Genomic DNA, 54,817 nt, shown 5'->3' on the forward strand with positions numbered 1-54,817 from the left:
TCTTCCCCAACCCCGCGCCGCCCCCCCCGCCCCCCGGGGGGCCCCCCCCCCCCGCGGGGGGGGGGGGGGGGGGCGGGGGGGGGGCCCCGCCCCCCCCCCCCGCCCCCCCCCACGGCTCAGACGCCTCGGGCGTCGGCCGGCAGCGCCGCGGGCGCGTCCGGCTCCGGGGCAGCAGCCCCCTCGATGTCCGTGAGATCCCGGTTCCTGGTCTCCTTGGCACAACCGATCGCCAGCACGGTGATGAGCGCCGCGGCTATGACGTACAGCGCGATGGGCGTCGAGCTGTCGAAGTCCGCGAGCAGAGCGGTGGCGATGAGCGGCGCGGGGGCACCGGCCGCGACCGACGAGAACTGCGCCCCGATCGACGCGCCCGAGTAGCGCATCCGGGTGGCGAACATCTCCGAGAAGAAGGCCGCCTGAGGCGCGTACATGGCGCCGTGGAAGATGAGCCCGACAGTGACGGCGAGCAGCAGACTCCCGAAGCTCCGGGTGTCGATCAGCGCGAAGAACGGGAACATCCACAGCCCCACGCCGATGGCGCCGATCAGATAGACGGGCTTGCGCCCGATCCGGTCCGACAGCGCGCCCCACGCCGGAATGACCGCGAAGTGGATGGCCGAGGCGATGAGCACCGCGTTGAGCGCCGTCTGCTTGCCCAGATCCGCCGCCGTGGTCGCGTAGACGAGGATGAACGCCGTGATGACGTAGTAGCTGATGTTCTCCGCCATCCGGGCCCCCATGGCGATCAGCACATCGCGCCAGTGGTGCCGCAGTACGGCGACGAGCGGCATCTTCTCCGTCGTGTCGGCGGCGGACCTGCGCTCCTCGGCCTGCGCCAGCGCGGCCTTGAACACCGGGGATTCGTCGACGGAGAGACGAATCCACAGGCCGAGGACCACCAGCACCCCGGAGAGCAGGAAGGGGATGCGCCATCCCCATGCCCCGAAGGCCGAGTCCGACAGCAGCGCGGTGAGAGCGGAGAGCACCCCGGTGGCGAGCAACTGCCCGGCCGGAGCCCCGGTCTGCGGCCAGGAGGCCCAGAACCCGCGCCGCTCGGGGTCCCCGTGCTCCGACACCAGCAGCACGGCCCCACCCCATTCCCCACCGAGGGCGAAGCCCTGCACCAGGCGCAGGACGGTGAGGAGCACGGGGGCAGCGGCCCCGACCGTGGCATGCGTCGGCAACAGCCCGATGGCGAACGTCGCTCCGCCCATCATCAACAGACTGAGCACCAGCAGCTTCTTCCGGCCGAGCCGGTCGCCGTAGTGCCCGAACACCAGGGCGCCGAGCGGTCGGGCGGCGAAGCCGACCGCGTAGGTCAGGAACGAGAGGAGCGTGCCGACGAGCGGGTCGGACTCGGGGAAGAACAGCTTGTTGAAGACCAGCGCGGCGGCTGACCCGTACAGGAAGAAGTCGTACCACTCGATGGTGGTCCCGATGAGACTTGCGGCGACGATGCGCTTGAGCGAGCGGGTGGTCGGCGGGGCGGATGCCGAGGCAGCCATGAACACCACTTCCGGACAGTTGACGGGGACGGATTCGTGTCGCCACACCGTAGGAATGGGCAGGTCAGAGGCACATGTGGCGGGACACCATAGTTCGTGGTCCGGGTGTGCGCGGGGCCACCATGACAGGCATGTCGAGACTGCTTCGAGGGCCGTGGTGCAGGCCGGCGGGCGTCTGTCCGAGTTGCGTTGTTCGCCGTGGTTCAGTGCCCCGGTGCCGACTCGTGCGCCGGTCCGGTGCCGACCAGAACCGCATGTCGGACGTCGACGACCGCGGGCACGGATCGAATCCGGTTCCCGCCCCCGGTCGCAGAAGTCGAAACGGTCCCGCAGCCCCGGAGCGGATGCGACGCCGTCCCGCGCAAGGGCGTCCTTGCCCGCGACGGCGTCACACGCCTGCTCCACGGCAACCACCGTGACAGCACCGACCACGGCCGGTGCGCCGGAACGCCCGTCGCCCGAAGGATGCGATCCGGGTCAGGGGGTACGGACCGGAGCGCCCAGACGGTAGCCGTCGTCGGCGGAGAACGCGGCGGCCACAGCGAAGCGATCGGCCCGGACGAGCGTCTGCCGCCACTCGACCGAACGCCGGTCGGCGTCGTGACCGAGCCGGTCGATCGCGAACAGCGCGGTGGACTCGGGACAGTCGAGCAGGATGCGCTCTCCCCGGCCGGGCACGACGGCCCGGATGCGTTCCCAGCCACCGCTGATGCGGGTGCCACAGTGGCGTTCGAGCTCGTCGTAGAGCGAGGTGCGGGTGAAGTCGACGTCCAGGAGCGGGCCGGCGACGTCCGCGGGAAGCCAGACGCGGTCGACGGCGAGAGGCTTCTCGTCGGCGAGCCGGAGACGTTCGAGGTAGATGAGCGGTGTGGATTCCTCAAGCCCCAGACGGGCGGCGATGACACCGTCGGCGCGCTGGTCGAGCACACGTATGACGCTGCGCTGGACGGCGCCGACCTCCTCGACGGACCGGAAGAGGCTGTATGCCTCACCGACCTTCTGCTCCAGGGGACGGTCGGCGGTGAACCGGGAGACCTTGCCGCGCTGGGCGCTGACGAGGCCCTCCGCACGCAGCTGTCGCAGGGCCTCGCGGACCGTGTGTCTGCTGACCCGGTACTCCGCGACGAGGTCGTGCTCGCCGGGAAAGACGTCGCGGAACTCGCCGTCCTCGAGACGCCGCAGCAGGTCGGCGCGCAACTGTGCCCACAGCGGCTTGCCCGCGGATCGGGAGACGGGACGGGGGCCGGGCTGGGAGGTCACCGGCGCCTTCCTGGGAGTCGGGGGTCGGAGGGGTGGTGCGGCCACGGGGTGAATGCTCGTACATGAGGGGGAGACAGTGCAAACCTGGGCCCGCCGACGCCTCGGCCGAGGGTGCGCCGGCCCTGGACCGCAGGATTCGGCGGCCCGACGCGATCGGCGCCCATGCCCTGGCATCCGTCTCCGCCACGCCGGGGCAGCGGTAGGCAATTCGCCGCCTTGCCGGTCACGCCGGCCAGGGCCTCTCGTCCGGATCCTGCCGACCCGTACGCCCGGTGCCGCGCCTCGCCGCGTCGAACTGTCAGAGAAGGACGTCGATCAGCATGAACGCGGCCATCGCGAGCAGCAGGGCGGCGAAGGCCCGCTGCAGGGCGGTGCCGGACAGCTTGGACGCCAGGCGCTTGCCGTCCCAGGCACCGAGGATCGCGGCGCCCACGAACGGGCCGAAGACCGAGGGGTCGAGGGACACGCCCCCGGTCGCGAGGCGGGTGGCGAGGGACACGACCGAGTTGATGAGTATGACCACGAGGCTGGTGCCCACGGCCATGCGCATCGGCAGGCGCAGCACGGACACGAGGGCGGGTACGGCGAGGAAGCCGCCGCCGACTCCCAACAGGCCGGTCGTCGCGCCCAGGCCGGCTCCGGCCGCGGCGGTGCGCAGGTGCCCGTCCCTGCCGACGGGTTCCCCGGGGGCGGCGGCGCCCGCGTCTTTCGCGAGGGGGCGGACCCCGCCGCCCCCGCCGTCCGCGGCCGCCTCAGGAGCGCCGTCGGAGCCGGTTGCGACGGCTCCCGCGGCCACCCCGGGGACGGCGGTCTTCGCGACTGTGGCGGAGACGGTGTCCCGGCGGGGGCGGTGCGCCGTGCGGGTGGCGCGCAGCATGGCCCCCGCGGCGACGGCGGCCAGGACGGCGAACCCGGCGGTCAGCACGGCCTGCGGGATGCGGTGCGCCAGGACGGACGCCCCGATGGCGGGTACCACGCCGGCCGCGGCGAACAGCGTGCCGGTCCGCCAGCGGATGCTGCCGGTGCCGACGTGGCGGGCGAGGGCGGTGGCGGAGGTCGCGGTGATGATGACGAGGCTGGTGGTTCCGGCGTCGGCGGGTGCGACGTCCAGGAGGTACACCAGGGCCGGGACCGCGAGCACGCCCCCGCCACCGCCGAGCGCGCCGAGGGCAAGGCCGACCACGGCTCCGCAGAGCAGGGCGAGGATCAGGACGCTCACGCCGGGACGCCGCCCGGGGTCGTGCCGGCGGAGTGCGCGACCTCACCGTGCCATGCGGAGAAGCCGCCGCGCAGGTCGGCGGTGTCGAAACCGCGGGCGCGCAGCACGGAGGCGGCCACCGACGAGCGGTTGCCGCTCGCGCAGAACACGGTCAGCGGCCGATCGGTCGGCAGTTCGTTCAGGCGGGCGACCAGTTCGGGCAGCGGGATGATGCGGGCGCCGGGGATGGTGCCGTTGTCGCGCACCTCGCCCTGGCCGCGCACGTCCAGCAGGTCGAAGCCCTCCGGGTTCTCGGCGAGCCGGTCGGCGAGGGCGGCGGCCTCCACGCGCGCGGCGGCGGTCAGGTATTCGGCGCCGACGGCGTCGACCGCGGTGGTCAGGGCGCCGAGGACGCGGTCGAAGCCGATGCGGGCGAGACGGTTGCGGGCCTCGCGCGCGGTCGCCGGGTCCCCGCACAGGATGATGCTGTCCCGGGCGTCGAGCACCTCGCCGACGAGCTCGGCGAAGCGGCCGCCGAGCGGGACGTTGACCGCGCCGGGCAGGTGGGCGGAGGCGAACGACTCCGGGTCCCGCGTGTCCAGAACGATGGCGCCACTCGCCCGGGCGTCGAGGAAGGCGTCCGGGGTGAGGGCGGGAGCGGGAGCGTCCTCTTCGAGGACCGGTCGGGCCTGGCGATTGCGCACGGAGGTGAACGCGAAGTAGGCGGGTGCGGCGGGCTGGCCTTCGGCCACGACGGAGACGAACTCGTCCTCGGTCATGTCGGCCAGGGCGTAGTTGCCGCGGCGCTGGTTGCCGATCGTGCAGCTCAGCTCGGTCGAGAGGTTTTTGCCGCAGGCCGAGCCGGCTCCGTGCGCCGGGTAGACGCGCGTGTCGTCGGGAAGGGTGAGCAGGCGCTCGCGGGTGGAGTGGTACAGGGCGCGGGCCATGTCCTCGGCGGACCGGCCGCGGGCGCTGAGCAGGTCGGGGCGGCCGACGTCGCCGATGAAGAGTGTGTCGCCGGTGAGGACACCGTGGGGGACCGCGTCGCCGACGTGTTCGCGTACGACGACGCAGATCGACTCGGGGGTGTGGCCCGGGGTGTGCAGGATCTCCAGGTCGACGTCGCCGAGGCTGAGGTGCTCGCCGTCGTCCAGGGGGTCGGTGTCGAAGTCGAGTGCGCCGACGGAGCCGTAGGAGATGCGGGCACCGGTGCGCTCGGCCAGCTCCAGGTGACCGGAGAGGAAGTCCGCGTGGATGTGGGTCTCGATCACCCGCTCGATGGTCAGGCCGTGACGCGCGGCGGTGGAGAGATAGTCGTTGACGTCGCGCTGGGGGTCCACCACGACGGCCCGGCCGGTGGTGCGGTCGCCGACGAGATACGAGGCGTGGGAGAGGCAGTCGAGGTAGAACTGCACGAAGACCAGCGGTCCGGTGTTGTTCGCCATGTGGGGCTCCTGAGGTGATCGGTGGTTGCGCGCCGGGGCATCGGGACCGGGGGCGCGGTCGGTCTGTCGGTGGGGCCGTGCGTCATGGGTGCGAGCACGGCGACGGCAAGCCGGGCGGGAACGAGGCAGAGGCGTTCGCCGGGGCCGGGACCACGGGCGCGACCCGCCGGGCTCCCGGCCGGCGCGGCGGTGGAACCGTTCGGGCCTTCGGGTCAGGCGAGCCCGCGGAGCATGAGGTTCCAGTAGAGGAAGGGCAGGCCGCGCCGCTTCAGGTACCACATGTCGGTGCGTTCGCGCATGGTGTCGATCAACGGGATCGACGGGGTGGGCCGCCCGCTGTAGTCGAACTCGGCGAGCAACATCTTGTTGCGGGCCGTGGTCAACGGGCATGAGGAGTAGCCGTCGTAGGCGGCCGTGGGTTCCCGGCCGTTCATCGTGGCGAGGAGGTTCTCGACGACCACGGGCGCCTGCTTGCGCACGGCCGCGCCGGTCTTGGAGTTCGGAGACGATCCGGCGTCGCCGAGGGCCCAGACGTTGGGGTACCGGACGTGCCGCATGGTGTGCTTGTCGATCTCGACGTAGCCGGCCGGGTCGTCGGCGCCGGCGAGCGGGCTGCGTTTGATCCAGTCCGGGGCGCTCTGCGGCGGAACGAGGTGGGCCATGTCGTACGGCAGGGCCGTCGTGCCCCCGGTGCCCAGGTCGGTGACGACCACCTCGCGGGTCTCGGGCCGCACCTCGCTGACCTCGCTGCCGTAGTGGACGTTGATGCCGTACCGGCGGACGACGCCGTCGAGCACACGCGCGAACTCCGGAACGCCGAAGATGGCGGCACCGGGTATCACGAGGTGGACGTCGATCTTGTCGAGGACGCCCTGCCGACGCCAGTGGTCGGCGGCGAGATAGGCGATCTTCTGAGGGGCTCCGCCGCACTTGATGGCGCCCGTCGGCATGCTGAACACCGCGCTGCCCGAGCGCATCCTGCGGATGAAGCGCCAGGTCGCCGGGGCTGTATGCGGCAGGTAGTTGCTGGACAGACCGTCCTTGCCGAGCCCGGCCTCCAGGCCCGGCACCCGGTCCCAGTCCAGCTGGATGCCGGGACAGACCACGAGGTGGTCGTAGGAGACGGTACGGCCGTCGTCCAGCGTCACCTCCTGGCGTGCCGGGTCGACGGCGGCCCCGGCGCGGCGGATCCACCGCACGCCCTTGGGCATGACGGACTTCTGCGGGCGAACGCTCTCCTTCAGGGGCGCCCGTCCGCCGCCGACCAGCGTCCACAACGGCTGGTAGTGGTGGTGAAGGCTCGGGTCGAGAACGGCGATGTCCTGTTCACCGGCACGGCGGAGCCGTGCCGCGACCGAGATACCCGCGGTCCCGCCGCCGATGATCACGGTCCGGTGGTGCTGCTTGGTCACCAAGGGAACCCCTCCGTAAATGTACGTACATTCAAGCTAGGTGGCGTGGCTCTGATGCGCAAGGCATTCGGGGGAGCATCACATCAGTTGTACGTACATTTATGGCTGCGTTGCGACTGAGCCTGCATGCGTCTCGCGCGCGGCCGGAAGCGATCGGCGGGTACGGCGGCGCGCCTCTCGGGCCGCCGAGCCCCGGTGCGGGCCGGGAGGCGGAAGGGGGATTCGGCGGTGAGGTCCGGGGCAGTCCCGGTCCTGGCGACGGAGACGCCGGCGCGGCGACCCGGTCACGTACGGGACGCGCCACCGTGTGCGACAACCGCGAAGCGGGGCTCCATGAGCCTTTCGGAGTTCAGCCGAGTTTTCCGGAGATCCTACGGAATGACACCCTGGCCATTTTGAAACGAGGCTGTCCCGGAACGGCCTCTGCGCCGCATGCGAACTTCTTGTGCGCTCGTCGCCAACTCTTCGTGCCGACTGCCCGCCACGATGTCCAAGAACGCCGACAACCCAGCGCAGACCGGCTGCGCCGGCGGTTTCGCAGGCTGACGCCCATCACGGGGGCACGGGAGGTGCTGATGAGCAGGGTGAGGTACTCGTACCTTGCGATCCAGGACGGCAGCACGGGCAACACCGCACCCGCCGTCCGGTACGCGTGCGGTCGGCCCGGTGGCCGAATCCGGCGCTGAGGGCTCTGCCGAACAGAACGAGGCGCAGGACCGCGATACAGAACGTACTGCCGAGCTTGCCCAGCGCAGGTCGAGTTCGTTGAAGGGGACGACCGGCTGCTGAACGAGTTGAACGCGCCGGGAGCGGAGCCGACTTCGCGCGAGTCGGCGACCTACGTCGAACTGGTCTGCCTGCTCACTTACGGCTCCTGGCTGAACTGGATCGAGTCGGAATTCACCGCCCTGCGCTACTTCGCGCTCAACGGCACCGACCACCGCACCCACGACGAGCAGAACACCCCATCGCCGCCTACATTCGTTGGCGCGACACCCGCGCTCAGCCGAAGACGAACTTCGCCCCCACCCATCCGTCAGTGGACGGAATACCCAGTCAACGTCGCATGACGAGCCGCCAACTGCCGCCGTTGGGCCAACGGCCCTGGCGGGTTCGAGTGCCGTCCGGGGTCCAGCATCCGGCCCGTCACAGTTGCGGTGGGTCTGCTCGCAATGGCCACCCCTCACCACCGGCGAACTCAATGCCCTGGAAGGAGGCACCGACCGCCACCTGGTCGAATCCGAGTTCCCGGTGCAGGTCGAGCGAGGCGCGGTTCTTGGCGGAGATGAAGCACCACACTGCCGAATCCCGTTCCCAGATCCAATCCATGCGCCGCCGGGTCAGCAGCCTCGCCATGCCACGACGACGCCAGTCAGGATCCACCGTGACACCGGTCAGGTAGTAGCCAGCCGGGGCACCGTCCTCAGCGTGCTCGGGCAGAAACGACGCATTCGCGTACCCGACAGCTTCACCGGATACCTTCGCGGTGATCACCAGGCTGCGCTCACTACAAAGCGTCCGATGGATGCGGGCTGCCCATTCGCCCGCCGAACCACCGCGCACCCGGGCCTGCAACAAGGCCGGCACCGGCACGTCATCCCCGGTTGCCTCCGCCACCACCGCGGTCACCGGAGCGTGGCGCTCGGCCGGGTGGGGAAGGCAAGCGGCGAACCGCAAATCCATCCTTGCCATGTCGCCCCCTCTCGCCGCCCGGCGCTGTCCCGGCCCGCCACGCCATCGCGGCCGGCGGGGGCCGATGCCTGGCCAACGATGCGAGCCAAGCCACTGGATCGCCGTCTGCTGGTGTCTCCTTCCCGTGGCCTTGTTCACGAGACACGGGTTCTGGCACACATTCCGTGAAAGATCTTGCTGGCTCCCGTCGGCAGGAGGCGCGCGCGTCATGTGAGCTGCGCGGACCGCGTGTCACCGGGGCCCGGTGAGGACCTACTCAAGATCGCTCACGGAATGTGTGCCAGAACCGAGATCCCGACAGCACCTGTGAACGAGTTGGGTACCACTCGAAGCCCTGCAGAAATCGAACAGTTCATGACTTCAGGCAGCACGGGCCCCTGCCGAGAATTCAGCAGGGGCCCACGGTGCGGAGAGCTGTGGAGGGCCGGGACCTGTCCTCGATGAGTGGCATGCCGGCTGACGTCAGCTACCGTCTGCTGCCGGTCCGACGGCGCGGTCTCACTTCAGATGTCGGGTGAAGAACTGGGCCGCGGCCTCCCCCGCGAACTGCGGGACGCCGGTGTGCCCGCCCATGTTGGCGTGCAGGGACTTCTCCTTGGAGCCGAAGGCGTCGAACAGGTTCAGGGACGCCTGCCGGTCGTTCCCTTCGTCGTCCCACTGCAGCAGGACATTGAGCGGAATGGTGACCTGCCGGGCCTCCTCGAACATGGCGCGAGGCACGAGACTCCCGGCGAAGAAGCCGGCGGCCACGATGCGCGGCTCGACCACGGAAAGCCGGATGCCGATGGAGATCACTCCCCCCGAGTACCCGACCGGGCCGCCGATCTCCGGCAGCGAAAGGAGGGCGTCCAGGGCGGCCTGCCATTCCGGGACCGCCTTTTCGACCAGCGGGAGGATGAGGGCGTCGACGATCTCGTCGCTGACCGGCTCGCCGGCCTCCATCGCCCGACGCAGGTCGGCGCGAGCCTGCTCGACGGCGGCCCAACGGGGCCGGTCGCCGCTCCCGGGGAGCTCGATGGTGGCAGCTGCGAAGCCCTCCGCCGCGCAGTGCCGGGCCCTGGCCACCAGCCGGGGGTACATCTTGCGCAGCCCGAGCGGGGGGTGGCCGAGCAGGATCAGCGGGACCGGTGCGGATGCGGATGCCGATGCGGGTGTCCACAGGATGCCGGGGATCTCGCCGAGGGTGAATTCGCGTTCGAGGACGCCGTCGTCGAGGCGTTGTTCAGAAGTGAATTGCATGGTCGTGCCTTTCGGGAGTGCTCTTGAACGGCGCTCCCGGACGACCTATCGCCCGACCGTGACCCCGGAGGGGAGCACCCATGTCGATACTGCGTTCACGGGTACCACCTCCTCGATCTCTCGCACGGCCTTCGGAAATGTAGCAGTGGTCGCCCCTCGTCCGCCAAGCGGTTTGTGCGGAGCCTCCGTGGCCGGGTACCACGGAGACACTACGCAGAGCTACTAGGGGTGTCGTCGTGACTTCCCGAGTGGCGGCTCCGCGACGGCGGGGTGCACTGGCGCTGTCGTTTCTCGTCAACATCGAACACGACGCACCGCCGACGCCTTCCACACTCGTTCATAGGTGCTGTCGGTTCTCGGCTCTGGCTCAGCTTCTGTGGTGTCGGCGCCGGAGCTGAGCATCGCAGCTTCCCCGGGGCGGGTGACCGTCTGCGGCCGCACTGTGTGGACGCGAGTGACCGGAAGCGATGCCGCAGGCAGGCAGCGCCGGGGCCCGAGAGCCCCGGCTGCGTTCACGCCGGCGGGACGGTGTGTCAGACCACGGCGAGCCGGTCCACCAGCAGCTCCACCCTCTGCGCGGCGTCCTCCGGCAGCAGCCGTCTTGCCCGGGTCAAGGTCGCAAGGCCGTGCAGGGACGCCCAGAACACCTCGGTGAACAGCGCCGGGTGGACGCCTTCCCCGGCGACCTCGCCCAGGCTCTCCAGCAGCGCGGCGAAGGCGTCCTTCAGTGGCTCCGGCGTGTCCTCCTGCGCGTACGCCAGGCCGCCGTCGAGCTGGAACAAGGCGTCGTAGACCGCCGGGTTGCGTGCGGCGAAGTCGAGGTAGGCGAGGGCGAGTGCGGCGACCCGCTCGCGCGGGCCGTCCGCGGCGGAGGTCGCGGCACGCACCGCCGCGGCCAGCTCGGCAGCGCCTTCCAGGGCGACGGCGCCGATGATCTCCCGCTTGCCGCGGAAGTGGCTGTAGAGGACGGGCTGGCTGTACTCGATGCGCTCGGCGAGCCGGCGGGTGGTGACCGCGTCCCAGCCCTGCTGCTCGGCGAGTTCGCGGGCTGTCGCCACGATGAGGCGCTCGCGCTCCGCCCGTTCGCGCTGCTTGCGTTCCTGTACCGACATGACTCGAATTCTAGCATCGCTAGACAAGAGAGCGGCGGCAGTACTAGCGTTACCTCGAAAGCTAGCAGCGCTAGACATCTGGAGGGGTCGTCATGCTCAACGCACTTGAGGTCGTCACCACCGTGGTCGTCGGCCTGATGGTGGGGGTGGAGTTCTCCGTCGCCTTCGTCATCAACCGCATCCTCGACGCCCTCCCCGGCGACGCCGGTCAGCTCGGCCGAAGCCACGGTGGCCGGATGCTCGGCGCTGTCATGCCGGTCTGGTACATCGGCTCGCTCGTCCTCGCCGCGGTCTGGGCCATCGCCGGAGGGCGCCACCACAGCACCGGACTCGTCGTCACCGCCGCCGGACTGCTGATCCTCAGCGTGATCATGTCGCTCCTGCTGCTCGTTCCGATCAACAGCCGGGGCAAGACGTGGACCCCCGAGAACCGGCCCGAGAACTGGAAGGAGCAGATGAAGCGCTGGGACCGCTGGCACTACGTCCGCGTCGCCGTCATCATCGGCGCCTTCACCCTGCTGGTCGCTGCCCTTACCTGATACCAAAGTCGCCCAGACATGCACTGGTTCGCCCCTGGATGCCGACAGCTTTCGCCCCGCCGGGGTGAGCCCGGCAGGGCTTCGGATCTCTGACCCCGTGGGCCGACCCCACGCCGGTGGCGCACAACCCCCACCCCCCGGGCGGCAGTCGGCAACCGAAGGGCACCCGGGAACGCAGTTGCCGCTCAGGTCCCACAACTGCGATTCCGGCGAGCTGCACCCCTCGATCAGCCGCGTCCGCGTGGCCTGATCGGGCCCTGCACGACTCAGCAAGCTCCACGAAGCTCACCAAGTCGGCGAAGACTCGCAAGGAGAAGAACAATGTCGCTGAAGAAGATCAATACCGTCCTGGCCGCCGCCTTCATCCTCTTCATCCTCTGGTTCGGGATGGAGTTCATCCTGAGCCCGGAGACGACGGCGCCGGGCTTCGGCCTGCCGAGCTGGCCTTCCGGCGACGGCGACGGCTTCCTGATCATCAAGGGAATCCGCGACGTCGTCCTGGCCCTGGTCCTGGGCATCCTGCTGGTGACGGGCCACCGCCGGGCGCTGGGCTGGGTACTGCTGGTGGAGGCCCTCGCCGCGTACGGCGACATGGCCACCGTGCTGGCCCACCACGGCTCCGTGGCCACTGCGCTCGGCATCCACGGCCTGACCGCGACACTGATGGTGGTCAACGGCCTGCTGATGGTGCGCGAGACCCGCAAGGTCGCGGCCGCTCCGGCAACGCCCGCCCCGCAGCCCGCATTCTGATGAACGGTCCTTTGCCCGAGCGAGATCGAGAAGCGCCGCACGGAGATCGCGAGACGCAGGATCGGTTCGCAGAACTCGCCCTCGCTCAAAGGTGGGTTCGGGGCACTTCTGAGAATCGTTCGTGAAAGCACCCGAAGGCGTGACGAATCCTCAAGAAGCCTCGCCCGGGGGACGCAGACGACGTCGAGCGCCCCCTGCCCTCGCTGCAGGGCCGAAACCGGAGGCCCTCGGCTACCACGACAAGACCGCTACACGGCTGGTCACCGGAGCCGGAGGCACCTGAAGCCGATACGCCCCCGGCAACCACACAGGGTGATGTCCCTCTCCCTCGTGTCCCTCGACCTCAGGAAGGGCAGTCTGTCGAGTATGGACCAGGGGATCACCGCGCTGATCGGGCCGGACGAAGTATGAGCAGCCCGATTCAACTGCTCTGCCGCCACTGACCACTTCAGGAACGCACTGGAGGAGTGGGCGTCGGATACCACTGACGATCCGGAGAGAGCGACCGCGGTGGTGGAGCGTGCAAGGGCCCTCGCTCCGGCTCGTTCGGCGTTGGTGCACGTCCTGCAAGACACCCTGCCCGTACCCTGCCGCTCCCGCAGGAGCAGAGAGCCCGGATCTCATAGGGGGTCGGCCCCAGTTCGCATGTCACTCGGCGTTATGGATGAAGCAGGCCACTCGCGACTACGCGACACCTCAACATGCCGGCCCACCAGTCCCGAGACCGGCTCCGGCCAGAAAGAGCCGTACCGGGCAGCGGATGGCGCACGTCCTTGTCGGCGGGAATGGTGGGCTATTCCTTCGTGGTGGCGAGGCGGTTGATGTCGGGGCTGTGCAGGACGGCGGGAGCATTGTCGTCCTGCCGGACTACGGTGAGCATGGCGCGGCCGACGGCGTCCGTGGTGGTGAAGTGCCGGGGGAAGAGGCGTTTGAGCAGTGGGTGGAGGATCGCGGTGGCGCGGTAGAGCCTGCGGTAGAGCGGGGTGCGGGAGACGGCGCCGTCGACCGGCTGGATGAAGCCGGGGCGGAACATGTGGGCGGTCATGGGCAGTGCCAGGAGGTCGTTCTCCGTGCGCCCTTTCACCCGGGCCCACATCTGGCGGCTTCTGCCGGTGGGGTCGGTGCCCTCGCCGGAGACGTACACGAACGTCAGGGCCGGGGAGGCGGCGATCAGGGCGCGTGCGGCGGCCAGCGCGTAGCCATGGGTGACGCGGGTGTACTCGGCCTCCTTGCGGCCGGCGGCGGAGACGCCGAGGCAGTAGAAGCAGGCGTCCAGGCCGGTGAGCTGGTCCTGGATGGCGGCGTAGTCGGTGAAGTCGGCGTGGACGATCTGCCGCAGTTTGGGGTGGTCCGCTGCCAGGGGGGTGCGGACGACGGCGAGGACTTCGGTGACCGTGTCGTCCCGCAGGGCGGCGTGCAGGGCGCCGTGCCCGACCATTCCGGAGGCTCCGAAGATGATGAGGCGCACGCGTTCTCCTGATGGTGAGGGGTGTTCGGGGTGCGGGTTCCCGCGGGAAAGGGCGGGGCAGGGCGAGGGGCGGCCGACTTTGAGAGCCGGGCCTCCGGCGGGCCGGGGACCGCGGCCCCCGGCGCCGGCCGGTCAGAGGCCGAACTGGGCCTTGATGCCGCCGATGAAGGTGGCGTCGTCGGTGGCGGCGCGCTGGGCGAGCAGTTCGGTGGCGTAGGGGCCAGCAGGGTAGCGCAGCCGGTCGGTTTCGTCGGTGGCCGCTCGGTAGACGGTCTCGGCGACGACCTCGGGCTTGTCGCCGCCGACGGCGAGCTGCGCCTGCGCCGTGAGGAACGTGTTCACGAACTCCTGGTACTCGGTGAGGGAATCGTCGTTGGTGAAGTCGAACGAGCGGCCGGCGAAGTCGGTGTCGACGATGCCCGGCTCGACGAGCTTGACGTTCACGCCGATCGTGGCGAGCTCGTAGTGGAGCGCCTCGCTCAGCCCTTCGACGGCGAACTTGGTGCCGTGGTAGAGGGTGCCGAGCGGGAAGGTGACCTTGCCTCCGATGGAGGAGATGTTGATGACGGTGCCGCCGCCGCTCACGCGCAAGTGCGGCAGGACGGCCTTGGTCGTCTCCAGCAGGCCCATGACGTTCACGTCGAACTGCCGGCGGGCCTTCTCCATCGGCACGGCCTCCAGCGGGCCGAAGGCGCCGTATCCCGCGTTGTTGAGCAGCACGTCGATCCTGCCGAACCGCTCCAGGCCGGCGCCGACGGCCGAGGTGATCGAGGCGGAGTCCTGCACGTCGAGCCGGGTGACGAGCACGTTCTCCAGCGCGGTGAGCTCGGTCTCCTTCTCGGGACTGCGCATCGTGGCGATCACGTTCCATCCCTGCTCGTGGAAGAGCTTCGCGGTCGCCCTGCCGATACCGCTCGAACTGCCGGTGATGAGAATGGTCCTGGTCACGGTCGTCTCCGTTCCTTCGTCGCGCCCACCGCCGTGGTGGTTCGTGACGTCCACGCTAGGCGGGGAACCACGACAAAGGACTAGCGGAAGACGCCTCTCTTCTTGCCATTCGCGCCACCGGGAGGTGGCGTCTTCTGCGTGTCGAATGGCGCACACGGCATCCGCCCCCCTCCGTGAGGGGAACTAGCCTGAAGGCATGGCACCGAAGCAGTTCACCCTGGACCCGGGAACCCGTGCGCTCCTGCACGACCTCGAAGTCTCCACCGCGCGCGTGCTGCGGCGCGCACGCCTCCCGGCCGGTCTCTTCGCCCACGGCGCGGTCACACTGACGACCGAGGAGTACTACCGGTTCTGGGACGCGCTCGACGCCGAGGCGGCGGATCCCGATCTGGCGGTGAGGATCGGGCGCGCGCTGTCCGTCGAGGCGTTCAACCCGCCGATTTTCGCGGCGCTGTGCAGCGCGAATCTGCACACCGCGGCTGAGCGCATCGCCGCCTTCAAGCCGCTCATCTGCCCGATGAACCTCCGTGTCACCTTCGACCGCACCGGGCTGACCATCGTGCTCCACTGGCCCGAGGGGCCGACGCCGCCCCCGCTGCTGGTCGCCGCCGAACTCGCGTTCTGGGCCGCACTGGCACGCATCGGCACGCGGCGCGAGGTGAACCCGACCCACGTCACCATGCGCCGCCCCCCGCAGCCCTCGCCCGCGATAGCCGCCTACTTCGGCACACACATCCGCGAAGGTGAGGCCGACACGGTCACCCTCTCGGCAGAGGACGCCTCGCTGCCGTTCCTCACCGAGGACGAATCCATGTGGAACTTCTTCGCACCGGAACTGCGCCGCCGCCTGTCCGAACTCGAAGCGTCCGCCACCACGGCCGACCGGGTGCGGGCCGCGCTCCACGAGCGCCTGCCCGCCGGCGAGAGCTCCATCAACGCCATCGCCGCCCAGCTCATGCTCAGCCCCCGCACGCTCCAGCGACAGCTCCAGGCGGAAGGCACCAGCTATCAGGCCGTCCTCGGCGACACCCGGGAAAAGCTTGCCCGCCGCTACCTGGCGGACCGGTCCCTGCCCACCTCCCAAGTCGCCTACCTCCTCGCCTACGACGACACCAACTCCTTCTACCGGGCCTTCCGCCGCTGGACCGGACTCACCCCCGAAGCCGCACGCGAAGGCGGCCACCTCGCCCACGCATGACCGGTGCGCTGACGCTCACCCCCGGGCGACGGTGTTCGCAGGCCGGTCGCACGTCGGCCGAGTCGGGCGACGACCCTGCGCTCGGCGGAATGAATGTCCGTCCAGTCGAGGCGTTCAACTGACCCTCACCCCGGCAGATGGGGCAGACCTTCGTTGTGCCGCATTCCCTGCATCGGCTCTTCCGGTGGGGCCGGCCGAGAGCCCACCCGCGGCCACCGCATCCGGGACACCGGCCGAGGCCGTCGCACTCGTAACAGAGGACGTAACCAGGTGTGATGTCCGGCGTTCGCTCCGCCTCCAGCTCCGGCTGCTGGACTGGTTGCGGCGGGCACAGTGCCAGCGCCGGCGTCTGTCCGCGAAACACCACGGCGGGTGTGTTGTCGCTCGTGAGGATGCGGATGCCGTTGCCATCCCGGCGAGCGACGACCACTGTCCAGAGTATCCCGTCGTCATCCTCCTGTGACGCCGTGACGTCCCAACCGGCCGCGCGGAGGAGGAAGGCCGCACGGGAGGCTGTCTCGGCAGCGGTGGCGGTCGTTGGACGATCGCCTTGATGCACCGTCGAATAGTGGTAGCGCAGCGGCTCGCGGTCGGCAGCCTTCGGCTCGTCGAGGGACAGCCGACGGAGATGGGCACGAATGGTCAAATCGGCGATCAGCTCGACCAGTTGCCCGCGCAGGGACCGACCCAGCCGGTCCAGTTCGTCATGCGCTTTCGAAGTCTCGTCCATGTCGGCCCCTTGGTTCTGGAACACAACAGAGGGCCGACTCTCGTGGCCGCCGTCGTTTCCGACGGCCGCCTGTCGGAAAGTCCGTCACGCAGGCTGGTCGGCCCCCTGGCCGACTGGCAGTCAGCTAAGGCTGCCCGCGCTTGAGCGGCGACCAGGACCCGATTCGGGCCCCGCGGGCGACCCGCTCGTCCGATGATGCAATCAACGAGCCACAGGGGGGAAGCCCGACAGCGGCAAGGGCTTACCCATGGAGATGAAGGCACTGGCCGCCATGCGTGACGCCATCCACGGTCGGAAGGCGCCCGCATTGCAGATCACACTCGGTCACCGCCAGGCTGGTCCATGCCGAGAACTGGCGACAGTTGAATACGAGAGCCCACCGGTACCAAGGCCGAATACGCCGCCGTCGGTCCAGTCGCTACGGCGAGGTCCGGCAGCGGACGTGCTCCGGCGGACGGGCCCCTCGGCCAGTCCTTTCGGTACAGGTCGAAGGAACTTTCCATCGTTTTGATCAGCCCTCCGACAGGCCATTTCGTGAAGGCGTGAAATCCGACGCCGCGCGCTGGTCCACCAGGGATTACGGGACAGCTCTTACGCTGTCGCCATTGCCCATCAGGCGTTCCGAGGTCACCGGGTCGCTCCGACCGTATGCAGAAGGGACAATGCGATGGACCCCGATATCCGAACCAGGGCCGCGCTTGAGGAACACTGGCGGGCATCGGAACGTGGGGATACCGAAGCCGAGCACGCCATCTATGCTGCGGACGCTGTCCTCGACTACCCCCAGTCAGGTGAAAGATTCCGGGGCCGCGCAAAGATTTCGGCACAACGTGGCGGGCATCCGGCCAGTCGTCATTTCAGCGTCCACCGTATTGTCGGCAGCGGAGATCTGTGGGTGAGTGAGTGCGTCATCACGTACGACGGCGTGCCCACCTACTCGGTGAGCATCATGGAATTCACCCGCGGGCATGTGGTTCACGAAACGCAGTACTTCGCTGACGCCTTCGGTGCGCCTGAATGGCGGACAGCGCTTGCGGAGCCGATGCCGGGCAGGAGTATCGCCAGGACGTGACCCCAGCGCCGGCGAACCGGCACAGCAGGCCTCATTCGAACGATCGAGGCGAGCCTTGGGGCTGTCCCGTAATCCCGGGTGGACCAGCATGCGGCGTCGGATGCCTTTTCGCTCACCGCCGGACCCCAGCTTCGTGAGAGCGCGAGGCCGGAGAGCGACGAAGTCACCGGCGCCCGGGGCGACGGAGTCCTGCGCGCTTGCGGCCGTGGCCGGCAGTGTCGTCGGGAGTCCGAAGAGACCGATGAAGACGCGGTCGAACTCCGTTTGATGTTCGTGGAGTTGGCGGACCCGGATGTGACTTGTCCGATTCGTCGGCGTGGGCCCGCATCGCTGTGAACGATGGCAGGCTGCTCCGTGACCGGACCACCGATTCATCAGCATCCGGACCGTGCGCGCCGGACACCGCTCGACGGCCTGTTCCCGCGGGCGCGCTCCACTTCCGAGGAGGACTCCGACATGCCATCTCCCACTTCCACGCAACGAACCGTCGCGGCGGTGCACGCGGCCCCGGTGTTCATGGACACCGAGGCGACCGTCGGCAAGGTCATCGGCTTCATCGAGCAGGCCGGCCGGGAAGGTGTCGACCTGCTGGTGTTTCCCGAGACCTTCGTGCCCGGTTACCCGTACTGGATCGAGGCCTACGCCCCGCTGGACCAGCAGGGTGTCAACGCTGCCTACGCCGAGTCGTCCGTCGAGGTGCCCGGTCCGCAGATCGCCCGGGTCCAAGCCGCCTGCGACCGTGCCGGGGTCGGCGCCGTTCTCGGTGTCAGCGAACGGCTCGCGGGAACGCGCACGTGCTTCAACAGCCAGGTCTTCATCGAACCCGACGGCACCCTTCTCGGAGTTCACCGCAAACTCCAGCCCACCTACGCCGAACGGATCGTGTGGGCTCAGGGCGGCGGTGCCACCCTGGGAGTCTTCGACAGCATGCTGGGCCGGATCGGCGGTCTGGCCTGCTGGGAACACACCATGAACCTGGCCCGCCAGGCCCTGATCACCCAGGGGCAGCAGATCCACGCCGCGGCCTGGCCCGGTCTGTCCACCATGACCGGCTTCGAGACGGTCGCGGACATTCAGATCGACGCCATGATGAAGACCCACGCTCTCACGGCCCAGGCGTTCGTCATCTCTGCCGGAAACCCGGTGGACGAGACGTGTCTGCAGTGGATGGAGCACACCATCGGACCGCAGAAGCACATCACTGCGGGCGGTGGCTGGTCGGCCGTGATCCACCCCTTCAACCAGTATCTGGCCGGCCCGCACACCGGCCTTGAGGAGAAGCTCGTCACCGCCGAGATCGACCTTGCCGACATCAACGCCGTCAAGGTCTGGGTCGACTCCCGCGGCCATTACGCGCGACCGGAGATCCTCGGGCTACGGGTCGACCGACGCCCGCTCTGGCACGACGAAGGACACCGCGAATGGCCTGCCGCCCCGGGCGACAGCACCGCGGCCCCGGCGGCCGAAACAGCCTGAGCCCGAGCGCGGACATCGGCCTTCAGGGGTGCTCCGCCCCGGAGGGCCGGAGTGCTTCAGCGACCGGCACACGTCGTGTCCGGCGCCGATTTCGGCCTCTTCCCGGCCTGGCCGGCCGGCACACCGCCACCTGGGACAGGGGTCCGTCCTCCGGGAGGGCGGAGCCCTGCGGACCGTCACGCGTCACCGCCGGCGGCAGGCCCGGCGTGCCCACGGAACCCTCCCGGATTCGTTCCGTCGTCGAGCAACCGACCGGCAACGACTGCACGTTCGCCGGCCTCCGACATCATCCCGGAGCGTCCCGGTCTGCTGGTCACGCATCAGCAGCACCGTCCGGGCCCACGGAGCGTTCGAGGGAGTCGGTCAGCCACAGGTGGGACGTGCCGAGTGCGGCCGGATCGCCGCCGGCCTCGGCCACGAGCCGCCAGTAGCGGCGCATCCGCGGGTCGCGGTCTGCGGCCACGTGGTCCAGCAGTCGGCCTCTGAACTGCGGAGTGTCCCTGCCGCCGCGCACCGAGGCGTGTGCCGCGACGAACCGGTCGAGTTCGGGGCCGGCGCGGGGAGGCTCGCCCGCCTGCACCATGGGCCGGGCCAGCGCGCACGCCTCGCTGATCCCGTTCATCAGCTCGGCCTCGTCGGCGATCAGTTCGGCGTTGGCCCGCGCCATGGCCAGCAGACCGCGTGTCAGTGCCCGATCGCCGACCAGGGCGAACAGTTCGGCGAATGCCACGACTTGCTGCGGGGTCGGGTCCGTGGGCGGCTCGGGCACGGCCGTGCTCACGAACGCCGTGAGCATCGCCTCGGACACCGGGGCGACCATCGTGCGTCTCCAGAAGTCGATCAGTGCGTTGCGGGCGACACCTCCGCTCTCCACTGCGGCCAACAGCTCCAGTCTGGTGGCCCGGTCGGCCGGTCCGGCCTCCTCGACCGCACGCAACGAGGCCCGCCGCCAGGCCAGGTCCGCGAGTTGCACGTCGAGCGCGGCCCGCTCGGCCGCGACGACCTCGGCCACCGAGCGTTCGCCGACGAGCACGTGTCTGATGGAGCTCAGCCTGAGCCCCAGTCCGCGCAGCCGCCTGACCAGGTCGAGCCGTTCCACGGCCGCCCGGTCGAACCTGCGGTGCCCGCCGGTGCTGCGCACCGATTCGACGATGCCTTCGTCGCAGTAGAAGCGAATGGTCCGCACCGGCACGCCGGTCAGCCGCGCCAGGTCGCCGATCCCGAACGTCTCATCGAGCAAAGGCACTTGAATCTCCACTGGACTGGAGTTTCTACCGTACCGGCATCACCCCTTGAGAGGAGCTTTCGTGATGACGCCGACGCTGGACACCGCACGGTGCGTGGAGGGACTGAGGGAGCAGACCGAAGGGTTCGCACGCGCGGTCACCGGAAGAGCCCCGGACACGAGGGTGCCCAGCTGCCCGGAATGGCCACTGCGCACCCTCGTCGGGCACGTCGGACAGGAGCACCGGTGGGCGGCCGAACTCGTATGCGAAAGACGGCAGTTGCCCGTCCCTGACCCGTCGCAGGCCGATCCGGGCGCCCCGGACGGGTGGGCCGGGTGGCTGCGTGAGGGCGCGGAGGAGTTGATACACGCGATCCAGGAGACCGGCGCGGACGTCGAGATGCACACGTACTTCGGGCCGCGGCCGACCGCCTTCTGGCTGCGCAGGGTGCTGAGCGACACCTGCGTCCACCACTACGACGCGGTGCTTGCGACGGGCACCGGGTTCGAGATCGCCGACGACCTCGCCGCCGACGTGATCAGCGAGAACCTGGACCTGTTGTCCACGCCGGGCTTCGAGACGGCCAGGCCGACGGTCGCCGGGCTGCGCGGCCGGGGCGAGCGGATCGGGTTCCGCCCGACGTCCATGGAGGGCTGGGTGATCACCAGGACGCCTGAGGCACTGCGATGGGAGCGCAGGCCGGTCGAAGCCGACGTGGTGGTGTCGGGGGCGGTCGTGGACCTCATGCTGGTGTTCTCCCATCGCGTCCCGCCGGAGGACGAACGGGTGACGGTGACGGGCGACCGCGCCTTGCTGGACCACTGGCTGGCTCACACGGAGCTCTAGCGGCATTGCCCTGTGAGGCTGTGTTCTCGAACTGCCGTCCGCCGTGCGACGGACGACAACCCCCTTCAGTGGGTACCCCTGCCCGGTCGACCACCACCCGCACGGTGGCTCACCGTGCTCACCGCCATCGGGACGAGGCCGATCAGCGGAAGCGCGCTGCCGCTCGGCGTTTTCCACCGGCGGGTACCGGGGTCGTTGAGCACCAGCAGGAAGACCATCTGCCAGCACAGGGCGAAGGCAGCCGTCGACTGACCCCAGCCGTAGACACGGGGGCGGCGGGCCGTTCGCCGATTCGTGGGAAGCACCCAGCCACGGGTGACCGCCGCTACGCCGGACGCGGCGAAGAGCAACGCCGGCAGAACGACAGGTCTCTCCGGGCCCGAGCCGTCGACCGGCTCCGGCCGGGAGAGACGCGCCGCCGGGCCGGAGTCGCTGAGCCCTTCACTGCGGGCGTGCGTCATGGCGACTGTTCGCCGGCGGCGGTCGACCGGCCGTCGGACGATCAGCGGTCGTGGCCTGTTCGAGGCTTGCGTCGAAGCCACTGGCCCGGTGTGCGGCGTGGCGGCCGAGCGACGATGTCGCCACCGGTCGACCTGCCGCTCAGCACCACACGCAGTCGTACCGGCGCATCCTGGCCGGTGACCGGGCGGAGCTTGATGTCGCCGCGGCTGTAGGTGACGTCGTCGGCATCGACCACGATCCCCGGCGGGGTCACCAGCGTCAGATTTCCGCCGATGCGCAGGTCGACCTCGATGTGCAGGGTGTCGTGGGTGATCACGGCCTCGGTGAAGTCGAGCCTCAGGTCGCTGAACATCAGCCGGATCTCCATCCGGCGTGGAACCAGCCAACGACCGGTGCGCTTGCCCTCTCCGAAGCGCTGGTCGATCCGGATCACCTCGCGAGCCTGCGACGGCATCCCTTCAAGCGGCAGATCAGCGGTCAGTGCCGAGAGGTCGGAGGCGGTACGTGCGGCAAGCGCTGCTTCCACGCGCTCGTCCAGCTCGGCGATGGTAAGCCGGCCGTCACCCGCCGCGACCTGAAGGATCTCCACGGCCTGATCCCGGTCTCGATGAGACACCCGCTGATCGGACACGTGGTGACGAGGTGCGGAGGAGTCATCTGCTCTGGAGATATCGCCTGGCATGCGGTCAGTTTGCAGGCCGGCTCGGAGGACCGACAACCTCTGATCGAGGAAATGGGGGATCACCCCGACCGATCTCAGGGATACCGGTGCATCGTCCGACGCCCGGACCGACCACGACCTGTTCCGACCACCGGGCTCGACCACAATGAGGGCATGGCATTGTCGACGGCGTTCACGAAGTTGTTCGGTGTGCAGCATCCGATTGTGTCGGCGCCCATGGGCGGCTCGGCCGGCGGAGCTCTGGCTGCGGCTGTCTCCCGTGGAGGCGGGCTGGGATTGCTGGGCGGCGGGTACGGAAACGACCGGGACTGGCTGGACCGCGAGCTGGCGATCGTGGCCGGGGGCGGGAAGCCGTGGGGAGTCGGGTTCCTGAGCTGGGCAGTCGGCGTCGAAGCAGTCGAGCAGGCGCTGGAGTACGGCCCCGCGGCTGTCACGCTGTCATTCGGGGATCCGACCCCGTTCGTCGAGCGGATCCGTGCGGCCGGTGCTTCGGTGATCGTTCAGGTCACCGATCTGGAAGAGGCCCGGCGGGCGGTGGATCTGGGGGCCGACGTCATCGTGGCGCAGGGCGGCGAGAGCGGTGGGCACGGGGCTCGGCACGGGAGGGCCACGCTTCCGTTCGTGCCCGTTGTGGTGGACCTGGCGGCACCGGTGCCGGTGCTGGCGGCCGGTGGCATCGCCGACGGCCGTGGCGTGGCCGCCGCCTTGGCGCTGGGGGCCGCCGGGGCGCTCATCGGCACCCGTTTCCAGGCCACGGCGGAGGCCCTGGTCGATCCCTCGATCGCCGAGACGATCATCCGCGGGCGGGGGGAGGACACAGAACGCAATGGTGTCCTCGACATCGCCCGGGGAGCCCGATGGTCGACGACGAAGTACACGGCTCGCACCCTCGGCCATCCCTACCTCGACCGCTGGCGTGGCAGGGAGGACGAACTCGCCGCGGACGCCCGTGCCCGACATGCCTATCAGGCCGATGTGGCACGCGGTGCTGTGCCCCCGTTGCCGGTGTGGGCCGGCGAGGGCGTCGACCTCGTCAACGACCTGCCACCCGCAGCCGATCTGGTCGCCGCACTGGCCGCCCAGGCCGACAACGCCCTCGCCCGAGCAGGAAGGCACTGACTGCACCACCCCAGGAGCGCCGACTTCTGGTCACTTCCGTGGCCGGTTGTCCATGGCAGGCCGGAGCCGGCCGACCCCGCAGGACCGTCCGGGAATCGGGGCGGGGCCGTCGGCGAGGATCCTGCCGCTTCGTCGGACGACAGCGGCCGAGGCGGCCCGCCTTCCGTATCCGGGTCCGCCTCGTGATCGCTGTTCGTCACAGGACCGGTCGGGTGTCGGCCGGGCCCGTCACGCGTGCAGGTGACGATGGAGTGCCGCGTTCGGACATGACAGCCACGACGCGGCTCGGCGGAACTCTATGAGCGAGTCGCCTCGTACTCGGGGAGTACGGCCGGGATGGTCCGTTTCTCCGGTCGCATGGCCAGGATCATCACGGCCAGCCCGACGAAGAGGACCGCGGCGACGACGCCGGTGACGTGCAAGCCGGCGGTGAACGCCTCCCGCGCCGTGCGCAGCAGTTCAGCGCCCCTGTCGGCGGGAAGATCTCGGCTGGCGGCGACCGCGCCGGCCAGTGAGTCGGACGTTCCGTTCATCCGGCCGCGGTAGACCACCGCGGCCACCACACCGAGCAGCGCGAACCCGAGGGAACCGCCGAAGTAGTTGCCGGTCTCCGACATCGACGCCGCCGAGCCGGCGCGTTCCGGTGGTACGGACCCGACGACCAGTTCGGTGCCGAGCGCGAACAGCGGGCCGGTACCCAGCGCCAGCACGGCGATGCCGGTCATCACCAGCGGCAGAGCGCTCGCACCGTCGACGCCGACCAGCAGCAGGCTGCCCAGCGCCGACCCCACGAGCCCGCCGGCGATCGCGGTCGTCCGCTTCATCCGCCGAGCCAGCGCCGGCGCGGCCATGGTGCCGACCGCCACACCCAGGCCCATGGGCGCGAACAGCACCGCCGACGCGACCGGCGAGTGGCCCAGCACGCTCTGCAGATACTGGGTCACCAGCAGACCCGTACCGGCCATGGCGATGCCGGCGAAGACCAGCGCCACGGGTACGGCCGTGAACGGGCGGTTGCGCAGCAGCCGCAGGTCGAGGAGCGGGGTCTCCAGCCGCAGTTGGCGGCGTACGAACAGGATTCCGAAGGCGGCGCCGATGGCGAGAGCCGTCGTCGCCACGACTGGCGCGCCCTCCACGGTCAGCTGCTTGATGCCGTAGATCATCGGAAGCACCGCCACGAGCGACAGCCCGACGCTGCCCAGGTCCAGTCGGCCGGCCTGGTCGCTGCGGAACTCCGGAAGCAGGACCGGCCCTGCGAGCAGCAGCAACGCCATCGCCGGCACGGCGAACAGGAACACCGAGCCCCACCAGAAGTACTGGAGCAGGAATCCGGCCAGTACGGGTCCGAGCGCGCCGCCGGTGAACTGGCAGGTCGCCCAGATCGCGATCGCCTTCCCGCGCTGCCCTTCGTCGCGGAACATGTTGGTGATCAGGGCGAGTGTGGACGGCGCCAGGGTCGCGCCGGCGACGCCCAGCAACGCACGCGCGACGATCAGCATCAGTGGATCGACCGCGAAGGCGGCCACGAGCGACAGCACCGCGAACGCCGCTCCGCCGATCATCAGCAGCCGTCGGCGCCCGATCCGGTCGCCGAGCGTACCCATCGTGATGACCAGCCCGGCCACCATGAATCCGTAGCTGTCGCTGATCCACAACTGCTCGACGTTGTCCGCCCCCAGGTCGGCGCTCAGCCGTGGGAGCGCCAGGAGCAATGCCGTCGCGTCCATGGCGACGAGCAGTGTCGGCAGCATGAGGACGACCAGCCCCAGCCACGCCCGGTTGACTCGCATTTCCGAAACTCCCTGTTCTCTCGACGTTTCGCCGGTTGGTCGGAGCGGTCGAGAGCTTCTTGACATCGGTACGGCCGGACATTCCATGTGCCCGGTTCGGTGGGGCACCCGCGGAAGTGACGACCTCACGGTCCGGGCGATGCGACGGTGAAAAACTGGTGCGAACTTTTCGGTGGGGGATGTCAAGACGGCGTCGGCGGCTCCGACCAACCGGTCGAAGAGCCCCGCCGGGGCTCGCGAACCACAAGGAGTACCAGATGAAGTTCCTGATCGGCCTGCACATCAACCCGGCCGTGCTGGACGCGTTGACCGACGAGGAGAAGGGGGCGATCGGCGACGGTCACGGCAAGTTCATCGAGGCGCTGAAGCAGTCCGGCGAGCTGATCACCACGCAGGCGCTGGTCGATCCGTCGCAGGCCGCTGTGGTGTCCGTACGCAACGGCCAGCCGGTGGTGACCGACGGACCCTTTCTGGAGTCCAAGGAGTTTCTGGGCGGTTTCTACCTGATCGACTGCGAGAACAGGGAGCGGGCGATCGAGCTGGCATCGCAGATCCCGGACGCCGCGATCGAGGGCCTGGGGGTCGAGGTGCGACAGGTGATGTTCGCTGATGGACAATTGGAGGCATGACAGCACGAGCCGCCGAGGACCTGCTGCGTGAACTCACGCCGCAGGTCCTCGGTGTGTTGGTACGTCGGAACGGCCAGTTCGAAGGGTGCGAGGACGCCGTGCAGGAGGCCGTCCTCGCCGCCACCGAGCAGTGGCCGGCCGAGGGTGTGCCGAACAACCCGCGCGGCTGGCTGGTGACCGTCGCGTCCCGGCGCCTGATCGACCAGATGCGCAGCGACCACGCGCGCCGCGAGCGGGAGTCGGCGATGGCCGCCGAAGTGGTGCCCGAGGACGTACCGGACACCGACGACACGCTCGTCCTGCTGTTCCTGTGCTGCCATCCGACGCTGACCGCGGCCTCCCAGACCGCCCTGACGCTGCGCACGGTCGGCGGTCTGACGACCGCCGAGATCGCCCGTGCGTTCCTGGTGCCGGAGCCCACGATGGCGGCCAGGATCAGCCGCGCCAAGCAGCGCATCAAGGCCGCAGGCAGTTCGTTCAGCCTGCCGGACGGCACGGAACGCGAAGAGCGGCTGAGGGTCGTCCTGCACGTGCTCTACCTGATCTTCAACGAGGGCTATACGGCTTCTTCGGGCAGCGAACTGCTCCGTGCCGACCTCGCGCACGAGGCGATCCGGCTGGCCAGGATGGTGCACGCGCAACTGCCCGCGGACGCCGAGGTGACCGGGCTGCTCGCGCTGATGCTGCTGACCCACGCCCGCCGGAAGGCGCGTACGACGGCGGACGGCGACCTGGTGCCACTGGACGAGCAGGATCGTACGAAGTGGGACCGCGGGCTGATCGACGAGGGCACAGAGCTGGTCAAGGCGTCGCTGGCCGGCCCGGCGCTGGGGCCTTACCAGCTGCAGGCCGCCATCGCCGCCACGCACGCCGACGCGGCCACCGCCGAGGAGACCGACTGGCCGCAGGTGCACGCCCTTTATCTGATCCTGGAACGGATCGCGCCCAACCCGATGGTCACCCTCAACCGGGCGATCGCACTCGCCGAGACCGCGGGCCCGCCGGCCGGGCTGGCCCTGCTGGCCACATTGGACAGTGACGGGCGGATGGCCGGGCATCACCGGCTGCTGTCCGTAAGGGCGCATCTGCTGGAGCGGACCGGCGACACGGCCGGGGCGTACGAGCACTACCGGCGCGCCGCGAAGTCCACCGCCAGCCTCGCCGAGCAGCGCTACCTGGAGTCCCGGGCCGGCCGGGTGAGAACCTGACGCAGTTGCCGGAGGACGACGACCGGGCGCACCGGCGTTCCGTCCCCGAACGTCAGCGGCGCGCCGAGCAGTTCCGGCGGCGGACGTCCGGGGCGAGGCAGACCGCCGAGCGGACCCGTGAGTCGCCCGTCGTGCGGCACGAGGTGCCGAAGACGCCCGCGCGGCCGGGCCGGGCGGCGCCGACCGGACCGTGGTGGAGGCTGCGGCCGCCGCGCAGGAGGTGCCTGCAGCCCCAGGAACCGATGGGCCTGCCGATCGGACCCACGGGACGCACCGCCCTGCATCGGCGTGGCCAGTCGCCTTCGGGTGTTTTCGGGGCTTCTGGTGCTGAACATCCCCTCTCGGTCCGGTTGTAAAATGTCATCCAAAGGATGACAAGTGGGATGTCATGCGAATGATGACACGCATTTCACCTGGTGGGTTGTCCGCGACCGGAACAGCCTCGAAGACGCCGGACCTCCCCGGTCCGCCGGTCTCCTTCGCCGCCGCCACGCAGGCGCTGGGCGCGGTGGAAGCCGCTGTCCGCCGAGCCGGCGCACCCGGCGGAGCGGAGATCACCGGTGACGCGGCAGGGCCGGGAGAGGCGCTGGACGCCCTCCGCCTGTTGCGTGACATATGCCGGCGATTGGCGGTGTGGGAACCGGCGCTGATCGAAGCGGCGCGTGGAGCAGGGGCCAGCTGGGCCGATATCGCTCATCCGCTGGGCGTCAGCAGCCGCCAGGCGGCCGAGCGCCGATACCTGCGACTGTGCACAGGTCACCTGGGCACCACCGGGGAACAACGGATACAGGCCGCCCGCGATCGCCGGGCCGCCGACCGCGCCGTCACGACCTGGGTGCGGGGCAACGCGGCGGACCTGCGCATCCTGGCCGGAGACGTCATCTCTCTCGATGATCTCCCGGAGTCGGCTCACGCCACCGTGGCCGAACTCGGCATCGCTCTCGACGGAGGGGACCCCGTCCGTCTCGTCGCGCCGCTTGCCGAGGTGTGCTCGTACCTGGAGGGGCACCGCGATCTCGCCGAGCGCGTGGAACGCGTCGTCCGGCAGGCCGAGAATCTGCGCAGCCACGGAAGTCCTCGCGCAGTGAGCGGTGGGCCGGGGACATCGCGGCCGGAACGTCCGACGGCCGGGCCCGGGAGGTGAAGCAGCAGGCAGACCACTCGTTTCAACGGCTTGTTCAGGTCCGTCCGTGAAAGACATGAGGGAGGCAGTGATGACGCGGGCAGTGGGCATTGACCTGGGAACGACGAACTCCGTGGTGTCCGTGCTCGAAGCCGGCGAGCCGACGGTCATCACGAACACCGAGGGCACGCGGACCACTCCATCGGTGGTCGCCTTCGCGAAGAACGGTGAGGTGCTGGTCGGCGAGGTCGCCAAGCGGCAGGCGGTGACGAACGTCGAGCGCACCGCGCGGTCGGTGAAGCGGCACATGGGGGACACCCAATGGCGTTTCCCCGAGTCCGGTGACATCGACGGCAAGCGGTACACCGCGCAGGAGATCTCCGCCCGGGTGCTGCAGAAGCTGAAGCGGGACGCCGAGGCGCATCTCGGGGAGGACGTCACGGACGCGGTGATCACCGTCCCGGCCTACTTCAACGACGCTCAGCGCACCGCGACCAAGGAGGCGGGCCGGATCGCGGGCCTGAACGTGCTGCGGATCATCAACGAGCCCACGTCCGCGGCGCTGGCCTACGGCCTGGACAAGGAGAACGACCAGACGATCCTCGTCTTCGACCTCGGTGGCGGCACGTTCGATGTGTCGCTGCTGGAGATCGGCGAGGGCCTGGTGGAGGTGAAGGCGACCAACGGTGACACGCATCTCGGTGGTGACGACTGGGACCAGCAGGTCGTCGACCACCTGGTGAAGCAGTTCAAGAACGGCTACGGCGTGGACCTGTCCAAGGACAAGATGGCGTTGCAACGTCTTCGGGAGGCTGCGGAGAAGGCGAAGATCGAGTTGTCGGCCGCGACCGAGACCACGATCAACCTGCCCTACATCTCGGCTTCGGCCGAGGGCCCGCTGCATCTGGACGAGAAACTCACCCGTGCACAGTTCGAACAGCTCACGGCACCACTGCTGGAGCGGTGCAAGGGGCCGTTCCACAACGCGGTCAAGGACGCCGGGATCAAGGTGGCGGACATCGACCACGTGATTCTGGTCGGCGGCTCGACGCGGATGCCGGCGGTGACCGAGTTGGTGAGGGAGCTGACCGGCAAGGATCCGCACAAGGGTGTGAACCCGGACGAGGTCGTCGCCATCGGTGCCGCGCTTCAGGCCGGTGTCCTCAAGGGCGAGGTCAAGGACGTGCTGCTGCTCGACGTCACCCCGTTGTCCCTGGGTATCGAGACCAAGGGCGGCATCATGACGAAGCTCATCGAGCGCAACACCACGATCCCGACCAGGCGTTCCGAGATCTTCACAACGGCCGAGGACAACCAGCCGTCGGTGCAGATCCAGGTCTTCCAGGGCGAGCGCGAGATCGCGGCGTACAACAAGAAGCTCGGGATGTTCGAGCTGACCGGCCTGCCGCCGGCCCCGCGTGGCGTCCCGCAGATCGAGGTCGCGTTCGACATCGACGCGAACGGCATCATGCACGTCGCCGCCAAGGACCTCGGCACCGGCAAGGAGCAGAAGATGACCGTCACCGGTGGCTCCTCGCTGCCGAAGGACGACATCGACCGCATGGTGCGCGAGGCCGAGCAGCACGCGGAGGAGGACCAGCGGCGCAAGGAGGCCGCCGAGACCCGCAACCGGGCGGAGACCCTGGTCTACCAGACCGAGACGCTGCTGCGGGACAACGCCGACAAGATCCCGCCTGATGTGCGTACCGAGACCGAATCGGCTCTGGCCGAGCTGAAGGAGAAGCTCAAGGGCGAGGACACCGCCGAGATCCGTTCCGCCACGGAGAAGGCGGCGGCCGCGGCGCAGAAGATCGGTACCGCCCTGTACGCGCAGGCCCAGGGCGGCGGAACCGCCGGGGACGGCACCGCCGCCGGTGGGACGCCCGATGGCACGGGCACCGGTGACGAGGAGGTCGTCGACGCGGAGATCGTCGACGACGACCGGAAGGGAGGTACCGGATGAGCAAGAACCCTCACTCGGAGCATCACGGCGATCGGTCGCCCGTGGTGGTGTGCGACCCGCGCAGGATCACTCCGGTCACCCTCCGGGACGGACGATGCCCGGACGCCTCCGGTCCGACCCGGACCGATCCGGCCAGGGCGGGTTCGGCCAGGACCGGTGCGGACGGCGCGAGTACGGCACATCCGGGCGTCGGCCGGACCGACCGTGCGGAGGCCGCGCGGCTGCCCGAGCGCATCGCGGAGCTGACCGCGGACCTGCAGCGGGTGCAGGCCGAGTACGACAACTACCGCAAGCGGGTACGCCGCGACCGGCTGGCGATACGGGAGATCGCGGTGGTCAACGTCCTCACCGGCCTGCTTCCGGTCCTGGATGTCCTGGAAGAGATCCACCGGCAGGGCGACGATCACGGCGCGGCGGCAGTCCTCTCCGACGTGCTCGAGGCTCGACTGGCGGCCCTGGGCCTGCGGACTGTCGGCGCGGCGGGTGACCCCTTCGATCCCCACACGCATGAAGCGATCACCTACGACGCCTCCGGTGCGGCACAGAACGTGTGCGCCGAGGTGTTGCGGTACGGCTACCGGGTCGGCGACCACCTCCTGAGACCGGCCCAGGTAGCGGTGACGGGGCTCGCCCCCGCCGAATAGCCGCGCGGGCCGAGCCGCGAGACCCGTACGGCGCGAGTCCCGCGTCCCGGCACACGGCGGCACTGCTCGTCCGCCGGAATCCGTGACTTCCCCCGGTACCGCCGACGCCCGGCGCTCACCCCGACGCCCTGTGGACCGCACGCCTCGGTGACACCGCAGGGAGCGGGAGTCATCAGCCCCTGCGACACCACGAGTTCAACCGGCGAACGGGAATCGAGCGCGACGGCTGCCTCGTGGGAAGGCCATCGATAAGGTGCAGCACGGAATGGCCGCGACTGTGTTGCAGGAGGATCGATGAGCAGGGATGGCGCCGGGTCCACGGTGAAGCCGTCGTACGAGGCGCATGTCAGGAAGCACCTCGCGCTCAACCGTGCCGAGGACGAGCGCGTCCTGGCCGTGGTGGGAGCCTACCGGGCCGGCAAGGTGCAGCAGATCATGACCAGGACGGCCGGGGACGTCCTGGGTGGCGCCACGGGGAATCTCGGCGGTCTGATCACCTCGGCGTCCATGGCCAAGACCCTCAACAAGCAGCGTGACGCCGCCCTTGACCGCACGGCCGGCCCCGATCTGCCGGTCGCGGAACGGAACTTCCTCGCCCTGACGACCGGTCGGCTGATCGTCTACAAGCTGGGCGGCTTCCCCACGGCGCGGCCGACGAAGGTGCTCCACGACATACCGCTCGCGCGGATCCAATGGGTCACGAAGCCGGCACCGCCGACCGGTTTGATGAAGGCATCGCGATTCGACATCGGAGTGGACAGTGGCGAGGTCGCCCGTCTGGAGTTCCCTCGTGCCGTGGCCCGACAGGGGGTCGAGCTCATCAGGAAGCTGATCGACCTTGTCGCGCCCCCTCCGGGAGGGGGTTCATGAGAGGCGATTCATCGGGGGACCGTTGCGCGGGGTTGCCTCGGAGTTGCCGCCGCATGCCGCCGCACGCCGTCGCGGTGACGGTGAGAACGGTGACGACACCCAGTGCGACGGCTGGACGCGGCAGCCTCATCCGACGATCTCCCTCTGTGAGGGAACGACGACCCCGTACAGGTCGGCGATGGTGGCGAGGGCGCTGAGATGCACCTGGTCGGCATCGAGGTCGACGCCGGCCACGGGAAGGGACCGGGTCGCGGTGGCGTCGGCGACGATCGTCGGGCGGATTCCGCGCAGGAAGACGCCTTGCGTGGTGGACGCGACGCACATGTGCGTCATCCAGCCGGCGATGACGACCTGGCGGTCCGAAACGTGCGTGCCGAGGTCGGCGTCGTGGAACGCGGGGGGACTCGGGCCGGCACTGCCGGACGACGCGTTGTCGTGGTCCGCCTCGACGGCATCGCATCGCGGCCGCATCAGGTTTCGGCGCGGCGGGCGCGCGGGTTGGACATGGCGGGTGGACGGCGATGACGTCCCACTGCCCGGGCAGGCCCCCGGCATCGCGAACGGCTCCGCGCCGCTCGTACGTCGTGTAGCCTTCCGCAGCACGCGACATGTTGTGAAAACGGGGGGGGAATATGCCGCGCCACACAAGGCTTCTCGTTGCCGGGATTCTGCCCGCAGTGGTGGTCGCCGCACTCGGTGGATGCTCGTCCTCCGGCGACTCGGCGTCCCCGACGACTCGTACGACGGCAGCCGGATCCGGCGATGCGTCCGGGTCCACGGCCGGGGGGCGGACCGCCGACGCCGGCAAGGTCCACGGCCGCCTGGACTACACCGGTGAGCGCAAGGGCGGCTTCGACGTGACGAGCAGCGTGGCGTGCGCCACGCTCAACGGCAAGCTGGTCGCGGTGATTTCACCGGACCCGGCCGACGACCAGGCGCCCTCGCAGCCCTCGTTCAGCGCGAACATCGGCGCGCAGACCATGGCCACGCTGGTCACCCCGGACAAGCACACGTTCGTCCGGGTGGGTGCCGACGGCGTGTCCGCGGCGAAGGAGAACGGCACCTGGACGGTGACGTTGGCGGGCACCGAACTCGGCTCCACCGATGCTGCCGCCGCGGCGGGCGTCACCGCGCACGGCACCCTGGTCTGCACCAAGGTCTCCGGCACCTGACCGAGGTCGCCGCATGCGTTTTCCCGGGCCGATCCCACACCTTGTCCGTGACCGGGCGGACGAGGCGTGGGACGTGACGGCCGTACGTGACGCTGCCGCAGGCTCCGATCGCGGGGCTCCCGGGCGTCGTTGAACGGACGCGCCTCGACACAGGGCCGCCGGAGAACGGCACCGTGGTCGAGCACGACTCGTCACACCGCCGGCCCGCGACCATCCTCTCGGCCCCGCGTGGTCCGCCTTCGTCGCGGCGCCCCGACTGCAAGTGCCGTGGGGGCACAGGAGGCTGCCCCCACCGTGCCCTCCTGTCCCTGGGGCCCGTGCCTGCGCCCACCTAGCGTGTCGCCATGCGTATCCACGAGAGCCCTGGGCAGACACACCGCACGCTGCCCGCGTCCCCCGTTCGCAACAGCCAGGGCCCGCACGGCCTCGCGGAACTGCAGAGCACCATGGGCAACACGGCCGTGTCGCAGCTGGTCACGGTGTCCCGGATGATGACCGTGGGCGAGTTCAAGCAGAGCACGTCGACCTTCGGGCCGCGCGGTCGTTCCGAGATCACCACGGTGGACGAGGCACTCAAGGCCTTCTACGCCCTGCCGGACACCGAGCAGGGCGCCTGGTTGCTGGCCCTCAAGGACATCGTCAAGGCGTGCGGCGACTACACCGCCCACAAGGCCGGAGGAGGATCGCGCGTCGAGGGTGCCCAGCAGCTCGGCCAGCAGGCCGAGGCGGCGAAAGGGCAACTGGACCCCGAGTCTTCCGGGACCTGCTGACCGAACTCGACAAGATGATGAGCGAGGGGAAGAACCCGGATCTCGACATCCGCATGTCGGCCGGTGAGGCGCAGAAGGCGGCCCGGGCCATCCCCACGGACCGGTTCCACGCGATGATGGGCGACTTCGTCCGGAAGCTCGGTGCGCTCCGTGAGGACCGGGGACTACCTGATGAGACGCGCGCCGTCATACGGCGGCCGGAGACGCGTCCGGCACCCTGGTCGAGTACGACACCGTGCTCAACCAGATGCTGATCTATCTGCACATGTGGCAGACCAGCCAGGACAACCCCTTTCTACGTGCGGTTGCGGGCGGCGGCCCGCGCGGCCTACGACCGCCGGAGCCGCGCCCGGCAGCCCTCGGGCCAGTAACCCTCTCCCCATCACGCGTGGAACGCCCCGTCGGGACAAGGCGACCGTGAGGTCCTGCCCCGCTCGCCCGTCCGGCCCGATCCGGACGGAAGCCCCTGGTGCTGTGGCCGGAGAGGGTCACCGGCCCGCGGCGTGCGGCACGAGGGCGATCGCCCGCCTCGCGACGCACCGCACCGGACGCCGCGAGCTGAACCGCCAGGGATGGCGGGACGGCCCTCAGTCGGGCAGATGGAGGACAGCGAGGGCTGCGGTGTCGTCGTGGAGGCGGTTGTGGCTGTAGTCGAGGAGATCGTGGTGGAGGCGGTCGAGGAGTTCCCGGGGCGGAAGGGGGCCCCAGGAGAGGACACGCTGCCGGAGGGGGTAGAAGACGCCGTCGGCATTGCGTGCTTCGGTGACGCCGTCGGTGTAGAGCAGCAACTGGTCGCCGGGACCGAAGGGGTACTCGTCGATCCGGTAGGTATCCGTGACGAGCATGCCCAGATTGAGGGGTGGTGCGGGGTCGCCCGCCTCCAGCTCGGTGACGCTGTCGGCGCGGATGAGCAGGGGCGGGGGGTGGCCGCAGTTGACGATGCGGACCACGTGGCGGCGGGGGATCTCCGCGAAGACAGCGGTGACGAAGCGCTCGCCCATGTCGCTCCCGGCCAGGCGGGCGGCCCTGCGGTTCATGCTCCGCTCCGCCCGGCGGGCAACGGCTGCGAGGTCGGGTTCGTCGTGGGCGGCCTCACGAAAGGCGCCGAGGAGGGTGGCGGCCGTCTCCACGGCAAGGAGGCCCTTACCCCGTACGTCGCCGATGACGAGGCGGAGTCCGTACGTGGTGGGGACGGCCTCGTACAGATCACCGCCGATGCGTGCTTCCGCGACGGCGGAGAGGTACAGGGTCTCCACCTGAATGGGGCCGATGCGGTGGGGAACCGGGCTGAGCAGGACACGCTGCGCGATCTCGGCCACGAAACGCACGGTGGCGAGGGTACGTTCCCGGCGCACACGGTGGGCGGCCAGGATGGTACCGAGGACGCCGACCAGAGCGGTGCACACATAGGCGGTCACGTAGTGGCGGTCCCACACGTAGCTCACCGGGCGGCCCGCGCAGCACGGGGTTCCGGCCAGGATCCCTTCGAAGACGATCGCGAACACCGTGATGGCAGCGACGGCAGCGGGGCCGTGGGCGAAGGCGGCGATCACGGGGAGGGCGATGAGCAGGAAGCTCACGGGCCACTGCACGGGCGTGAGGGGTTCGATCGCGAGGATACCCGCGACGTAGAAAGCGGGCAGCCAGCGCATCCATGCCGGCGCGGCAGGCACCGAAGGGCCCTCGCCGTCGGGCCGCTTCGCCGGGCCGCTCGCCGCCCCGGGGCGACCTGGCCACCTCACTGCGCCCTCCGGCGCGCGACGAGCGGCGCGAGCACGGACGCGGCCCCGCCGAAGCACAGGGCCGCTGCCTGGCCCGAACGCGGGCGGTGCTCCCGGCGGCTCCACTCACGCAGCCCGTACACGCGGAACTCCTGACACAAGAGGTGGTCCAGACATCCATCCTGCTGCGCCGCGAGGCTTCGGGGCGGTCATTGCTCCAGCCCATGGCATGTCAGAACGGTGCGGTCGGCGAGCAGCGACGACGGCCCGTCGTGTCGCCCGTTTCACCACCCCGTACGGCCTCGGTGGGTCGCTTCGCGTGTTGCGCACAAGTGTCGACGCGCCGCGCCGTGGCGTGTCCGATCGCGGGCGGTTGTGCGGTCCCGGCACGAACCGCCGAGGAGATTGACGTGCACACGTCTTGACTGGTGGGTGCTGCCGCACGCACCGTTGCCGGGCCGTGCTGCACAAGGGGGGTATGTGAACCGTAAGTTGCTCGGGGCGTGTACGGTCCTGGCCCTCCTCGCCGTGGTGGGTGCCCTGCCGGCGCCCGCTTCCTCCGAGCCGCGACCCGGGCCCACGCACGCCCTGCCGCTGGGAGCCGTCGACCTGACCGAGACCCGCAGCACGCGGACGCTGCAGCCCGGTGTCACCCTCACTCGGATCGTGCGCGGTGCCGACGCCCCGGCGCTCGCGTGGACGATCGAGGTCTCCATACCCGGCGGCGCCGGCTCGCCCGACCCCGACGCGCCGCCGTCGGCGTTGAAGGACCGGGCGAGCGCCGACGAACTGGCCGCCGATGCGCGGGCGGACGGCTTCGAAGCGAGGGTCGAGGAGGTCACGACTCCGGCGGTCGCCGACTACGCCGGTGGAACGCTCGGATGGCGGGTGCGGGTCGGACGGTTCGCCTCGCAGTCCGCCGGTACGGCCGAGCGCACTCGGCTGAAGGGGGCCGGGTACACGGGTTCCGTCGTGTACACCGGCTGGGACGGCAACCCCGACGACCGCGGCCCGTGGCGGATAGACGTGCTCACCATCGACCCGGACCGGTTCCGCGGCAGGCTCACGGCGTCGTACGGACCCGATCTGGAGAACCGCGAGAGGACCAGCGAACTGGCGGCCGCTGCCGGTGCGACCGCAGCGGTCAACGCCGGGTTCTTCGTCCTCGACCCGAGCGCCGGAGCACCGGGCGACCCGGCCGGCATCGGCGTCTACGACGGCCGGTTGCTGAGCGAGCCGGTGAACGGGCGCCCCGGCCTGGTGATACGCGACTCCGGCCGGCACAGCGAGGTCGCCCGGCTCACCTGGAAGGGACGGGTCGTCGGCCGGGAGGCGTCGCTGCCCCTGGACGGTGTCGACCGCGTGCCGGGCCTGATCAGGAACTGCGGCGGCACGGCCGACGACGCTCCGACATCGCTGCCCCTGCATGACGTGACCTGCACCGACCACGACGAACTCGTCGCCTTCACGCCCGACTACGGACGGCGGACGCCGCAGGGCGACGGCCTCGAGGCCGTACTGGACAGCCGCGGGCGAGTCCTCGAACTGCGCTCACCGCGCGGCGGACCGCTGCCGGCCGACGGCAGTTCCGTGCAGGCGACCGGCACCCGCGTCGCCGAACTGGCCGCCCTGGCGCGGGTCGGCCGGCCGCTGCACATCGAGGGGACGTTGCGGGACGGCGGCGGCCGCAGGATCTCCCCGTCACCGGTGACCAGCATCCTCAACGGTGGCCCCGAACTGGTCCGCGACGGACGGCCCCACGTCACACCTGCCACCGACGGGATGGTGCAGCCCGGCAACGCGAGCTTCTCCTACGGCTGGATGCACAAGCGCAACCCACGCACGCTGGCCGGAGTGGACGCCGCGGGCAGGACCGTGCTCGTCACCGCCGACGGACGCAGCACGGAAGCGCTCGGGCTGAGCATCCCCGAGAGCGCCGCCGTCGCCCGAGCACTCGGCCTGCGCGACGCGGTCAATCTCGACGGCGGCGGGTCGACCACCATGGTGGTCGACGGGGAAGTGATCAACGCCCCGTCCGACGCGGCCGGCGAACGCCCCGTCGGGGACGCACTGCTGATCCTGCCGGACCGGGGTTGACCCGGCCCGGCCCGCCCACGCCCCTGCCAGTGACCACCGACCTCCGGGAGCCGTCATGACCGCCGTCCCGATCCGCCGATTCCGTCTTCTGCTCGTCCTCGCCGCGCTGCTGCTCGCCCTGGCATCGACCGCACCGGCGCACGCCACCGCGCCGACCGTGTCGGCCGCACGGGAGACGGGCCGGTCCGGCGCGCCGTCCGGAGGCGCCGAGGTCGTCGCGGTCACCCAGGTTGCCGAGCGGCAGGTCGACCTGTCGGTCCGCTCATCGGCCCTGGGTGGCCGGACGGTGAACGTACGTCTGCTCACGCCGGACGGCTGGGACCCGGGCGACCGGGGCCGGCACTGGCCGACGCTCTGGCTGCTGCACGGTTGCTGCGGGGACTACACATCGTGGACCGGCCGGACCGACATCGCACGAACCGACAGCCTGCGCGATGTTCTCGTGGTCATGCCGGAGGCCGGATGGAACGGCTGGTACAGCGACTGGTGGAACCACGGCCGGGGCGGTGACCCCGCGTGGGAGACCTTCCACACCAAGGAACTGCGCCTCCTCCTCGAGCACGGCTGGGGGGCGAGCAGCAACCGTGTCGTGGCGGGGCTTTCGATGGGTGGCCAGGGTGCTCTGCTGTACGCCGCCCGCCACCCCGGGATGTTCAAGGCGGCCGCGGCGTACTCGGGCTCCGTGCACCCGCTCCTGAACGACGAATCGGTGGACCGCATCATGGGGTTCTTCGCCGGTCAGGGCAACGACCCGCTGAGGGTCTGGGGCGACCCGGTCGCACAGCGTGACATCTGGGCGTCCCACGACCCGTTCCACCTGGCCAAGCGACTCACGTCGATCCCCGTCCACCTGTCGTGCGGCGACGGCACCACCGGCCCCCTGGACCCGCCGGGCACGACGAGCGCGCTCGAAGCGGACTTCAACAGGCAGAACCAGGCCCTTGCGAGCGAGCTCGAACGCAGGGGCGCCAAGCACGTCACCACTCACTTCTACGGACCGGGGACCCACGGCTGGGCTTATTGGCAGCGCGAGTTGCACGCCTCGCTGCCGATGCTCCTCCACGCGCTGAGGGTCGATGGCTGAATGCTCCTTGGGCCAGATCCTCCGGCCCAAGATCGCGTGCCCCGCGTCATCGGTGCCGCCGGCCTCTTCGGCCCGGCAGTTCTCCCACCGCCCGGAAGGCGTCTTGAGGATGTGCCGCCGAGGAGCCGGCGACCGATGAAGATACTCCGCGAGGTGCTGACGACCGGTGCGGTGGGCAGTTCAGAGTTCTCGGCTGCGTGTGCAAGCGCCTCCCTCGCGCCGGGCAGCACCCACCGCGGACCCGGCCGGGCCCTTCGAGGGGTTCGGCGACGGATTCGACCGGCTTCAGCCTGCGGACTGACCGGACACCCCGGCAACCGCGTACACGCGGCTCGCGAACTCGGCGATCTGCTCGTCGCTCAGATTCTTCGCGAGATCGGCCTCCGTGATCATGCCGATCAGACGGTGGCCACCCTGGACGTCGATCACCGGCAAGCGCTTGATCTGGTGTTCCTCCATGGTTGTCAGGACATCGGTGGCGTCCGCCTCGGCATCGATCCAGTGCACTTTGGCATTGAGTGATCCAGCCTGCACGGTTGCCGGGTCGATGCCCTCGGCACAGCACTTGACGATGATGTCACGGTCGGTGATCAGGCCTGTGAGCTTGTTGTTGTCGCCGCAGATGGGCAGGCAACCGACGTTCAGGTCGCGCATCATCTTCGCCACGTCGAACAGCGACTGGTGCGCGCCGACGCATTGCACGCCGCCGGACATGATGTCTCGCGCTCGCAGCTTCTCAGCCATGACTTCCTCCCGTTCCCGACAGAGCTTTTCCTTTCCCTTTCGTCATCGATCACAACACGAACGGCTCAACACCGCTCCCCGGAGGCGTTCGCGAGACGGGGATCCCGAGCGTCGCACCCGACCGGACCGGATGCGTGCGGCCGGACGCGGGCATATGGGAAGCGGCCGGCACGCGGCACGGACGCCGTCGCGGTTCGGGGCGAATCAGGTTCGCTTGAAGAACTCGACCTCCCCGATCGCGATCGGCCGACCCTCGCCCCGGCCGGCCGCGGCCCGCAGAACGAGCCGGACGGAGACGACATCGCTGATGCCGGTCCGCACCGTCTGGGGGCCCGGCTTGTCGGCGAACGTCACCGCCTTCTCGTGGACCTCTCCGTCCGACGTGGTGACGACCAGATCGGCCCGCGTCGGCCTCGCCCCCTGCCGGAACTCCCGGGGCTCCTTCGACACACCGGTGTGCACCACGACGCCGACCAGTCGGAACGGCTTGTCGAAGGTGCAGGTCAGTGACGAGCCGAGCGTGGGCGCCCCCCAGTACGTGTTGGTCAGTCCGTCGACGGCCGCGGTCGCCGGATGTCCGGGAGCCCGGGAACTCGCCGTGGCCTCGGCCGGGCTGATCTCCGCAGTTCCGCCGAGCTTGTCCCGCACGTCCTCGTAGGCATAGCGGCCGGCCGGCAGGAGCAGGAAGCCCGTGAACAGCAGCCCCACGACTGCCAGCGCCAGCAGGGTCCGCCGCAGCACCCGGCCGGATCCGGTGCGAACCCGGCGGCGGAACGGCCACACCGTGCGCCACCAGGGCAGCGGCTTCGGCTGCTCCCGCGTCTGCAGCAGTGCGGCGCAGCGCCGACAGAACCGGCGTCCCGGCAGATTCGGGGTGCCGCACGCCGGGCACGGCGGCCCGTCCGGCTCCTCCTCGGCCGTCACGGGCCTGACGACGGGGCGCCGTGCGATCGGTTCGGCCGGCCGCACCGCGACCACGGGCGTGTCCTGCGCCGATGGTTCCGGCCGTACGGGGGTGGGCGGGCGGCTCCGGGGTGCCGGTCGTCGGTCCGGCTGCCGGTCCCGAGTCGCCTGATGATTCGTCAGATTCTTTGGTGGCCGACGGGTTTCGCGCCGCCTGGGAGGACCAGCCCAGACAGGAACCGCAGTTCCCGCAGAAGTCGTCGTCCTCGCGGTTGGCCGAACCGCACGCCGGACATGAACGCATCGCGTCAGCCTCCTGTCTCTTCTGGCGGGCCCGGCAGGATCTCCACCCGGCACGTGAGATGTACGGGGCACGAGGCCGCCACGACGTCCAGGACGCGGCTCGCGTCCACCGGCCCCCCGTCCACCGCCCGGACCCGGACCAGCAGTTCACCGGCGGGAGCCGGGGGCAGTGCGGTGCCGGGCCCGGACGACCAGGCGACGCCGCCGCCGTCCCGGATGTCGGCGTGGACGCCGAAGCAGAGCCGGAGATGTTCGCCCAGGCCGCGTCGGGTGCCGCGCCACCGAGCGAGAGCCGTGCCCCGGGACTGCCGCCGGGGAACGGCTCCGCTCCGACCCGGGGGACGAGTGGTGCGGGAACGGTACCGACGGGACGGGGCTACAGCCGTGCGGCGTCAGGTCCGGCCGCTCGCAGCACACGAGCTCCTGGACACTCCTCCGGGCGCTCCGCGGGTCGTGTCCGACCGCCGACCGGGTGTGCCTCGCGGCGCGTCGGTTGGTTCCGCGCGCCCTGTGCGGTGATCATCCGCTGGAGGTGCACGCGGTGCGGGAGGAGGCCATGGATGGGCACCAGACCGTCGACGGTCGGGGGGAGTCGCCGCCGCCCGCGACCCACGTACCGCGCACTGGCCGTGGCCGTGGCACTCTGTGCCCTGTCGGGCTCCGGATGCTCCTCCGAACCGGCCCCGCCCTCCGGCCCCGGTCCGGCGGCCACGGCGCAGAAGGAGCAGGAGGACCCGTCCCGATGCCGTCGCACCCTGGTGGGCGTGGCACATCCCGACGACGACCTGTTCTTCATGAACCCGGAGATCATGCGGACCATCCGGGAGAAATGTCCGCTCCACACCGTCTATCTGACCGCGGGGGACGATGCCATCGCCGATCGCGTCAAGGCACTGGAGTACGTGGACCGCAGGGAGTACGGGGTGCGGGCGGCCTATGCGGCGATGGCGGGGGCGACCGATGCCTGGAACCAGTCCGATCTGCAGGTCGGCGACGTCCGGGTCCGGTCGTTCCTGCTCGACGGCCGAGCCCGCGGTGCCGACGTCCGGCTGACCTTCCTCGATCTCCACGACGGACTTCCGCAGGGCCAGGACGCGAACAGCGTGCTCAAGCTCTTCGACGGAAGGAGGAAGAGCGTCTACGGGTTCCTGGGCGGCGTGGGCTACAGCGAGGAACGGCTGCTCGCGACACTCTCCGGCCTGGTCAGGAGCAGCCGTGCGGAACGCGTTCTGACCATGGATCACGACAACGCGTCGTTCGCGTTCGGTCTCGGCGGTGGTGTCGACCACAGCGACCACGGCATCGGAGCCCGGTACTTCAGAAAGGTGGGCTACGCCCTCGGCGTTCCCGTCACGTCGTACCTCGCGTACACGATGTCGGCGAGGAAGGCGAACCTCACTCCCGGACAGGCAGCGGAGAAGGAGCGGGTGGCGCGGTGGTACATCGCCAATCGTGAGTGCCGGGTCACGGGCCGGTGCGCGAACGTACCGCCGTATCGGGGATCGCTCAAGGAGGACTGGAAACTGTGGATCCATCGGCAGTACGAACAGGTCCATCGCTCTCCACGGCCCGGTGAGATCCTCGGGGACATCGGCCGGACCACGTACTTCACCGGTCCGGATCCGGCGCAGTGCCTCGACGCGGCAGGCGGTTCACCGGGGGCCGGGTCCCGCACGGTCCGCATCCACGCGTGTGACGGGTCCGCCGGGCAGCGATGGGGGATGAGGCGGGACGGCACGATCGGGCTCCGGAACGAGCCTGACACCTGCCTGACGGCCGACGGCTCGGGGGTCGGCCTGGAATCGTGCCGCAGCGGAGGCGCGAACCAGCAATGGACCCGCGTGCCCTGGAAGAGCCCGACCTGGAAGCGCACGGCCTGGCGGATCGAGAGCAGCGACAACCGCTGCCTGTACCAGGACGACCGTGAGCTCCCCGCCCGTTGGAACGCTCGGGACCACCCCAGCCCCCGGCTGACCCTCTCCGACTGCAACGCGCCGCCGCAGCCCGAACAGTACTGGCAGTGGGGCGGGTGAAGCCGCCGCGCGTGATGGCTGCGACTGCGTCGAGGGCGACGTGCACGGCCACCGGGCCGGTTGCGGCCGGGCCCGGCCGAAGTCTGACGGGACGGGAGTCCGCAGGCTCCTGATCGACTTCATCGCCCGGGACAACCGGACCGGCAGCGTGCGCAGCCACGCCCACGGCCTGCTGCACTGGTGGCGGTGGCTGCGGGTGGTCGACGTCGAGTGGATCCGCGCGACCTCGGCGGAGGTCCGGGACTTCGAGCTGTGGCTCAGAGCAGCGACGAGGCCGCGCCACGAGTGGTGATCGATGAATCCACGAAGGATGAATCCACGAAGGTGGGCTGCCGCACGGCCCTCATCAAACGCCCTTCAGAACACGATCGAGTGCCGCCCGGCCTGCGGGCCCCCAGTTCGGCTTGCCGCCGGGAAGGCCCCGATCTCCGTTCTGCCCCATGAGCATCAGGAAGAGGCTCTTCATAGCGGCCAGTCCGCGGGCGCGCCGGATCGCCGCCTCGTCTGCATGCGCGTACATGTCGAAGAACCGTGAGGCCGTGCCCGCGGGTAGCAGCACCCATGCGGCGGCGAGGTCCCACGCCGGATCGCCGGCGAACATGCAACCGAAGTCGACGATGCCCGAGAGCGTTCCGTCCGAGACTACGACGTTCGCGGGATGGAGGTCGCCGTGCACCCACACCGGCGGGCCCTCCCACGCGTGGGCCGCAACGGCGTCGTCCCAGACGGCCCGGACGTCGGCAGCGATGTCGTCGGGGGCAACGGCCTGGAAGAAGTTCTCGAAGTCGTCCGTGCAGTTCCTGGGATGGGCACCGCGGTCCGTGGCGATCGGAGCCTCGGCGGGCGCCTCCACGTGGAGCGCCCGGAGGAAGTCGGCCAGCGTGTCGGCCGCGTGGGCGCCGCGGCTGATCGAGCCGTGGTCCAGCGGCTCGCCGGGAACCCACGTCATCACGGTCCAGTGCTTGGGGAAGCGCTCGGACGGTTCGCCGAGCCGTACCGGGGTCGGCACCGGAAGTGGCAGGCGTGGGGCCAGCACGGGTAGCCACCGCCGCTCGTTGAGCTGGAGCTCAGGGGTGGGGTCCATGCGCTGCATACGCACGGCCAACTCGTCCCCGAGGCGCCACATCTGGTTGCCCCAGCCGCCCGCCACCTCGCGGATGGCCAGCCCCGCAAGGTCTGGATGTTGCTCCTGCAGCAGGTCGCGGACCAGGTCTGCCGTGATCTCGATCTCGGTGTCGGTCATGCGAAGTCACAGTACTGAGGCGGCAGGCGGAGCGGCTCTCGATCTCCGGACCACCTCGCTGTGATGTCGACCTCGGTTTGCCCGTCTTCACCGACGCCGCTTCACCACCCCGGACGGATGTGAACCTCATGACCGTTCGGGCTTATGGGCAAGAAAGGTAGCGAAAGTCCTCTCAGCCCCTTCCTTGGGCTCCTCCACCAGACGTGCGGTGAGGACGAGCCCGGCCTGCTTCAGGAGTTCGGCAATCCGATCAGGCGGCAGCAGGTAGGACTCGTAGGACACCGGACGACCGCCGTATGCCTGTGTGGGACGTAGATGCTGGCCGCCCCCTACGTGGCCGGCCAGCATCAAAGAGCCGCCTGGCGCGAGAGTGCGGTGGAACTCGCCGAACACCACGGGCAGCAGCGCCGGTGGGGTGTGGTGGGTGGAGTAGTACGCGAGGATGCCGCCCAGGTTGTCGTCCTCGATCGGGAGCGAGGTCATCGAGCCGACGCTGAAACGCAGATCCGGGTGGGCACCACGGGCCAGCTCGACCATGGCAGGCGACAGGTCCATGCCGAAGGCAGGCACTTGCCGCTCGGCAAGGTAGGCCGTGACTTTGCCGGGCCCGCATCCCAGGTCGGCAACGGGTCCGAGGCCGGCCGTTCGCACCATCTCTGCAAAGACGTTCAGCATCCCTCGTGACAGCGGATCCAGCTCCGCCGGAGGCTTGACCTGTTCGAAGTAGTCGGAGGCGACAGTGTCGTACGACTCCCGGACGGCGGCGAGGTAGGAGAGATCGGGCATGCGGGCGACTCTAGTGCCGTGTTCGTCCTTGATGCCGGTCGCCATACCTTCAACGGAATCAGTGAACCTTCAGTTGAAACTTTCCCACGGTACCGTCGGATCCATGGGACGAAACCTTCAAAGCGGCGATCGACTCAGGCCGGTTGATCTGGCACGCCGGCACGGTCTGTCCACCCAGGCGGTCAGGAACTACGAGGAAGCAGGCATCCTTCCGGCCGCCGGACGCACGCCCCACGGCTACCGCACCTATACGCCACTGCACGCGGCCGCCCTGAGTGCGTTCCTCGCCCTGGTGCCCGGCCACGGGCACCGGAGAGCGACGTCGATCATGCAGGCCGTGAACCAGGGCGCGTCCGAGGAGGCGTTCCGTCTCATCGACGAGAGCCATGCCCAACTGCTCGACGACCGCCGGACCCTCCAGGCCGTGGAGCGGGCCCTGGAGGACCTGGGGCCCACCGCCGCGTCCGAGCCCGGTGCGGGGTCCGGATCGGCCGCGGTGACCAGGCCCGGCGGCGTGTTCATCGGGCCGTTGGCGGACAAGCTCGGCATCCGGTCCGCGACGTTGCGCACATGGGAGCGCGCCGGGCTGGTGCACCCGCGCCGCGACCCGCTGACCGGGTACCGCGTCTACGACGAGGCCGACGCGCGGGATGCCCGACTGGTTCATCAACTCCGACGAGGCGGCTACCTGCTGGAGCAGATCGCCCCGCTGATCGCCCAGGTGCGGGCTGCCGGTGGGCTGGAGCCGCTGGAGGCCGCACTGTGCGACTGGCACGGTCGGCTGACCGCCCGCGGGCGGACGATGCTGACCGGGGCCGCCGAGTTGGATGCCTACCTCCGCCGACGCGGATGAGGCCGCGATCGTCTTCGCTCGGAGTTCCTCGGTTCCCCGATCCGCTCACCTGCCAGGGCGCGACGCTGCGTCCCCGCGGTGACCGGTTCTGTCATGAGCGAGCGTGCCGGACATGGTGGATCGTCAGTGGTCCGGCGGCGAGCGGTACACGGCTGTCGGCGCCGCGAACGCCGCTGCCTCCTCCCGGCGGCTACGCGCCCTGCGCGGTCGCGGTTCTGCGCAGGAAGTCGTCGACCATGGATGTCTGCGCCGCTGCGGGAAACCGTCCGGGGTCGAAGAGCGCCTGGACGGTGAGGCCGTGGACGAACGCCACTGTCTCGGCGGCGAGTTGTTCCAGATCCGTGGCGGCGGCCACTTCCCCCAGGCGGCGAGCGTCCTCGAGGTGCGTACGGATCGCTGAACGCATACGCGTGTAGCGATCCGCCTGTGCCGTGCCCACTTCCTCGTCGGCCAGGGCGAGGTCCCACGAACTCACCCAGATGCGGTTGCGCGCGGTGTCGTCGGCGGTGAGCGGCAGGATGTCCAGCAGCACCTCCCGCAGCGCCGCCAGCCCCGCGGTGGGCCGCCGACGGCGCGGACGCCCCTCGGTGCGCTTCTCCAGGATGTCCAGGGCGTGAATGACCAGGGCCCGCTTGGTGGGGAAGTAGTGCATGAGCATGCCGGTCGAAACGCCCATGGCGGCGGCGACGGCACGCAGCGTCAGGCCGTTGAACCCCTTCTCCCCGAGCACTTTCCACACCGCCTCGGAAACGTCTTCTCGGCGGGCTTCCCGGTCTCCTCGTGCTGGTGGCATGCGTGTTAGCTTACATACCGAACGCTCGTTATGTACCCAGGACGGAATGAGGCAACCATGTTCACGCTCGCGCTCGACGACCACGCTCAACTGCGCCCCCTCGAACCGTGGCAGGCGCCGGAGTTCCTCGCTCACATCGACCGCGCCAGGCCGTATGTCGACCCGTGGATACCGTGGGCGACGCTCAGTACCGACCTCGACTCCGCCACGGCGGTCCTGCAGCGGTACGCGGACAAGCAGGCCCAGGACGCGGCCCGGATCTACGGCATCTGGCTGGAGGGCACGCTCGTCGGCGGTGTCATGTTCACCACCTTCGACGCCGGCTCCGGGGTGTGTGAGATCGGATGCTGGCTGGAGGCCGCCGGGCAGGGCCGCGGCTTGGTGGTCAAGGCTTCACGGGCCCTGATCGACTGGGCCTTCCATGATCGTGGTATGAGCCGGGTCGAGTGGTGGGCCGCTGCCGGCAACACCCGCAGTATCGAAACCGCGCGAAGGCTCGGCATGACCCGCGACGGCGTACTGCGGCAACGCTATCCGTACCGTGGCGCGCGGCACGACAAGGAGATCTGGTCGGTCCTCCGCGACGAATGGAACACTCCCTCCGCGTCGGTCACGCACGGCTGACAGCGAGGTCGCCATCCGAAGGCGACGTCTCCTTCGCCCCGCGAGGCCGCCACGGGATCGGATCCGGTCATCGGGCAGCGCTCTGTGCGATGACCGGACCGGTCGTGTCATGGCGGCGAGGCGGCGTCCGGCGTACTCGGACCGAACGGCCGGTGGTGCGCCGACGGATGCGTTGAGTGGCGGGTGCTCGGACATGAGGGCGCCGCGGACCGGGCCGGGCACGGCTTGATTCCTCGGCCGAACGTGTGGCGGGGACTCTGCCGACGGCCGGCCGCCCGTGACGCGTCGGGTCCCCATGTGAACGGTGAGTTGCCCTCGGGAGGGAGGGGTGAGCGTGTCCACGGGCCCCGTCCCCTGGAGCCCGGGATGACATGAATCAGGCCGTATATCATGTAATGGCGTCACGCGAGTGTGGCGCGGGCAGCATGTCGTCTCCGACTTCGGAGAGGGAACATGGCCGCAGGCGAAGAAGACGAGACGGAGCGTCTCCGGCGTTCGTCCAGCAAGAAGACCGCCAGGAAGTCCGGTGACGCACGCGACGGCGGCCGGGCGAGCGGGACGAACCGCGCGGCCCGTGGGGTGTCGACGCCGCAGGCCATGCGGTACGCCGCGGAGCAGCTTCGGGAGCTGCTGGGTCGGGCGCCCGAGTCCGTGTCGGCCGTGAAGCCGACCGAGGACGGCTGGCAGGCGGACGTCGAGGTCTTGGAACTGGAACGTGTTCCCGGCACCACGAGCGTCATGGCGAGCTACCGGGTGAGCTTGGACAGGGATGGTGAGTTGGTGGCTTACGAGCGCACCCGCCGCTACACCCGGGGGCAGATCGACCGGAGCGGCTGAAACACCGGCCGTCATCGGTACCGCCGACGGGAGAACGTACCGGCTGCGCCCCGAGGTCGGGGTGAGCCGCTGAAGGGAGGCACCATGACTGTGGTGCCGCAAAGCGGAGGAGCCGTCGCCAGGGGTGGAGCAGGTTCCGGCAATCTCTACGACATCCTCGATCTGATTCTGGACCGCGGCCTGGTGATCGATGTCTTTGTGCGTGTGTCGCTGGTGGGCATCGAGATCCTCAAGATCGACGCCCGCATCGTCGTGGCGAGCGTGGACACGTATCTGCGCTTCGCGGAGGCGTGCAACCGCCTCGACCTCGAGACGGGCCGCAAGGCGCCGTCCCAGCTGACCGACCTGGTCGGAGAGGTGACGGAAAGCGGATCCCGCGGCAAGACCAAGGGCGCTCTGAGTGGCGCCGCCGAAGTCCTGACCGATGCGCTCAGGGGAGGGCACGACGACGAGGAGACCGAGGAGAGCAGGGAACGGCCGAGACGCCGACCTGCCGCCCGGCGCCGGAAGGAGTGAGCCATGGCCGTGTACGTGTACACCATCGTCGCCAGGACGCATCCTCAGCGCCTGGACGGCCTGGCCGGGGTGGGAGATCCGCCGACGGAACTCCGCACCGTGCACGCCGAAACGCTGTCCGCCATCGTCAGTGACGCCCCGGAGGGGTTGCGTCCCAAACGCCGTGACCTCGGCGCGCATCAGGTCGTCCAGGAACGTCTGATGGCCGACGGTACGGTTCTGCCGCTCCAGTTCGGCTTCACCACGACGGACGACGACGCGGTACGGACAGTGCTGGAGCAGCGTGCGGAGCATCTCCTCGAACGTATCCAGGCGCTGGAGGGGTGCGCCGAGTACAACCTGAAGGCCGCCCAGGACGAGACCGCGCTGCTCCGGCGGATCCTTCGGGAGTCCGAGGAGGCGCGCAGACTCAACGACGAGATCAGGAGCGGTCGGGGCAGCCCGGAACTGCCCCTGGCCCTGGGTGAATTGGTGGCCCAGGAAGTTCGGGAGCGGGAGAACCGGGCGGCAGAGGAGATCGTGGAGTCCCTGCGTGGATTCGCGCGGGAGCAACGCGCGTCGCAGCCTAGGGGGGACGACTTCCTCAACGTGTCCTTCCTGGTGGACCGGGAAGAGGAGAAGGCCTTCCTGGCCGCCGAGCAGGACCTCGCCGAGGAGCTCGGCTCGGAGTACGAACTGCGGCTGCGCGGACCACTGGCCGCGTACAGCTTCGTCCAGGAGGCGCCATGGGACTCCTGACTCAGCTCGCCACCCTTCCACTGGCGCCCGTGCGCGGAGCCGCGTGGGTCATCGAGCGTGTCGTCGAGGCGGCGGAGAACGAGTACTACGACCCCGGGCCCGTCGAGCGGGAACTCGCCGAACTCGAACGACGGCTCCTGTCGGGAGAAATCGATGAGGACACCTTCGACCGGCGCGAGGACGAACTCCTGGACCGGCTGGACGAGATCAGGGCCCATGCCCAGGGGATCGACAGCTGACCGATGTCTCCGCCGCACGGGGACAACGCCGCCCGCCGCCCGCGTCGACATGCGGGGGGAGCAGGGAATCGAGGTGCAGCGGCCGTGACCGAACCCGTTGCCAGGAGGCCGGGAGATCTGCCGTTCCGGTCCACTCCCTACGGTCAGGGCTCCTCGGCCAACCTCGCCGACATACTGGAGCGGGTCCTGGACAAGGGCATCGTCATCGCAGGTGACATCCAGATCAATCTCCTGGACATCGAACTGCTCACCATCAAGCTGCGTCTCCTGGTCGCGTCGGTGGACAAGGCCAAGGAGATGGGGATCGACTGGTGGGAGCACGATCCGTCGCTGTCCTCGCGCGCCCACGACGGATACCGCACACTGACCGAGGAGAACAGGCGTCTGCGTGCGGAGATCGACGCGCTGCGCGAGGCCGGTGAGCCGCTGACGGACGGGAGCGAGGAGGATCGTCCCGCGGTCGGCCGCCGCGCTCCGCGCGCCGAACGGACCGGACCCTCCCGCCGTGGCGGGAGGCGGGACGAGTCATGACCGAGGTCATGAGCTACGCGTACGCCGTCGCACGGGACGACGGAACCCTGCAGGACGCGCTGGCCGAACTCGCCGGGGTGTCCGGCGCGGCGACCCACCTGGTGCGCGTGGAACCCGGTGACGATCTGGTGGTCGCCGTGAGTCGGGTACCCGAAAGGGACTTCGCGGAGTCCGCGCTGCGGGTCCATCTGGAGGACCTGGACTGGCTGGAGTCGACGGCCCGCGCCCATCACCGGGTGGTCGAGGCGCTCGCGGTCCGTACCACCGTCCTGCCGCTGCGCCTGGTGACGGTGTACCTCGACGACGAACGGGTGCGGTCCATGCTCCGGTCCCGCCGCGGCGCGTTCGCCTCACGGCTCACCGAGCTGGCCGCCCAGGCCGAATGGGGTGTCAAGATCTATGTCGACGAACCGGCGGGCGAGGTGCCGGCGGAAGAGCCCACCGACGCGGGCCTGAGCCCCGGCAGGGCCTATCTGAGCCGTCGCAGAGCCCAGCGGCACGCACGCGAAGACGCCTACCGCAGCGCCGAACGGGCGGCGGAGCGGGTCGAGTCCGCCGCCCGCACCCATGCGGTCGAGCGCGTTCGGCACCGCCCGCAGCAGGGTGGGCTCGCGTCCGGGACGGGCGAGAACGTCACCAATGACGCCTACCTCGTGCCCCTTCGGTACGCCGACGAATTCCACGCCGACGTGGCACGGGCGGCGGACGGCCTCACGGGGGTGCGCGTCGAGATCACGGGCCCGTGGGCCCCCTATTCGTTCGTCTCCCCGAACGCACCGGAACCCGGAAGGAGCGCGGCGCCGTGAGGCCGGCGGGCGGGACGCCGATCGTGGCACAAGAGCCCCTTCCGGAGCGGCAGGTGGCGCTGATCGACCTGTTGGACCGCCTGCTCGGCGGAGGCGTTGTCCTCACCGGGGACATAGTGCTGTCGATCGCCGACATCGACCTCGTACGCATATCCCTGCGCACGCTGATCGTCTCCATCAGTGAACAGAACCCCTCCCCGTGGAATGCCGCTTCATCACCCGTAGGAGACGATGATGACCGGTGAGGAACACCGGCCCCGCAGCCGCCTCGACGACATCGCCGAAGCCGCCGACCGCGCCTTCAGGCTGCTGCCCGCCTCGCCCGGGTGCGACCCGCCCCGTGCAGGGGGAGTGCCCCGACGGCCTGCCCGAAGAGTCACCACGGACCCCGACACCGTGGAACGGGACCTGATCAAACTCGTCCTCACCCTCGTCGAGTTGCTGCGACAACTCATGGAACGCCAGGCCCTGCGGAGAGTCGACGCGGGAGATCTCACGGAGGAGCAGGAGGAGCGGCTGGGGGCGACGCTGATGATCCTGCACGAGCGCATGACTGAACTCTGCGCTCGGTACGACCTCTCGATGAGCGACCTCAATCTGGATCTCGGTCCGCTCGGAACTCTGCTGCCGCCCACCGAATGACCCCGCGAGGTGGCACGCGGCACGTCGGTTCTTCGAGGAGTTCTTCGAGGAGATGCGTGACCGGTTCGGTCTTGCTGGAGCCTGCCGCCTGAGGGCCGTCCCTCGGAGCGCCCGCCAACAGGAGAATGTTGTTGCCCGGGACAGCGGGTGGGACGATCACGACCAGGATGTCGGATCTTCTTGAGCGCGTGACCACCTTCCGCGCCGCCTTCGCCCGTCGCCAGGCCGCCGAGACCATCGAGCTGCCCGGGGCCTTCACCGTCCACGACCCGGTTTTCTCCCACTCCCAGGAGCACAACCAGCTGATCGTCGATGCCTCGGACACCGACCCTGCGGCACTGCCCGAACTGGCGCTACAGGGCCTCGGACCGCGCCAGGAGTACCGGATCACGGTGCTGGACGAGGCGCTCGGGGAGCGGGCTGCCCCGGTACTGGCGGCGGCCGGCTACGACCGGGACACCCAGCTGATACTGGCCCGGGAGACGACCGGCTGCGCGCTGCCCGAACCGGCCGCGCACCCGGTCGAGCTGGCCGAGCTGCGAGCGGCGGTGTTCCGCCAGCAGCTGGACTGGGGCTTGGACGAGGATCTCGCTCAAGAGCTCACCGAGCGCCGCACCGCCCGCCTGCGCGGCGCCGAGAAGGTGTTCTTCCTGGCCGTCCGGACACCGGACGGGGAGATCGCGGCCTGGGCGGACCTCTACCTCGACCGAACCGTCGGGCTGGCTCAGCTGGAGGATCTCGTCACCGCCGTGCCGCATCGTCAGCAGGGCCACGGAGACACCCTGCTCGCCACAGGTCTGGCGTTGGCCGCCGCTGCGGGGATCCCACAGCTCTTCCTCATCGCGGACGTGAACGACTGGCCGCGCGAGTGGTACTCCTGCCGGGGCTTCACCGAGCTCGGCCGGAGCTACTCATTCCTCAACCGCTGACGGCGGGGATGAACCGAGGCCACTGCTGTCGAGCGCCCTGAGCCCGGGCTCGGCCACGAACCGGCGACGGTGTGCCGACTTCCCCAAGACGCGTGATCGACGCGTGCATTGCCGTATGTGGCGTGAAGACCCCGATATTCTTCTGCCATGGCGAACCGGCGGCGGCCTCTGCGTGACGCTTTTTGGACCCTGGACCGGGCCCTGGGTGGGCAGCGGCGTCCGACTCGGATCCAGAAGTGGGTGGCCCGACACCCGATCGGCACCGGTCTCTGCGTGGCTGTTCCCTTCACGCTCTTCTTCTTGATGCTGTCGCGTGAGGAGGAACCCGATGACCCCGTGTTCGCTGTGGTCTTCGGGATGGCTCTGGGCCTTGTCTTCGCCCTCACGGCTGTCTCGGAGCGCCTCCGGCAGTGCCGACTCCAGCGTCTGGGGGTATGGGACGGATCCTGATCAGGGCCAGGAGCGGCGCGGGCGGAGAGCGGGAGCCCTTGGTGTCACCTTCGAGTCATCACCCCGGTTGTCATGGCGCTCGTGGCGTTTCCGCAGCCAACTCATGTGAGCCTCCGCCCTCTCGAAGTCCGCCGCGAACCGCAGCCCGACGACACAGCGACTCACCCCTCCTCCTCTTCTTCTTCGTCGTACTCCTCCTCCCATTCGACGTCATCAGCATCGTCGGCAGCTGCATCCTCCGCCTCGTCGGAATCAGCGTCCTCCCGGTCGTACTCCTCGTCTCCCTCTTCCTCCTCTTCCCATGCCTCGCCTTCTTCTTCGTCTTCGTCCTCGTCCTCCAGAGCCTCTTCGTGGGTCCGTACGACCTCGCCGTCGCGAATTTCGCCGCGCCAGCCCTTCGGTTCCTCGTCAGTGAGTGTGACGTAGCGCTGGAAGTGCTTGAGGTCCAGTCGCAGTCTCCGGCCTTGAGCGCGCCAGAGATTTCCGGTCTTCTCGAACAGTCCCGAGGCGTAGTACTCGACGACCAGCACAATGCGGGTCAGGCCGGGGGTCAGTTCATGGAAGCTCACCGCGCCTCGCGTCGAACCCTTTGCGCCCTCGGAGGTCCAGACGATGCGCTCGTCGGGCACCTGCTCCTGGACCGTCGCCTTCCAACTCCGCGTCGAAGGACCCACCTTGGCCTTCCAGTCGCTTTTCGTCTCGTCGGCCGACGAGACATCGCGTACGCCCTTGGTGAAGCTGCTGAACTTCTCGTAGTGGGTCCAGTGGTCGTAGGCCGTGCGCAGGGGAACCCCGACGTCGATCACCTCGATGATGTTGGTGACCTTCTGGTCGCCTGATGTGCGTGCCTTGCCGCCGCCGAGCACATCCTTGGCCTTCTGCAGGACATTGTCCTTGACGTTCTTCGCCGTCCCGGAAAGCACGGCTTTGACGGGTGAGTCACCACGGAGGAGGTTCGCTCCTATTCGGGAGAGCGATCCGCCGTTGTCCGCGACGTCGGTGAGCTGTTCTGTCACATCGATCAGCTTGTCGCCCGCTCTCGCGGCCAGGTTTCCGACCCAGGCCATCAGAAAGTCCGCGACTTCTTCGCGCAGTCGATCGGCTCCCGATGCCACGTTCTCCTGTTGCCGCTGTGCCATGACTGGTCACCTCCGGTGCTCGGCGCGCGGTGAGGTTTTCTTCGCGCTCTTCTTGGCAGCGGAAGGTGCTTTCTTGCTCGGGGCAGTCTTTCGGGCTGGGGGCTTCTTGGCGGCAGCCTTCTTGGTTGCGGACTTCTTGGCCGGGGCCGACTTCTTGGCAGCCGTGCGCTTCTTCGTCGGTTCCTGCTCACGCCCGTTCTCCGTTGCGGCTTCTCCCCGGCTTGCCGTTCGGGCGGAGGCCGCCTTCTCCGATGCGCGGCTCCTCGTCTTCCGCCCCGCAGTGGTCCGGGAAGCGCGAGAGCGCGGCCGCTCCTTGCGTTCCTCCTCCACTTCCTCGGGCTCCTCCTGCTCGTACTCCTCCTCCGGTTCCTGCTCATACTCTTCTTCCGGCTCTGCCTCTTCCTCTTCCTCCTCTTCTTCCTCCCCCTCAGCCTTCGCTCCGCCGCTTTCGAGCTGGAGGGTCCGTTCACGGAGCGAATCCGCGAGTGCCGTGAGGCGGCGGTCGGCGGTAGCCGTCACGGCCTCACGGCCGGCCGCCATCACTTCCCCGCGCAGCTGTTCACCCAGCTCCGCGACCTGCGGTATCTCTCCGAGTTTGCGTACTCCTTGATTCACGAGTTGCCGCGGTTCGAGCCCGAATTGACGCCCGGCGATGTACGACGCCACCGTGAGAGCGAGTCGGCCCTTTTTCGTACGTCCCAGTACGTAGCCGCCGATCAGCACTACGGCGAGCAACAACCTGTTTCCCTCAGTCATGGGCGGGTCACCCTCTCATGGGCGTCGGACCGGGCCGCGATGCGGCGGCGTTGTTCTCCCTCTATCTCCAGGGTGATTGCTGCCGGGAACTGTGCATCTTGAGCGCGCCGGGACTCCGTCGTGGCCATGGTGAGCCCAGCCGCCGGCATGGGGCCCGACGCCTGACGATGCGCCGTCGTCGTATTCGAGGATGTCGTAGCCGTTCGACCAGGGGCAGCTCATGCCCGAAGCGCTGGTGGAACCGGCAGGTCGGCTCGCGTGACGTCAGCAGACGGTGGTCGGCCGTGATCGGAGCCATGATCCGGCATGCTCACGCCGCCGGGCACCAGTTGGGCGTCCACGTCACCGGCGACCGAGCCATCGACACCGTCGCGGACGCCTTCGCCACGGCCATGGCCGAGCACCCGCGGCCCGACGCCCGTCACTACGTCATCCACGGTGACTTCCTCACCGCGCACAGCATGAAGGTGCTGGCCGCGCACGGTTTCGGCGTCAACATGAA

The 54,817-nt window shown here is 69.6% G+C and carries 54 protein-coding genes and 3 pseudogenes (1 of these 57 running past the window's edge); 32 read left to right on the top strand and 25 right to left on the bottom strand.

All coding sequences use genetic code 11. The features are described from left to right. Positions 1–116: 116 nt before the first annotated feature. The 5 genes from ACIRP2_RS35690 to ACIRP2_RS35710 all read right to left on the bottom strand — a co-directional run bounded on the left by ACIRP2_RS35690 (position 117) and on the right by ACIRP2_RS35710 (position 6,823). A complete protein-coding gene (locus tag ACIRP2_RS35690; RefSeq protein WP_404257778.1) occupies positions 117–1,505 on the bottom strand; it encodes an MFS transporter in 1,389 nt (462 codons plus the stop codon). Between the two features lie 477 nt (positions 1,506–1,982). Then, complete coding sequence (locus ACIRP2_RS35695; RefSeq protein WP_404257780.1) at positions 1,983–2,765, bottom strand: GntR family transcriptional regulator; 783 nt, start codon at positions 2,763–2,765, stop codon at positions 1,983–1,985. A gap of 298 nt (positions 2,766–3,063) precedes the next feature. Continuing rightward, the gene (locus ACIRP2_RS35700; protein WP_404257782.1) at positions 3,064–3,984 is read right to left on the bottom strand and encodes a sulfite exporter TauE/SafE family protein; all 921 of its coding nucleotides are present in this window, start codon (positions 3,982–3,984) and stop codon (positions 3,064–3,066) included. Further along, positions 3,981–5,408 carry a rhodanese-like domain-containing protein gene (locus tag ACIRP2_RS35705; protein WP_404257784.1) on the bottom strand — a complete coding sequence of 476 codons (1,428 nt, stop codon included), beginning with the start codon at positions 5,406–5,408 and terminating at the stop codon, positions 3,981–3,983. Before ACIRP2_RS35705 ends, ACIRP2_RS35700 begins: the two co-directional genes overlap by 4 nt. A gap of 212 nt (positions 5,409–5,620) precedes the next feature. After that, complete coding sequence (locus tag ACIRP2_RS35710) at positions 5,621–6,823, bottom strand: FAD/NAD(P)-binding oxidoreductase (protein WP_404257786.1); 1,203 nt, start codon at positions 6,821–6,823, stop codon at positions 5,621–5,623. Between the two features lie 791 nt (positions 6,824–7,614). Here ACIRP2_RS35710 and ACIRP2_RS35715 point away from each other — a divergent pair. Continuing rightward, positions 7,615–7,890 (top strand): hypothetical protein, encoded by a 276-nt coding sequence (locus tag ACIRP2_RS35715; RefSeq protein WP_404257790.1) that lies wholly within the window; start codon positions 7,615–7,617, stop codon positions 7,888–7,890. A gap of 76 nt (positions 7,891–7,966) precedes the next feature. On the opposite strand, the gene ACIRP2_RS35720 is transcribed toward ACIRP2_RS35715, so the two are convergent. The 3 genes from ACIRP2_RS35720 to ACIRP2_RS35730 form a co-directional block, all read right to left on the bottom strand. Beyond that, positions 7,967–8,512, bottom strand: a complete 546-nt coding sequence (locus tag ACIRP2_RS35720; RefSeq protein ID WP_404257792.1) for a GNAT family N-acetyltransferase — start codon at positions 8,510–8,512, stop codon at positions 7,967–7,969. Positions 8,513–9,010: 498 nt separating this feature from the next. After that, positions 9,011–9,751: an alpha/beta hydrolase gene (locus tag ACIRP2_RS35725; RefSeq protein ID WP_404257794.1), complete on the bottom strand. Its 741-nt coding sequence runs from the start codon at positions 9,749–9,751 to the stop codon at positions 9,011–9,013. 533 nt (positions 9,752–10,284) lie between these two features. Continuing rightward, positions 10,285–10,863: a TetR/AcrR family transcriptional regulator gene (locus ACIRP2_RS35730; protein WP_404257796.1), complete on the bottom strand. Its 579-nt coding sequence runs from the start codon at positions 10,861–10,863 to the stop codon at positions 10,285–10,287. A 92-nt stretch (positions 10,864–10,955) separates the two neighbouring features. Here ACIRP2_RS35730 and ACIRP2_RS35735 point away from each other — a divergent pair, with 92 nt between their 5' ends. Beyond that, positions 10,956–11,402, top strand: a complete 447-nt coding sequence (locus tag ACIRP2_RS35735; RefSeq protein ID WP_404257798.1) for an anthrone oxygenase family protein — start codon at positions 10,956–10,958, stop codon at positions 11,400–11,402. 321 nt (positions 11,403–11,723) lie between these two features. Then, positions 11,724–12,152 carry a DUF4267 domain-containing protein gene (locus ACIRP2_RS35740; RefSeq protein ID WP_404257800.1) on the top strand — a complete coding sequence of 143 codons (429 nt, stop codon included), beginning with the start codon at positions 11,724–11,726 and terminating at the stop codon, positions 12,150–12,152. A 793-nt stretch (positions 12,153–12,945) separates the two neighbouring features. Here the strand turns inward: ACIRP2_RS35740 and ACIRP2_RS35745 are convergent. Both ACIRP2_RS35745 and ACIRP2_RS35750 read right to left on the bottom strand, forming a co-directional pair. Beyond that, positions 12,946–13,620: an NAD(P)H-binding protein gene (locus tag ACIRP2_RS35745; protein ID WP_404257802.1), complete on the bottom strand. Its 675-nt coding sequence runs from the start codon at positions 13,618–13,620 to the stop codon at positions 12,946–12,948. Between the two features lie 132 nt (positions 13,621–13,752). Next, positions 13,753–14,568, bottom strand: a complete 816-nt coding sequence (locus ACIRP2_RS35750) for an SDR family oxidoreductase (protein WP_404257804.1) — start codon at positions 14,566–14,568, stop codon at positions 13,753–13,755. Between the two features lie 196 nt (positions 14,569–14,764). On the opposite strand from ACIRP2_RS35750, the gene ACIRP2_RS35755 reads away from it, so the two are divergent. After that, the gene (locus tag ACIRP2_RS35755) at positions 14,765–15,766 is read left to right on the top strand and encodes an AraC family transcriptional regulator ligand-binding domain-containing protein (RefSeq protein WP_404257806.1); all 1,002 of its coding nucleotides are present in this window, start codon (positions 14,765–14,767) and stop codon (positions 15,764–15,766) included. Here ACIRP2_RS35755 and ACIRP2_RS35760 read toward each other — a convergent pair. Beyond that, the gene (locus tag ACIRP2_RS35760) at positions 15,720–16,496 is read right to left on the bottom strand and encodes a hypothetical protein (RefSeq protein ID WP_404257808.1); all 777 of its coding nucleotides are present in this window, start codon (positions 16,494–16,496) and stop codon (positions 15,720–15,722) included. The two genes, ACIRP2_RS35755 and ACIRP2_RS35760, sit on opposite strands and share 47 nt — an antisense overlap. A gap of 667 nt (positions 16,497–17,163) precedes the next feature. On the opposite strand from ACIRP2_RS35760, the gene ACIRP2_RS35765 reads away from it, so the two are divergent. Continuing rightward, positions 17,164–17,568 (top strand): nuclear transport factor 2 family protein, encoded by a 405-nt coding sequence (locus tag ACIRP2_RS35765; RefSeq protein WP_404257810.1) that lies wholly within the window; start codon positions 17,164–17,166, stop codon positions 17,566–17,568. A 456-nt stretch (positions 17,569–18,024) separates the two neighbouring features. Continuing rightward, positions 18,025–19,044 carry a carbon-nitrogen hydrolase family protein gene (locus ACIRP2_RS35770; protein ID WP_404257812.1) on the top strand — a complete coding sequence of 340 codons (1,020 nt, stop codon included), beginning with the start codon at positions 18,025–18,027 and terminating at the stop codon, positions 19,042–19,044. Positions 19,045–19,357: 313 nt separating this feature from the next. Here ACIRP2_RS35770 and ACIRP2_RS35775 read toward each other — a convergent pair whose 3' ends face one another. After that, positions 19,358–20,290, bottom strand: a complete 933-nt coding sequence (locus tag ACIRP2_RS35775; protein ID WP_404257814.1) for a MerR family transcriptional regulator — start codon at positions 20,288–20,290, stop codon at positions 19,358–19,360. A gap of 64 nt (positions 20,291–20,354) precedes the next feature. Here ACIRP2_RS35775 and ACIRP2_RS35780 point away from each other — a divergent pair, with 64 nt between their 5' ends. Continuing rightward, complete coding sequence (locus ACIRP2_RS35780; protein ID WP_404257816.1) at positions 20,355–21,116, top strand: maleylpyruvate isomerase family mycothiol-dependent enzyme; 762 nt, start codon at positions 20,355–20,357, stop codon at positions 21,114–21,116. A gap of 65 nt (positions 21,117–21,181) precedes the next feature. Here the strand turns inward: ACIRP2_RS35780 and ACIRP2_RS35785 are convergent, their stop codons facing one another. Both ACIRP2_RS35785 and ACIRP2_RS35790 read right to left on the bottom strand, forming a co-directional pair. Continuing rightward, positions 21,182–21,577 (bottom strand): hypothetical protein, encoded by a 396-nt coding sequence (locus ACIRP2_RS35785; protein ID WP_404257818.1) that lies wholly within the window; start codon positions 21,575–21,577, stop codon positions 21,182–21,184. Positions 21,578–21,618: 41 nt separating this feature from the next. Continuing rightward, a complete protein-coding gene (locus tag ACIRP2_RS35790; RefSeq protein ID WP_404257820.1) occupies positions 21,619–22,209 on the bottom strand; it encodes a DUF1707 domain-containing protein in 591 nt (196 codons plus the stop codon). A 204-nt stretch (positions 22,210–22,413) separates the two neighbouring features. On the opposite strand from ACIRP2_RS35790, the gene ACIRP2_RS35795 reads away from it, so the two are divergent. Continuing rightward, complete coding sequence (locus ACIRP2_RS35795) at positions 22,414–23,379, top strand: nitronate monooxygenase (protein WP_404257822.1); 966 nt, start codon at positions 22,414–22,416, stop codon at positions 23,377–23,379. 296 nt (positions 23,380–23,675) lie between these two features. Here the strand turns inward: ACIRP2_RS35795 and ACIRP2_RS35800 are convergent, their stop codons facing one another. Further along, on the bottom strand, positions 23,676–25,169 hold the full coding sequence (locus tag ACIRP2_RS35800; protein WP_404257824.1) for an MFS transporter: 1,494 nt from the start codon (positions 25,167–25,169) through the stop codon (positions 23,676–23,678). A 257-nt stretch (positions 25,170–25,426) separates the two neighbouring features. Between ACIRP2_RS35800 and ACIRP2_RS35805 the strand changes: the two genes are divergently transcribed. The 6 genes from ACIRP2_RS35805 to ACIRP2_RS35830 all read left to right on the top strand — a co-directional run bounded on the left by ACIRP2_RS35805 (position 25,427) and on the right by ACIRP2_RS35830 (position 31,606). Beyond that, positions 25,427–25,798 carry a YciI family protein gene (locus ACIRP2_RS35805; RefSeq protein ID WP_404257826.1) on the top strand — a complete coding sequence of 124 codons (372 nt, stop codon included), beginning with the start codon at positions 25,427–25,429 and terminating at the stop codon, positions 25,796–25,798. Beyond that, positions 25,795–27,006, top strand: coding sequence for an RNA polymerase sigma factor (locus ACIRP2_RS35810; protein ID WP_404257828.1), 1,212 nt, complete (start codon positions 25,795–25,797; stop codon positions 27,004–27,006). Before ACIRP2_RS35805 ends, ACIRP2_RS35810 begins: the two co-directional genes overlap by 4 nt. Before the next feature lie 388 nt (positions 27,007–27,394). Continuing rightward, positions 27,395–28,150, top strand: a complete 756-nt coding sequence (locus ACIRP2_RS35815) for a type III effector protein (protein ID WP_404257830.1) — start codon at positions 27,395–27,397, stop codon at positions 28,148–28,150. A gap of 70 nt (positions 28,151–28,220) precedes the next feature. Beyond that, positions 28,221–30,092 (top strand): molecular chaperone DnaK, encoded by a 1,872-nt coding sequence (gene dnaK / locus ACIRP2_RS35820; protein WP_404257832.1) that lies wholly within the window; start codon positions 28,221–28,223, stop codon positions 30,090–30,092. Next, a complete protein-coding gene (gene grpE / locus ACIRP2_RS35825; RefSeq protein ID WP_404257834.1) occupies positions 30,089–30,736 on the top strand; it encodes a nucleotide exchange factor GrpE in 648 nt (215 codons plus the stop codon). The genes dnaK and grpE overlap by 4 nt, the downstream gene beginning before the upstream one ends. A gap of 294 nt (positions 30,737–31,030) precedes the next feature. Next, positions 31,031–31,606, top strand: coding sequence for a hypothetical protein (locus ACIRP2_RS35830; RefSeq protein WP_404257836.1), 576 nt, complete (start codon positions 31,031–31,033; stop codon positions 31,604–31,606). A 126-nt stretch (positions 31,607–31,732) separates the two neighbouring features. Here the strand turns inward: ACIRP2_RS35830 and ACIRP2_RS35835 are convergent. Further along, positions 31,733–32,011 (bottom strand): annotated as a pseudogene (locus ACIRP2_RS35835) (isochorismatase family protein); the annotation flags it as partial. 227 nt (positions 32,012–32,238) lie between these two features. Here ACIRP2_RS35835 and ACIRP2_RS35840 point away from each other — a divergent pair. Both ACIRP2_RS35840 and ACIRP2_RS35845 read left to right on the top strand, forming a co-directional pair. After that, positions 32,239–32,778, top strand: coding sequence for a hypothetical protein (locus ACIRP2_RS35840; protein ID WP_404257838.1), 540 nt, complete (start codon positions 32,239–32,241; stop codon positions 32,776–32,778). 344 nt (positions 32,779–33,122) lie between these two features. Then, positions 33,123–33,548: a hypothetical protein gene (locus tag ACIRP2_RS35845; RefSeq protein ID WP_404257840.1), complete on the top strand. Its 426-nt coding sequence runs from the start codon at positions 33,123–33,125 to the stop codon at positions 33,546–33,548. A gap of 587 nt (positions 33,549–34,135) precedes the next feature. Here ACIRP2_RS35845 and ACIRP2_RS35850 read toward each other — a convergent pair. Next, positions 34,136–35,221 carry a PP2C family protein-serine/threonine phosphatase gene (locus ACIRP2_RS35850; RefSeq protein WP_404257842.1) on the bottom strand — a complete coding sequence of 362 codons (1,086 nt, stop codon included), beginning with the start codon at positions 35,219–35,221 and terminating at the stop codon, positions 34,136–34,138. A gap of 528 nt (positions 35,222–35,749) precedes the next feature. Here ACIRP2_RS35850 and ACIRP2_RS35855 point away from each other — a divergent pair. After that, positions 35,750–37,366: a phosphodiester glycosidase family protein gene (locus ACIRP2_RS35855; RefSeq protein WP_404257844.1), complete on the top strand. Its 1,617-nt coding sequence runs from the start codon at positions 35,750–35,752 to the stop codon at positions 37,364–37,366. Positions 37,367–37,421: 55 nt separating this feature from the next. Further along, complete coding sequence (locus ACIRP2_RS35860) at positions 37,422–38,450, top strand: alpha/beta hydrolase (RefSeq protein ID WP_404257846.1); 1,029 nt, start codon at positions 37,422–37,424, stop codon at positions 38,448–38,450. Between the two features lie 285 nt (positions 38,451–38,735). Here the strand turns inward: ACIRP2_RS35860 and ACIRP2_RS35865 are convergent, their stop codons facing one another. From ACIRP2_RS35865 to ACIRP2_RS35875, 3 genes and pseudogenes are all read right to left on the bottom strand, one after another. Next, on the bottom strand, positions 38,736–39,194 hold the full coding sequence (locus ACIRP2_RS35865; protein ID WP_404257848.1) for a CBS domain-containing protein: 459 nt from the start codon (positions 39,192–39,194) through the stop codon (positions 38,736–38,738). A 204-nt stretch (positions 39,195–39,398) separates the two neighbouring features. Continuing rightward, positions 39,399–40,172 (bottom strand): NADase-type glycan-binding domain-containing protein, encoded by a 774-nt coding sequence (locus ACIRP2_RS35870; RefSeq protein ID WP_404257850.1) that lies wholly within the window; start codon positions 40,170–40,172, stop codon positions 39,399–39,401. Positions 40,173–40,405: 233 nt separating this feature from the next. After that, a pseudogene (locus tag ACIRP2_RS35875) lies at positions 40,406–40,693 on the bottom strand (phage tail protein); the annotation flags it as partial. Between the two features lie 267 nt (positions 40,694–40,960). On the opposite strand from ACIRP2_RS35875, the gene ACIRP2_RS35880 reads away from it, so the two are divergent. Then, positions 40,961–42,433 (top strand): ricin-type beta-trefoil lectin domain protein, encoded by a 1,473-nt coding sequence (locus ACIRP2_RS35880; protein WP_404257851.1) that lies wholly within the window; start codon positions 40,961–40,963, stop codon positions 42,431–42,433. A 148-nt stretch (positions 42,434–42,581) separates the two neighbouring features. Then, positions 42,582–42,725, top strand: coding sequence for a hypothetical protein (locus tag ACIRP2_RS35885; protein WP_404257853.1), 144 nt, complete (start codon positions 42,582–42,584; stop codon positions 42,723–42,725). Positions 42,726–42,779: 54 nt separating this feature from the next. On the opposite strand, the gene ACIRP2_RS35890 is transcribed toward ACIRP2_RS35885, so the two are convergent. Together ACIRP2_RS35890 and ACIRP2_RS35895 are read right to left on the bottom strand one after the other, a co-directional pair. Continuing rightward, on the bottom strand, positions 42,780–43,676 hold the full coding sequence (locus tag ACIRP2_RS35890) for an aminoglycoside phosphotransferase family protein (RefSeq protein WP_404257855.1): 897 nt from the start codon (positions 43,674–43,676) through the stop codon (positions 42,780–42,782). 126 nt (positions 43,677–43,802) lie between these two features. After that, entirely contained in the window at positions 43,803–44,462 is a 660-nt protein-coding gene (locus tag ACIRP2_RS35895) for a class I SAM-dependent methyltransferase (protein ID WP_404257932.1), read from the bottom strand. A 103-nt stretch (positions 44,463–44,565) separates the two neighbouring features. Between ACIRP2_RS35895 and ACIRP2_RS35900 the strand changes: the two genes are divergently transcribed. After that, positions 44,566–45,315: a TioE family transcriptional regulator gene (locus ACIRP2_RS35900; RefSeq protein ID WP_404257857.1), complete on the top strand. Its 750-nt coding sequence runs from the start codon at positions 44,566–44,568 to the stop codon at positions 45,313–45,315. Positions 45,316–45,505: 190 nt separating this feature from the next. Here ACIRP2_RS35900 and ACIRP2_RS35905 read toward each other — a convergent pair whose 3' ends face one another. Beyond that, positions 45,506–46,108, bottom strand: coding sequence for a TetR/AcrR family transcriptional regulator (locus ACIRP2_RS35905; RefSeq protein ID WP_404257859.1), 603 nt, complete (start codon positions 46,106–46,108; stop codon positions 45,506–45,508). Between the two features lie 57 nt (positions 46,109–46,165). On the opposite strand from ACIRP2_RS35905, the gene ACIRP2_RS35910 reads away from it, so the two are divergent. The 10 genes from ACIRP2_RS35910 (at position 46,166) to ACIRP2_RS35955 (ending at position 51,970) form a co-directional block, all read left to right on the top strand. Further along, positions 46,166–46,732: a GNAT family N-acetyltransferase gene (locus ACIRP2_RS35910; protein ID WP_404257861.1), complete on the top strand. Its 567-nt coding sequence runs from the start codon at positions 46,166–46,168 to the stop codon at positions 46,730–46,732. 453 nt (positions 46,733–47,185) lie between these two features. Next, positions 47,186–47,569, top strand: a complete 384-nt coding sequence (locus ACIRP2_RS35915; protein ID WP_404257863.1) for a gas vesicle protein — start codon at positions 47,186–47,188, stop codon at positions 47,567–47,569. Between the two features lie 84 nt (positions 47,570–47,653). Beyond that, entirely contained in the window at positions 47,654–48,085 is a 432-nt protein-coding gene (locus ACIRP2_RS35920) for a gas vesicle structural protein GvpA (protein WP_404257865.1), read from the top strand. A gap of 3 nt (positions 48,086–48,088) precedes the next feature. Then, entirely contained in the window at positions 48,089–48,823 is a 735-nt protein-coding gene (locus ACIRP2_RS35925; RefSeq protein ID WP_404257867.1) for a GvpL/GvpF family gas vesicle protein, read from the top strand. Continuing rightward, positions 48,811–49,062: a gas vesicle protein GvpG gene (locus ACIRP2_RS35930; RefSeq protein ID WP_391739653.1), complete on the top strand. Its 252-nt coding sequence runs from the start codon at positions 48,811–48,813 to the stop codon at positions 49,060–49,062. Before ACIRP2_RS35925 ends, ACIRP2_RS35930 begins: the two co-directional genes overlap by 13 nt. An 84-nt stretch (positions 49,063–49,146) precedes the next feature. After that, positions 49,147–49,593, top strand: a complete 447-nt coding sequence (gene gvpJ, locus ACIRP2_RS35935; RefSeq protein WP_404257870.1) for a gas vesicle protein GvpJ — start codon at positions 49,147–49,149, stop codon at positions 49,591–49,593. Then, positions 49,590–50,399, top strand: a complete 810-nt coding sequence (locus tag ACIRP2_RS35940; RefSeq protein WP_404257872.1) for a GvpL/GvpF family gas vesicle protein — start codon at positions 49,590–49,592, stop codon at positions 50,397–50,399. Before gvpJ ends, ACIRP2_RS35940 begins: the two co-directional genes overlap by 4 nt. After that, positions 50,396–50,644, top strand: coding sequence for a gas vesicle protein (locus ACIRP2_RS35945; protein WP_404257874.1), 249 nt, complete (start codon positions 50,396–50,398; stop codon positions 50,642–50,644). The genes ACIRP2_RS35940 and ACIRP2_RS35945 overlap by 4 nt, the downstream gene beginning before the upstream one ends. Then, entirely contained in the window at positions 50,634–51,041 is a 408-nt protein-coding gene (locus tag ACIRP2_RS35950; RefSeq protein WP_404257876.1) for a gas vesicle protein K, read from the top strand. Before ACIRP2_RS35945 ends, ACIRP2_RS35950 begins: the two co-directional genes overlap by 11 nt. A gap of 188 nt (positions 51,042–51,229) precedes the next feature. Then, the gene (locus ACIRP2_RS35955) at positions 51,230–51,970 is read left to right on the top strand and encodes a GNAT family N-acetyltransferase (RefSeq protein WP_404257878.1); all 741 of its coding nucleotides are present in this window, start codon (positions 51,230–51,232) and stop codon (positions 51,968–51,970) included. A gap of 611 nt (positions 51,971–52,581) precedes the next feature. Here ACIRP2_RS35955 and ACIRP2_RS35960 read toward each other — a convergent pair. Together ACIRP2_RS35960 and ACIRP2_RS35965 are read right to left on the bottom strand one after the other, a co-directional pair. After that, positions 52,582–53,559 (bottom strand): SRPBCC family protein, encoded by a 978-nt coding sequence (locus ACIRP2_RS35960; protein ID WP_404257880.1) that lies wholly within the window; start codon positions 53,557–53,559, stop codon positions 52,582–52,584. A 6-nt stretch (positions 53,560–53,565) separates the two neighbouring features. Next, positions 53,566–54,315: a histone protein gene (locus tag ACIRP2_RS35965; RefSeq protein WP_404257882.1), complete on the bottom strand. Its 750-nt coding sequence runs from the start codon at positions 54,313–54,315 to the stop codon at positions 53,566–53,568. A gap of 281 nt (positions 54,316–54,596) precedes the next feature. On the opposite strand from ACIRP2_RS35965, the pseudogene ACIRP2_RS35970 reads away from it, so the two are divergent. Then, a pseudogene (locus ACIRP2_RS35970) lies at positions 54,597–54,817 on the top strand (amidohydrolase family protein) (its annotated part continues 406 nt past the right edge of the window); the annotation flags it as partial.

It is taken from the genome of Streptomyces sp. NPDC101194, from assembly GCF_044767885.1.
Classification (GTDB): domain Bacteria; phylum Actinomycetota; class Actinomycetes; order Streptomycetales; family Streptomycetaceae; genus Streptomyces.

Excerpts from the sequence above, each read along its gene's own strand:
- ACIRP2_RS35755 (WP_404257806.1), top strand. The coding sequence starts at position 14,765 with ATGGCACCGAAGCAGTTCACCCTGGACCCGGGAACCCGTGCGCTCCTG.
- ACIRP2_RS35815 (WP_404257830.1), top strand. The coding sequence starts at position 27,395 with ATGCGAATGATGACACGCATTTCACCTGGTGGGTTGTCCGCGACCGGA.
- ACIRP2_RS35860 (WP_404257846.1), top strand. The coding sequence starts at position 37,422 with ATGACCGCCGTCCCGATCCGCCGATTCCGTCTTCTGCTCGTCCTCGCC.
- ACIRP2_RS35890 (WP_404257855.1), bottom strand. The coding sequence starts at position 43,676 with ATGACCGACACCGAGATCGAGATCACGGCAGACCTGGTCCGCGACCTG.
- ACIRP2_RS35780 (WP_404257816.1), top strand. The coding sequence starts at position 20,355 with ATGACGCCGACGCTGGACACCGCACGGTGCGTGGAGGGACTGAGGGAG.
- dnaK (WP_404257832.1), top strand. The coding sequence starts at position 28,221 with ATGACGCGGGCAGTGGGCATTGACCTGGGAACGACGAACTCCGTGGTG.
- grpE (WP_404257834.1), top strand. The coding sequence starts at position 30,089 with ATGAGCAAGAACCCTCACTCGGAGCATCACGGCGATCGGTCGCCCGTG.
- ACIRP2_RS35735 (WP_404257798.1), top strand. The coding sequence starts at position 10,956 with ATGCTCAACGCACTTGAGGTCGTCACCACCGTGGTCGTCGGCCTGATG.
- ACIRP2_RS35840 (WP_404257838.1), top strand. The coding sequence starts at position 32,239 with ATGCCGCGCCACACAAGGCTTCTCGTTGCCGGGATTCTGCCCGCAGTG.
- ACIRP2_RS35725 (WP_404257794.1), bottom strand. The coding sequence starts at position 9,751 with ATGCAATTCACTTCTGAACAACGCCTCGACGACGGCGTCCTCGAACGC.
- ACIRP2_RS35800 (WP_404257824.1), bottom strand. The coding sequence starts at position 25,169 with ATGCGAGTCAACCGGGCGTGGCTGGGGCTGGTCGTCCTCATGCTGCCG.
- ACIRP2_RS35705 (WP_404257784.1), bottom strand. The coding sequence starts at position 5,408 with ATGGCGAACAACACCGGACCGCTGGTCTTCGTGCAGTTCTACCTCGAC.
- ACIRP2_RS35730 (WP_404257796.1), bottom strand. The coding sequence starts at position 10,863 with ATGTCGGTACAGGAACGCAAGCAGCGCGAACGGGCGGAGCGCGAGCGC.
- ACIRP2_RS35960 (WP_404257880.1), bottom strand. The coding sequence starts at position 53,559 with ATGGCACAGCGGCAACAGGAGAACGTGGCATCGGGAGCCGATCGACTG.
- ACIRP2_RS35770 (WP_404257812.1), top strand. The coding sequence starts at position 18,025 with ATGCCATCTCCCACTTCCACGCAACGAACCGTCGCGGCGGTGCACGCG.
- ACIRP2_RS35930 (WP_391739653.1), top strand. The coding sequence starts at position 48,811 with ATGGGACTCCTGACTCAGCTCGCCACCCTTCCACTGGCGCCCGTGCGC.
- ACIRP2_RS35795 (WP_404257822.1), top strand. The coding sequence starts at position 22,414 with ATGGCATTGTCGACGGCGTTCACGAAGTTGTTCGGTGTGCAGCATCCG.
- ACIRP2_RS35805 (WP_404257826.1), top strand. The coding sequence starts at position 25,427 with ATGAAGTTCCTGATCGGCCTGCACATCAACCCGGCCGTGCTGGACGCG.
- ACIRP2_RS35895 (WP_404257932.1), bottom strand. The coding sequence starts at position 44,462 with ATGCCCGATCTCTCCTACCTCGCCGCCGTCCGGGAGTCGTACGACACT.
- ACIRP2_RS35865 (WP_404257848.1), bottom strand. The coding sequence starts at position 39,194 with ATGGCTGAGAAGCTGCGAGCGCGAGACATCATGTCCGGCGGCGTGCAA.
- ACIRP2_RS35910 (WP_404257861.1), top strand. The coding sequence starts at position 46,166 with ATGTTCACGCTCGCGCTCGACGACCACGCTCAACTGCGCCCCCTCGAA.
- ACIRP2_RS35915 (WP_404257863.1), top strand. The coding sequence starts at position 47,186 with ATGGCCGCAGGCGAAGAAGACGAGACGGAGCGTCTCCGGCGTTCGTCC.
- ACIRP2_RS35690 (WP_404257778.1), bottom strand. The coding sequence starts at position 1,505 with ATGGCTGCCTCGGCATCCGCCCCGCCGACCACCCGCTCGCTCAAGCGC.
- ACIRP2_RS35920 (WP_404257865.1), top strand. The coding sequence starts at position 47,654 with ATGACTGTGGTGCCGCAAAGCGGAGGAGCCGTCGCCAGGGGTGGAGCA.
- ACIRP2_RS35740 (WP_404257800.1), top strand. The coding sequence starts at position 11,724 with ATGTCGCTGAAGAAGATCAATACCGTCCTGGCCGCCGCCTTCATCCTC.
- ACIRP2_RS35845 (WP_404257840.1), top strand. The coding sequence starts at position 33,123 with ATGCGTATCCACGAGAGCCCTGGGCAGACACACCGCACGCTGCCCGCG.
- ACIRP2_RS35925 (WP_404257867.1), top strand. The coding sequence starts at position 48,089 with ATGGCCGTGTACGTGTACACCATCGTCGCCAGGACGCATCCTCAGCGC.
- ACIRP2_RS35940 (WP_404257872.1), top strand. The coding sequence starts at position 49,590 with ATGACCGAGGTCATGAGCTACGCGTACGCCGTCGCACGGGACGACGGA.
- ACIRP2_RS35905 (WP_404257859.1), bottom strand. The coding sequence starts at position 46,108 with ATGCCACCAGCACGAGGAGACCGGGAAGCCCGCCGAGAAGACGTTTCC.
- ACIRP2_RS35810 (WP_404257828.1), top strand. The coding sequence starts at position 25,795 with ATGACAGCACGAGCCGCCGAGGACCTGCTGCGTGAACTCACGCCGCAG.
- ACIRP2_RS35950 (WP_404257876.1), top strand. The coding sequence starts at position 50,634 with ATGACCGGTGAGGAACACCGGCCCCGCAGCCGCCTCGACGACATCGCC.
- ACIRP2_RS35720 (WP_404257792.1), bottom strand. The coding sequence starts at position 8,512 with ATGGCAAGGATGGATTTGCGGTTCGCCGCTTGCCTTCCCCACCCGGCC.
- ACIRP2_RS35900 (WP_404257857.1), top strand. The coding sequence starts at position 44,566 with ATGGGACGAAACCTTCAAAGCGGCGATCGACTCAGGCCGGTTGATCTG.
- ACIRP2_RS35765 (WP_404257810.1), top strand. The coding sequence starts at position 17,164 with ATGGACCCCGATATCCGAACCAGGGCCGCGCTTGAGGAACACTGGCGG.
- ACIRP2_RS35830 (WP_404257836.1), top strand. The coding sequence starts at position 31,031 with ATGAGCAGGGATGGCGCCGGGTCCACGGTGAAGCCGTCGTACGAGGCG.
- ACIRP2_RS35760 (WP_404257808.1), bottom strand. The coding sequence starts at position 16,496 with ATGGACGAGACTTCGAAAGCGCATGACGAACTGGACCGGCTGGGTCGG.
- ACIRP2_RS35785 (WP_404257818.1), bottom strand. The coding sequence starts at position 21,577 with ATGACGCACGCCCGCAGTGAAGGGCTCAGCGACTCCGGCCCGGCGGCG.
- ACIRP2_RS35965 (WP_404257882.1), bottom strand. The coding sequence starts at position 54,315 with ATGACTGAGGGAAACAGGTTGTTGCTCGCCGTAGTGCTGATCGGCGGC.
- ACIRP2_RS35880 (WP_404257851.1), top strand. The coding sequence starts at position 40,961 with ATGGGCACCAGACCGTCGACGGTCGGGGGGAGTCGCCGCCGCCCGCGA.